The organism is Acinetobacter sp. NRRL B-65365 (assembly GCF_001605865.1).
Lineage (GTDB): Bacteria > Pseudomonadota > Gammaproteobacteria > Pseudomonadales > Moraxellaceae > Acinetobacter > Acinetobacter vivianii.
Map to the genome: position 1 here is coordinate 1 of NZ_LRPD01000006.1, position 57,671 is coordinate 57,671.

At 41.5% G+C, this 57,671-nt stretch carries 46 protein-coding genes (1 of these 46 running past the window's edge); 19 read left to right on the top strand and 27 right to left on the bottom strand.

Annotated features, from left to right (window positions below; genetic code table 11):
- Positions 1-4,489: trimeric autotransporter adhesin Ata (gene ata / locus AWW72_RS03585; RefSeq protein WP_062846471.1), on the bottom strand; the 4,489-nt coding region annotated here is incomplete at its 3' end.
- A gap of 480 nt (positions 4,490-4,969) precedes the next feature.
- On the opposite strand from ata, the gene AWW72_RS03590 reads away from it, so the two are divergent.
- From AWW72_RS03590 to AWW72_RS03610, 5 genes are all read left to right on the top strand, one after another.
- On the top strand, positions 4,970-5,557 hold the full coding sequence (locus AWW72_RS03590) for a 5-formyltetrahydrofolate cyclo-ligase (protein ID WP_062846472.1): 588 nt from the start codon (positions 4,970-4,972) through the stop codon (positions 5,555-5,557).
- Between the two features lie 143 nt (positions 5,558-5,700).
- Entirely contained in the window at positions 5,701-8,130 is a 2,430-nt protein-coding gene (lon, locus tag AWW72_RS03595) for an endopeptidase La (RefSeq protein WP_004770206.1), read from the top strand.
- Between the two features lie 321 nt (positions 8,131-8,451).
- The gene (rlmH, locus tag AWW72_RS03600) at positions 8,452-8,931 is read left to right on the top strand and encodes a 23S rRNA (pseudouridine(1915)-N(3))-methyltransferase RlmH (protein ID WP_047426916.1); all 480 of its coding nucleotides are present in this window, start codon (positions 8,452-8,454) and stop codon (positions 8,929-8,931) included.
- A 101-nt stretch (positions 8,932-9,032) separates the two neighbouring features.
- Positions 9,033-9,806: a DODA-type extradiol aromatic ring-opening family dioxygenase gene (locus tag AWW72_RS03605; protein ID WP_062846473.1), complete on the top strand. Its 774-nt coding sequence runs from the start codon at positions 9,033-9,035 to the stop codon at positions 9,804-9,806.
- Positions 9,807-9,996: 190 nt separating this feature from the next.
- A complete protein-coding gene (locus tag AWW72_RS03610) occupies positions 9,997-11,103 on the top strand; it encodes an META and DUF4377 domain-containing protein (protein WP_004770211.1) in 1,107 nt (368 codons plus the stop codon).
- 81 nt (positions 11,104-11,184) lie between these two features.
- Here the strand turns inward: AWW72_RS03610 and gdhA are convergent, their stop codons facing one another.
- Positions 11,185-12,531 carry an NADP-specific glutamate dehydrogenase gene (gdhA, locus tag AWW72_RS03615; protein ID WP_005258927.1) on the bottom strand — a complete coding sequence of 449 codons (1,347 nt, stop codon included), beginning with the start codon at positions 12,529-12,531 and terminating at the stop codon, positions 11,185-11,187.
- A gap of 385 nt (positions 12,532-12,916) precedes the next feature.
- Here gdhA and AWW72_RS03620 point away from each other — a divergent pair, with 385 nt between their 5' ends.
- Both AWW72_RS03620 and nth read left to right on the top strand, forming a co-directional pair.
- The gene (locus AWW72_RS03620) at positions 12,917-13,714 is read left to right on the top strand and encodes an RnfABCDGE type electron transport complex subunit B (RefSeq protein ID WP_062846475.1); all 798 of its coding nucleotides are present in this window, start codon (positions 12,917-12,919) and stop codon (positions 13,712-13,714) included.
- Positions 13,715-14,401, top strand: a complete 687-nt coding sequence (nth, locus tag AWW72_RS03625) for an endonuclease III (RefSeq protein WP_062846476.1) — start codon at positions 13,715-13,717, stop codon at positions 14,399-14,401.
- Here nth and AWW72_RS03630 read toward each other — a convergent pair.
- From AWW72_RS03630 to AWW72_RS03645, 4 genes are all read right to left on the bottom strand, one after another.
- Positions 14,398-14,583 (bottom strand): hypothetical protein, encoded by a 186-nt coding sequence (locus AWW72_RS03630; RefSeq protein WP_062846477.1) that lies wholly within the window; start codon positions 14,581-14,583, stop codon positions 14,398-14,400. The genes nth and AWW72_RS03630 overlap by 4 nt on opposite strands.
- 62 nt (positions 14,584-14,645) lie before the next feature.
- Entirely contained in the window at positions 14,646-15,299 is a 654-nt protein-coding gene (gene adk / locus AWW72_RS03635; RefSeq protein ID WP_004770217.1) for an adenylate kinase, read from the bottom strand.
- An 83-nt stretch (positions 15,300-15,382) separates the two neighbouring features.
- Positions 15,383-16,696 (bottom strand): DUF445 domain-containing protein, encoded by a 1,314-nt coding sequence (locus AWW72_RS03640; protein WP_004652140.1) that lies wholly within the window; start codon positions 16,694-16,696, stop codon positions 15,383-15,385.
- Positions 16,697-16,758: 62 nt separating this feature from the next.
- A complete protein-coding gene (locus AWW72_RS03645; RefSeq protein WP_004770219.1) occupies positions 16,759-17,277 on the bottom strand; it encodes a hypothetical protein in 519 nt (172 codons plus the stop codon).
- A 239-nt stretch (positions 17,278-17,516) separates the two neighbouring features.
- Here AWW72_RS03645 and mrdA point away from each other — a divergent pair, with 239 nt between their 5' ends.
- Positions 17,517-19,541 carry a penicillin-binding protein 2 gene (gene mrdA, locus AWW72_RS03650; protein WP_062846478.1) on the top strand — a complete coding sequence of 675 codons (2,025 nt, stop codon included), beginning with the start codon at positions 17,517-17,519 and terminating at the stop codon, positions 19,539-19,541.
- Positions 19,541-20,089, top strand: a complete 549-nt coding sequence (gene rsmD, locus AWW72_RS03655) for a 16S rRNA (guanine(966)-N(2))-methyltransferase RsmD (RefSeq protein ID WP_004770221.1) — start codon at positions 19,541-19,543, stop codon at positions 20,087-20,089. Before mrdA ends, rsmD begins: the two co-directional genes overlap by 1 nt.
- On the opposite strand, the gene AWW72_RS03660 is transcribed toward rsmD, so the two are convergent.
- On the bottom strand, positions 20,086-20,490 hold the full coding sequence (locus tag AWW72_RS03660; RefSeq protein ID WP_032810290.1) for a hypothetical protein: 405 nt from the start codon (positions 20,488-20,490) through the stop codon (positions 20,086-20,088). The genes rsmD and AWW72_RS03660 overlap by 4 nt on opposite strands.
- 279 nt (positions 20,491-20,769) lie before the next feature.
- Between AWW72_RS03660 and AWW72_RS03665 the strand changes: the two genes are divergently transcribed.
- The gene (locus tag AWW72_RS03665; protein ID WP_062846479.1) at positions 20,770-21,120 is read left to right on the top strand and encodes a hypothetical protein; all 351 of its coding nucleotides are present in this window, start codon (positions 20,770-20,772) and stop codon (positions 21,118-21,120) included.
- Positions 21,121-21,158: 38 nt separating this feature from the next.
- Positions 21,159-21,797, top strand: coding sequence for a DUF2238 domain-containing protein (locus tag AWW72_RS03670; protein ID WP_062846480.1), 639 nt, complete (start codon positions 21,159-21,161; stop codon positions 21,795-21,797).
- Positions 21,798-21,822: 25 nt separating this feature from the next.
- On the opposite strand, the gene blp2 is transcribed toward AWW72_RS03670, so the two are convergent.
- From blp2 to AWW72_RS03700, 6 genes are all read right to left on the bottom strand, one after another.
- Positions 21,823-24,006 carry an Ig-like repeat protein Blp2 gene (blp2, locus tag AWW72_RS03675; RefSeq protein WP_062846481.1) on the bottom strand — a complete coding sequence of 728 codons (2,184 nt, stop codon included), beginning with the start codon at positions 24,004-24,006 and terminating at the stop codon, positions 21,823-21,825.
- Positions 24,007-24,245: 239 nt separating this feature from the next.
- Positions 24,246-25,208 carry a protease SohB gene (sohB, locus tag AWW72_RS03680; RefSeq protein ID WP_047426886.1) on the bottom strand — a complete coding sequence of 321 codons (963 nt, stop codon included), beginning with the start codon at positions 25,206-25,208 and terminating at the stop codon, positions 24,246-24,248.
- 145 nt (positions 25,209-25,353) lie between these two features.
- Positions 25,354-26,268, bottom strand: coding sequence for a phosphate ABC transporter ATP-binding protein PstB (gene pstB, locus AWW72_RS03685; RefSeq protein ID WP_004770231.1), 915 nt, complete (start codon positions 26,266-26,268; stop codon positions 25,354-25,356).
- A 14-nt stretch (positions 26,269-26,282) separates the two neighbouring features.
- A complete protein-coding gene (gene pstA / locus AWW72_RS03690; protein WP_062846482.1) occupies positions 26,283-27,671 on the bottom strand; it encodes a phosphate ABC transporter permease PstA in 1,389 nt (462 codons plus the stop codon).
- Positions 27,668-29,047: a phosphate ABC transporter permease subunit PstC gene (pstC, locus tag AWW72_RS03695; RefSeq protein ID WP_047426882.1), complete on the bottom strand. Its 1,380-nt coding sequence runs from the start codon at positions 29,045-29,047 to the stop codon at positions 27,668-27,670. Before pstC ends, pstA begins: the two co-directional genes overlap by 4 nt.
- Positions 29,048-29,146: 99 nt before the next feature.
- On the bottom strand, positions 29,147-30,178 hold the full coding sequence (locus AWW72_RS03700; RefSeq protein WP_004770235.1) for a substrate-binding domain-containing protein: 1,032 nt from the start codon (positions 30,176-30,178) through the stop codon (positions 29,147-29,149).
- A gap of 343 nt (positions 30,179-30,521) precedes the next feature.
- On the opposite strand from AWW72_RS03700, the gene AWW72_RS03705 reads away from it, so the two are divergent.
- A complete protein-coding gene (locus AWW72_RS03705) occupies positions 30,522-30,971 on the top strand; it encodes an SRPBCC family protein (protein WP_062846483.1) in 450 nt (149 codons plus the stop codon).
- Between the two features lie 138 nt (positions 30,972-31,109).
- Here AWW72_RS03705 and AWW72_RS03710 read toward each other — a convergent pair whose 3' ends face one another.
- From AWW72_RS03710 to AWW72_RS03720, 3 genes are all read right to left on the bottom strand, one after another.
- Complete coding sequence (locus AWW72_RS03710; RefSeq protein ID WP_249409143.1) at positions 31,110-32,171, bottom strand: DUF6670 family protein; 1,062 nt, start codon at positions 32,169-32,171, stop codon at positions 31,110-31,112.
- A gap of 233 nt (positions 32,172-32,404) precedes the next feature.
- Complete coding sequence (locus AWW72_RS03715; protein ID WP_062846485.1) at positions 32,405-33,787, bottom strand: amino acid permease; 1,383 nt, start codon at positions 33,785-33,787, stop codon at positions 32,405-32,407.
- 137 nt (positions 33,788-33,924) lie between these two features.
- Entirely contained in the window at positions 33,925-35,646 is a 1,722-nt protein-coding gene (locus tag AWW72_RS03720) for an alpha-keto acid decarboxylase family protein (RefSeq protein WP_062846486.1), read from the bottom strand.
- Between the two features lie 133 nt (positions 35,647-35,779).
- On the opposite strand from AWW72_RS03720, the gene AWW72_RS03725 reads away from it, so the two are divergent.
- Positions 35,780-36,265 carry an Lrp/AsnC family transcriptional regulator gene (locus AWW72_RS03725; RefSeq protein WP_004770243.1) on the top strand — a complete coding sequence of 162 codons (486 nt, stop codon included), beginning with the start codon at positions 35,780-35,782 and terminating at the stop codon, positions 36,263-36,265.
- 70 nt (positions 36,266-36,335) lie between these two features.
- On the opposite strand, the gene AWW72_RS03730 is transcribed toward AWW72_RS03725, so the two are convergent.
- Complete coding sequence (locus tag AWW72_RS03730; RefSeq protein ID WP_062846487.1) at positions 36,336-37,766, bottom strand: aldehyde dehydrogenase family protein; 1,431 nt, start codon at positions 37,764-37,766, stop codon at positions 36,336-36,338.
- A gap of 439 nt (positions 37,767-38,205) precedes the next feature.
- Here AWW72_RS03730 and AWW72_RS03735 point away from each other — a divergent pair, with 439 nt between their 5' ends.
- Positions 38,206-39,261, top strand: a complete 1,056-nt coding sequence (locus tag AWW72_RS03735; RefSeq protein WP_062846488.1) for a Rieske 2Fe-2S domain-containing protein — start codon at positions 38,206-38,208, stop codon at positions 39,259-39,261.
- 88 nt (positions 39,262-39,349) lie between these two features.
- Here the strand turns inward: AWW72_RS03735 and AWW72_RS03740 are convergent, their stop codons facing one another.
- The gene (locus tag AWW72_RS03740; RefSeq protein ID WP_062846489.1) at positions 39,350-40,882 is read right to left on the bottom strand and encodes a pyridoxal phosphate-dependent decarboxylase family protein; all 1,533 of its coding nucleotides are present in this window, start codon (positions 40,880-40,882) and stop codon (positions 39,350-39,352) included.
- A 3-nt stretch (positions 40,883-40,885) separates the two neighbouring features.
- A complete protein-coding gene (locus AWW72_RS03745) occupies positions 40,886-42,256 on the bottom strand; it encodes a diaminobutyrate--2-oxoglutarate transaminase (protein WP_005258952.1) in 1,371 nt (456 codons plus the stop codon).
- Between the two features lie 465 nt (positions 42,257-42,721).
- Between AWW72_RS03745 and AWW72_RS03750 the strand changes: the two genes are divergently transcribed.
- Entirely contained in the window at positions 42,722-43,426 is a 705-nt protein-coding gene (locus tag AWW72_RS03750; protein WP_062846490.1) for an SIMPL domain-containing protein, read from the top strand.
- A 184-nt stretch (positions 43,427-43,610) separates the two neighbouring features.
- Positions 43,611-45,821 carry a TonB-dependent receptor family protein gene (locus AWW72_RS03755; protein WP_062846491.1) on the top strand — a complete coding sequence of 737 codons (2,211 nt, stop codon included), beginning with the start codon at positions 43,611-43,613 and terminating at the stop codon, positions 45,819-45,821.
- 77 nt (positions 45,822-45,898) lie between these two features.
- Here AWW72_RS03755 and AWW72_RS03760 read toward each other — a convergent pair whose 3' ends face one another.
- The 3 genes from AWW72_RS03760 to AWW72_RS03770 all read right to left on the bottom strand — a co-directional run bounded on the left by AWW72_RS03760 (position 45,899) and on the right by AWW72_RS03770 (position 48,798).
- Positions 45,899-46,360 (bottom strand): GFA family protein, encoded by a 462-nt coding sequence (locus AWW72_RS03760; RefSeq protein WP_062846492.1) that lies wholly within the window; start codon positions 46,358-46,360, stop codon positions 45,899-45,901.
- A gap of 261 nt (positions 46,361-46,621) precedes the next feature.
- Positions 46,622-47,716, bottom strand: coding sequence for a fatty acid desaturase family protein (locus tag AWW72_RS03765; protein ID WP_004770259.1), 1,095 nt, complete (start codon positions 47,714-47,716; stop codon positions 46,622-46,624).
- Positions 47,717-47,730: 14 nt separating this feature from the next.
- Entirely contained in the window at positions 47,731-48,798 is a 1,068-nt protein-coding gene (locus AWW72_RS03770) for a ferredoxin reductase (RefSeq protein WP_062846493.1), read from the bottom strand.
- Between the two features lie 140 nt (positions 48,799-48,938).
- Here AWW72_RS03770 and fabR point away from each other — a divergent pair, with 140 nt between their 5' ends.
- From fabR to dps, 3 genes are all read left to right on the top strand, one after another.
- Positions 48,939-49,634 (top strand): HTH-type transcriptional repressor FabR, encoded by a 696-nt coding sequence (fabR, locus tag AWW72_RS03775; RefSeq protein WP_004770262.1) that lies wholly within the window; start codon positions 48,939-48,941, stop codon positions 49,632-49,634.
- An 82-nt stretch (positions 49,635-49,716) separates the two neighbouring features.
- Entirely contained in the window at positions 49,717-50,733 is a 1,017-nt protein-coding gene (locus AWW72_RS03780) for an AI-2E family transporter (RefSeq protein ID WP_004770263.1), read from the top strand.
- A 218-nt stretch (positions 50,734-50,951) separates the two neighbouring features.
- The gene (dps, locus tag AWW72_RS03785) at positions 50,952-51,449 is read left to right on the top strand and encodes a DNA starvation/stationary phase protection protein Dps (RefSeq protein WP_005258969.1); all 498 of its coding nucleotides are present in this window, start codon (positions 50,952-50,954) and stop codon (positions 51,447-51,449) included.
- A gap of 58 nt (positions 51,450-51,507) precedes the next feature.
- Here dps and rapA read toward each other — a convergent pair whose 3' ends face one another.
- The 5 genes from rapA to thiE all read right to left on the bottom strand — a co-directional run.
- Positions 51,508-54,345, bottom strand: a complete 2,838-nt coding sequence (gene rapA, locus AWW72_RS03790; protein ID WP_062846494.1) for an RNA polymerase-associated protein RapA — start codon at positions 54,343-54,345, stop codon at positions 51,508-51,510.
- Between the two features lie 144 nt (positions 54,346-54,489).
- Complete coding sequence (locus AWW72_RS03795) at positions 54,490-55,134, bottom strand: RluA family pseudouridine synthase (protein ID WP_171254672.1); 645 nt, start codon at positions 55,132-55,134, stop codon at positions 54,490-54,492.
- A 142-nt stretch (positions 55,135-55,276) separates the two neighbouring features.
- A complete protein-coding gene (locus tag AWW72_RS03800) occupies positions 55,277-55,693 on the bottom strand; it encodes a GlcG/HbpS family heme-binding protein (RefSeq protein ID WP_005258973.1) in 417 nt (138 codons plus the stop codon).
- Positions 55,694-56,043: 350 nt separating this feature from the next.
- Complete coding sequence (hemL, locus tag AWW72_RS03805) at positions 56,044-57,342, bottom strand: glutamate-1-semialdehyde 2,1-aminomutase (protein WP_062846496.1); 1,299 nt, start codon at positions 57,340-57,342, stop codon at positions 56,044-56,046.
- 83 nt (positions 57,343-57,425) lie between these two features.
- Positions 57,426-57,671, bottom strand: partial view of a thiamine phosphate synthase gene (thiE, locus tag AWW72_RS03810; RefSeq protein ID WP_062846497.1) — the final stretch only. The gene runs 366 nt beyond the window's last position; the window shows 246 of its 612 coding nt (coding positions 367-612); its start codon lies beyond the right edge, outside the window; the stop codon is at positions 57,426-57,428.

Genomic DNA, 57,671 nt, shown 5'->3' on the forward strand with positions numbered 1-57,671 from the left:
TGTCGCCAGTCGTGATGCTGTCGAACTTCGCATCTTTCAACAATTCAATCTTGATACCATCTTCTGTGGTACGTGTGATTACATTCTCACCGCTGGTCTTGTCTTCTGCTGTTGTAGCATCAGCTCCACCGATGATATTTAACTTGTCACCTAACTTACGATGAACATCTGCACCTGCATTACCAGCAAAGTTCAAGCCCTTGTTTTCCAACTCGGTCTTGGTATTCGTGATCGTGTTGTTTAACTCAGTCTTGGTATCAGTAATCTGATTAGTTAACTGATCTTTAGTATCATTTAACTTGTTGTTAGTATCCGTGATCTGGTTACCTAAGTCTTTCTTCGCATCGTCTAACTTGTTGTTGGTATCCGTAATCTTGCCGTCTAAACCATCTTTAACATTCGTTAACTGATCAACATTGACTGCATCTTTACCATTTACGCCATCAGCAACATTAGTAATGACTTTATTACCAGCATTGATGCCATCTTTAGTAATGCTTGGGCCATCTTTGATGGTTAAGCCATTGTTGTTTAATACGCTGTCGCCAGTCGTGATGCTGTCGAACTTCGCATCTTTCAACAATTCAATCTTGATGCCATCTTCAGTCGTACGTGTGATCACGTTCTCACCGCTGGTCTTGTCTTCTGCTGTTGCAGCGTCAGCTCCACCGATGATATTTAACTTGTCACCCAACTTACGATGAACATCTGCACCGGCATTACCAGCAAAGTTCAAGCCTTTGTTTTCCAACTCGGTCTTGGTGTTGTTGATCGTGTTGTTTAACTCAGTCTTGGTATCAGTAATCTGATTGGTTAACTGATCTTTAGTATTGGTGATCTGGTTGCCCAAATCTTTCTTCGCGTCATCTAACTTGTTGTTGGTATCAGTAATCTGGTTACCCAAGTCTTTCTTCGCATCGTCTAACTTGTTGTTGGTATCTGTGATCTTACCGTCTAAACCATCTTTAACATTGGTTAACTGGTCAACATTGACTGCATCTTTACCATTTACGCCATCAGCAACGTTGGTAATCGTTTTATTACCCGCGTTGATGCCATCTTTAGTGATGCTTGGACCATCTTTAATAGTTAAGCCGTTGTTGTTTAATACGCTGTCGCCAGTCGTGATGCTGTCGAACTTCGCATCTTTCAACAATTCAATCTTGATGCCATCTTCTGTGGTACGTGTGATCACGTTCTCACCGCTGGTCTTGTCTTCTGCTGTTGCAGCATCAGCGCCACCTACGATGTTTAACTTGTCACCCAACTTACGATGTACGTCTGCACCGGCATTACCAGCAAAGTTCAAGCCTTTGTTTTCCAACTCGGTCTTGGTGTTCGTGATCGTGTTGTTTAACTCAGTCTTGGTATCAGTAATCTGATTGGTTAACTGATCTTTAGTATTGGTGATCTGGTTACCCAAATCTTTCTTCGCATCATCTAACTTGTTGTTGGTATCAGTAATCTGATTACCCAAGTCTTTCTTAGCATCGTCTAACTTGTTGTTGGTATCTGTGATCTTACCGTCTAAACCATCTTTAACATTGGTTAACTGGTCAACATTGACTGCATCTTTACCATTTACGCCATCAGCAACGTTAGTAATTGTTTTATTACCCGCGTTGATGCCATCTTTAGTGATGCTTGGACCATCTTTAATGGTTAAACCATTGTTGTTTAGTACGCTGTCGCCAGTGGTAATGCTGTCGAACTTCGCATCTTTCAACAATTCAATCTTGATACCATCTTCAGTCGTACGTGTGATTACATTCTCACCGCTGGTCTTGTCTTCTGCTGTTGCAGCGTCAGCTCCACCTACGATGTTTAACTTATCACCCAACTTACGATGAACATCTGCACCTGCATTACCAGCAAAGTTCAAGCCTTTGTTTTCCAACTCGGTCTTGGTGTTGTTGATCGTGTTGTTTAACTCAGTCTTGGTATCAGTAATCTGATTGGTTAACTGATCTTTAGTATTGGTGATCTGGTTACCCAAATCTTTCTTCGCATCGTCTAACTTGTTGTTGGTATCAGTAATCTGATTACCTAAGTCTTTTTTAGCATCATCTAACTTGTTGTTAGTATCAGTAATCTGATTACCTAAATCAGTTTTGGTGTTATCAATTTTCTGGTCTAAATTGGTAATGTTTTGAGTATTCTCATTTACACGAGAATCAACATTTTTAAGCTGACGTACAGTCACTGCATCAGAGTCAGCAGAACCATCTTCAACATTGGTAATACGACGCTCTTTACCAGCAGAACCAACCGAGATTACACCATTTGACATTGATGCATCACGATTTGTCAGGAATGAGCTTCCTGTCGTTTCTGTCGCAACGGCATCTTGACCCAATGCAACACTATTTTCTGCCTCAACTCGGCTGCGTGCACCTAATGCAACACCACCGACAACCATAGACTGGGCACCTTGACCAACAGCAACGGCATTTTCTTGATCGGCAATCGCACCGCCACCAATCGCAGCAGAGTTTTTACCTGTTGCTTTAGCACCACCACCAACGGCAGCAGCATTTTCATTGCTTGCTTCAGCACCTTTACCAATTGCAGCAGCACTATCACCTTTTGCCTGTGCACCGCTACCAATTGCCGCAGCACCATTACCAGTTGCTGTAGCACCTTCGCCTGGTTTGTTACCAGAACCAATTGCCGTTGAATTTGTACCAGATGCAAGTGAGTTAATACCCATCGCCGATGCACCATCACCTGTAGCTTGAGCAACTGCACCAAATGCTGATGCACCTTTGCCTGCAGCATTCGACATTACACCAAATGCAGATGAAGCATCACCTGTTGCTTTAGATGTCATACCAAAAGCAGATGCAAAAGCACCTGTACCGACAGCCTGAACACCGACAGCTGTTGAACCATGTCCAGTTTCTGTAGTTGGATATTTACCAGCCTGTAATTTACCACCTGTAATTTCAGTGTATTTTTGGCTTAATTCAACATCACGAGCAATTTTGTCAACATCATCACCACCAATCGCTACAGATGAGTTACCACGTGCAATCACATCCGCACCAATCGCGATTGACTGGTCACCAATTGCTTTCGTCTGGTCACCAATTGCAATTGACTGATTACTATAACCTGGTGTCATCCCAGCAGCGCCTTTAGTTGAAGAGTTACGACCAATCGCAACATCACCACTACCCACTGTCTCGCTTGCATTACCGACAGAAATTGCTCCAACACCTGCGCCTTTTGCATGCGAACCGACAACAACAGCATCATAACCAGTTGCAACCGCTTCTACCCCTACAGCGATTGAGTTACGAGCTTTTGCACCATCATTTTCGTAGTTACCGCTTTGTACGCCATTATCATTTACGCTGACATAATGAGTACGTGCTGCTTTTAACTGGCCCACAGTCGCTGCGTCAGAATCTACCGCACCATCTGCTACATTTTGAATACGACGCTCTGCACCCACATCACCAACAGACAAAACTCCTGTTGGCGCGGCTTGTTTCGTCAAGAAACCTTCGCCCGTTGCTTGAGTCGCTATTGAATCTTTACCTAAAGCAATACTGTTTTCAGCTTCTGAACGTGCACCTTTACCAATTGCAACACCACCATCAAAAGCAGCTTCCGCTTGGTCACCAATTACAACGGCTTCATCTTTATTCGCTTTTGCGCCAGTACCAATCGCAACTGATTTTTTACCAGTAGATGCTGAGAATGCACCAATCGCCAAAGAGTTTTCTTGTGTTGCAACCGCCCCACCACCAAATGCAATCGAATCTTTACCCGTTGCCTTTGTCGCCATATTTTTTTGGTATTCTGCGCCCGCTTGACCAGCAACTGAACCTGCATTTTCAATATCTGGTGAACCAATTGCGATAGAACGGTAGCCTTCTGCTGTTGCAGAATGTCCGATCGCTAAAGAGCCTTTTCCAGTTGCGGCAGCAACGTTACCAAGTGCTTGTGCATAATCACCTGTTGCTGCTGATTGGCGACCAATTGCTAAAGAGGTATTACCCGTTGAAAGCGCAGCTGTACCAATTGCAACTGCTGCAATTCCTTTCGTAGTTGCATATGAACCAATTGCAGTTCCAAAGTTTTCCTCAGTGGCTGCACCAGTCCCGAGACTGATCGCGCCGCCCTGTTTCATTGCACCAGCAAATGCGCCAGTTGAATTATTGTAAGGATTTTGACGATTTGCGATATTAGAAATACCAGTACCTTGCGTTTTTGAACCACAACCAATTGCGATATCTCGAGTACCAGAGGTACTTGCCTCACCCTCAGAACATGTTCCTGAAATTGAGGTGCCCGATCCAACTCCTCCACCTATATTCTTTGCCGCAAACGCAGCAGGAGAAAAACTAATTGCCCCGACCAAAACAGCGGCGGTTAAATTTGAAATTTTAGATTTAGTCTTGGTTTTACTTTTTGCTAGTTCAGAGGTTGCAACCCATGCTCCAATAGATGCATTCCAAACCACTTTATATACTTTGTTCATAAAAATTCTCAGACGTTTACTACAGTTATTGATGGTCTAAAAATGCAAATGAGCATTTTTAGTGTCAGCGCTAAAAAAGAGCCGCGGATGCTAATAAACCCGAGTAAATTGGTAAAGATCTAATGAACACTTTTTTATCAAATGTGAGACTTAATTCTCACATTCATAAAAAATCATGTGAAATAAATTCATGATTTAATTTAAAAAATAATTTTATGTTTGTTTTTGTTTTTGTTTTGTTTCTTTTTACAAATAAAGTGAAAAGTAGAGCAAAAACTCCATAAAACAATAAAATTTAATATTCAATACCTAAAATTGTCATTAATTATTGGAATAAGTAATCAAAAAAACACTTATTAGCTGGAATAAAAATAACCACACCACTATAAATTTTTACTTATCAATCACAAAACCTTGGGTTTTAGATATTGTTTGCTAAATCGAGTATGATTCTTTTATCAAAAACATTTCTCCAACCTTATGGGCCAAGATTTAAAATTATTAAGAAAACAGCTACGCTTTAAAAGAAGACAACTCTCTTCTTATGAACAAAAGCAAGCTGAACAACAAGTTTTGATCCAGCTCAGAACATCCGTTCCCTTTAAAACTTCAAGAAAAATTGGGCTGTATTTACATGCCTTTGGCGAAATTCATACACGAAAAATTCTAAGGCTCTGTTTTCAACAAGGAAAACAGGTTTACTTACCCATGATCTGTAATATGAATCAGCGACTGGTCTGGATAAGAATTGATTCCAAACAGTATTTTAATCAACGTTTTTCACACCACCCTTTAGGTATGAAAGAACCCATGGCAAACCACGGTCAACATGTTTCACATCTCGATCTGCTGATTATGCCGTTGCTGGCATGTGATTCCTCAGGCACACGTATTGGCATGGGAGGCGGTTTCTATGACCGGACATTGGCAAGCGCTCAACGGCGACCCTACCGCCTTGGTCTGGCTCATGACTTTCAATATGTAGAACAACCTTTATTAAGACAAAAATGGGATCAGCCGCTCGATGGATTACTCACGCCTAAAAAACTCTATTATTTCAAACGCTAACTTGCTCTTTTTGTTATCACAGCCTTAAATCTTGAGTAATTTAGTCTTTTTTTTATATTTTCTAAGTAAAAACCCTTGTAATTTTTAAAATGCACATCACTATAAAAACATGGCAACACCGTTGTCACTCATTAGGAGTGCCCATGTCTGAATATATTTTAAATAATGAAACAAGCTTAGAGCCACAGGTTCCAAGTGTATTACCACTATTAGCGTTACGTGATGTTGTGGTGTATCCACACATGCAAATTGCGCTATTTGTGGGTCGTGAAAAATCGATCAATGCAGTGGATGTGGCTCGTAACAGTGACAATTTAGTATTTGTAGTTGCGCAAAAAGATTCGCTTACAGAAGAAATTGATCACGACAATCTCTATCAATATGGAACCGTGGCTAAAATCGTACAAGTCGTTAATCATGAGAATGATGAAAACTGCATTAAAGTACTGATTGAAGGTCTACATCGTTCTAAGCTAGAACGCATTATTGACGGAGAGGAATACTTAACAGCTGAACATCATTTAAGCCCAATGACATTGTCTTTGGATGAAGAGACCCAAGAAACTCGCTTAAATGAATTACGTACCCTTTTTGCTCAATATGCAGAAGCAAAATTACGTAATGCGCGTGAACTCGTCGCAGCAGCAAATAAAATTGAAGACTTATTGCAATTAATGTTCTTCGTTGCAACTCGTGTGCCTTTAAATATTGAAGTAAAGCAAAAATTTTTAGAGCACGATGAATTTGAAGCTCATTTGCAAGAGTTGATGAATTATTTGATGAATCAATCTGCTGAACAGCAAATTGAACAAACGCTGCACGACAGTGTAAAACGTCAGATGGAAAAGAACCAACGTGAATACTTTCTAAATGAAAAAATGAAAGTAATTCAACGCGAACTTTCCGATATGAATGGCGGGGCTGAAGATGACGTTGCAGAAATTGAAAAACGTCTAGCTGAAGCAGATTTACCTGAACACGTACGCAAAAAAGCTGAAGCTGAGTTTCGTAAACTCAAGGCAATGCAACCTGCTTCAAGTGAAGCCGCTGTTGTTCGCAACTATCTGGAAGTGATTTTAGATACGCCATGGAACAAAGCCAGCAAAGTTAGCATTAACTTGAATAAAGCTCAGGAAATTCTCGATACAGATCACTACGGCCTAGATGACGTTAAAGATCGTATTGTGGAATATCTGGCAGTTCAGTCTCGCGTGAAAAAACTCAAAGGCCCGATCTTATGTTTGGTTGGTCCTCCAGGTGTAGGTAAAACATCGCTTGGTGAATCTGTAGCAAAAGCAACAGGCCGTGAGTTTGTCCGTATGGCACTGGGTGGTGTACGTGATGAAGCTGAAATTCGTGGTCACCGTCGTACCTATATCGGTGCGATGCCAGGTAAGATCGTGCAATCGTTGACAAAAGTTGGTGTGAAGAACCCATTGTTCTTACTCGACGAAATTGACAAGATGGCACAAGATTATCGTGGTGATCCTGCATCAGCATTGCTTGAAGTATTAGATCCATCACAAAACAGTAAGTTCAACGACCATTATTTAGATCTTGATCTTGACCTTTCTGAAGTGATGTTCATCTGTACTGCAAACAGCATGAATATTCCTGAGGCCCTACTGGACCGTATGGAAGTGATTCGTCTACCGGGTTATACCGAAGATGAAAAAGTCAATATTGCTGAACGCTACCTTGTTCCGAAAGCAATCAAGAACAATGGTTTACGTACCAAAGAATTGACTGTTCATGAAGAAGCAATTCGTGACATCGTTCAACGTTATACACGTGAAGCGGGTGTTCGTAGTTTAGAGCGTGAAGTTTCTAAAATTGCCCGTAAAGTGGTGAAAGAAGCGGTAAGCAAAAAGTCGAAAAACTTACAGATCGACGTGACTTCTGCAAACCTTCCTGAATACTTAGGTCCACATAAGTTTGACTTTGGTATCGCAGAAGATGAAGCACAAGTCGGACGTGTAAATGGTTTGGCTTGGACGTCTGTCGGTGGCGAATTGCTGACAATCGAAGTTGCGGCTGTTAAAGGTAAAGGTAAATTCATTACGACCGGTTCGCTCGGTGATGTTATGAAAGAGTCGATTACCGCAGCAATGACAGTTGTACGTACCCGCGCTGATGAATTGGGAATTGAATCATCTCGTTTCGAAGAAACCGATGTTCACGTTCACTTACCTGAAGGCGCAACGCCAAAAGATGGTCCATCTGCTGGTTTAGCCCTTACGACTGCCCTTGTATCGGCATTCACAGGTATTCCGATTCGTCCAGATATCGCTATGACAGGTGAAACCAGTCTTGGTGGTCGCGCAATGCGTATTGGTGGTCTGAAAGAAAAACTTCTTGCAGCACACCGTGGTGGAATCAAACTGGTCTTCATTCCACAAGATAACGTTCGCGACTTGGCTGAGATTCCAGACAACGTGAAAGAAGGTTTAGAAATCAAAGCTGTGAAAAGCATTGATGAAATCTTACCTTTAGCGTTAACGGATACACCAAAGCCTTTACCAAAAACACCGATTGTGAAACCGGTGGAAGATGCAAAGGCAGCCCGTCACTAAACTGTGAGTTGCAATAAAAAAGAGAGCTTTGGCTCTCTTTTTTTGTTACACATTATGGTTGAAAAACAACCAATATCTTGCATAATAAAATAGAGTCGATAAAACAAAGATCAAATTTGGCTCAATGAACTCATTTTAGTGCCATCTGAACTCCAGACGGATGGCTCTTTGATCGCAGCTCATACTCATTTTGAGCTGCGTTTTTTATGGGTGATCTAAAATAAGCTTTTGTATTTTTTATGACAAGATAAATCCCATGTTTTGCCCTATGCAGGTCGGCAGCCTTTATAATGTGTAGAATTTGCCAAATAAGCCTTAGTTATGAAAATTCGCATTCTTACCATTGGTCAAAAAATGCCAGCATGGGTACTCACTGGATTTGAAGACTATTTCAAACGCATTCAGCCTTTTGTACAAACGCAGGTCATTGAACTTCCGATGGCAAAGCGTGGCAAAAATGATTCTGAAGCTGATATTTTGAAATATTGCCAAATCGAAGGTGAAAGTATTCTAAATGCGCTCAAGCCAAATGAAACCTTGATTGCTTTAGAGGTCGGTGGACGCGAACTCAGTACTGAAAAACTGGCAGATACCATGAAGCAATGGATGCTTGAAGGCAACGATATTGCGCTTGCCATTGGTGGACCAGATGGACATTCAGATGCGGTTCGTAAAGCAGCAGCTTGGCATTGGTCACTGTCTAAATTGACGATGCCCCACCCGATGGTTCGTATCTTACTCATTGAGCAATTATATCGTGCCATGAGTATTAACCATAATCATCCTTATCATCGGGCTTAAATACTGTTCTGATTTTAGAACAATATGTTGAAGTTTAATGGCTGTCACTGTCATCACTTTTTTGTCACGATAACCATGTCATTTTCACTAGGTGCACACACATGAACGCTCAGACCTTACCCGGACTATTTATCTCTCATGGTTCACCTATGCTTGCACTTGACCCAGAACAGGTTGGCCCAGCACTGCATCGTTTGGGTAGCAATCTGCCTAAACCAGAAGCCATTATTGTCATGTCTGCACATTGGGAAAGTCAGGCGCTGGAAGTCAGCACATCGACTCGACCAGAAACCTGGCATGACTTCCGTGGTTTTCCACCAGCACTTTATGAGATTCGCTACCCTGCTGCGGGCGCACCTCAGTTGGCCGAAGAAATACTGAAGCGATTTGCGGAGGCTGGTTTAGCTGCACATGCCAATAGTACACGTCCGCGTGATCATGGGGTCTGGATGCCGTTATTACACATGTATCCAGACGCAGATATTCCTGTGATCGAAATCTCGTTACCCATCCATATGAATGCCGATGATATTTATAAAATCGGACAAGTACTTTCACCTTTACGCGAACAACAGATTTTGCTGATCGGTTCAGGCAGTATTACCCACAACCTTGCCGAGCTTTCGTGGCAAGCTGATGCCGATGTACCCGTTTGGGCAAGTACTTTCCGTAATTCGGTTGTCAACAAACTCACACATCAGGATTATGATGCTGTGCTCGACTGGCCATCCCTCCCTTATGTTCAAAGAAACCACCCTTCTCTTGAGCATTTTGCGCCACTTTTCTTTGCCATGGGCACAGGTAATCGCTTCAACGTTGTCCATAGCAGCTTTTCAATGGGATCATTGGGAATGGATATTTACCGATTCGATTAAATATCAAACTACATCACATAAAAAACAAAATAGGCTTGCGTATAATATTAGCAAGCCTATAAATCCATTATATTTTTTAAAATTTACAAATAGAAACATTTAACGAACTTAATGCCTAAACGGATTACATGCTCTTTTTTTAAGAATACTTTAAGCTTATTGCTGTTATTTATTTCCCGTTGTTTTGAATATGAAAATTAAATATTTAGTTCTTGCATTACTTCCACTTTCTTTAATGGCGTGTCAAACAGTACAAAACGTGACTGACAACGTAATTTCACAAATTAATACAACTGCTGCAAAAAATTTGGCTGAATACAACTGGACTTACCAAGGTTCAAAAGCATCTAAACCTTTGGTTTTAGCATTTAGTGCAGACCAGAAACTTTCAATCCAAACGGGTTGTAACAACCAAGGCGGTACTTGGAAAGTTGAAGGCAATACCATTGTAACCTCTCCACTTGTATCAACCATGATGGCTTGTGCAGATGATTTAATGCAACAAGAACGTTTATCTTCTGATATTTTCAGCGAGAAAAAAGTACCATTTGAGATCAGCACTGTAAATGGTCAGGCAATCTTGACTGTTACTGATGGCAAAGGTCAAAAACACGTATTCACAGGTGCTAAAGTGACAAATAACAATGTATTGACTAACTATACATGGTCATATCAACCTGCTGACACAAAACGTCCAATCGTATTAAGTTTCTTGGCAAATGACCGTTTATCTGTAGATACGGGCTGTAACCGTCAAAATACTTCTTGGAAAATTGAAAACGGTGCGATCGTTACAGGTGACTTGGCTTCAACATTGATGGCTTGTGAACCTGCATTGATGAAACAAGAGCAGTTTGCAGGTGATCTTTTACAAAAACGTAAAATCGCTTTTGAAGTAAATGCAACGAATCCAGAGCAACCGACTTTGGTTATCGCTGATGCAAAAGGCCAAAAATATACATTTGTTGGTAAAATGACACCTGAAGCAAAATACCAGTCTGAAGGTAAAACTGTTTTCTTGGAAATTTCGCCAGAAACTAAATCTTGCACAGGCGTTGCTCCACAAACTTGTATGCAAGTTCGTGAAGTTAAATATGATGACAAAGGTTTAAAAACTTACGCTGACAAAAACTGGTCGCTTTACTACGGTCAAATCGAAGGTTTTGAGCACAATCCACAACAACGCGTAATTGTACGTGTGAAACGTTTTGACGTTCAAAACCCAGCTGCTGATCAATCAAGCATTGCAGACGTATTAGATATGGTTGTTGAACAAGAGATTGTTAAAAAACCATAATTTATACCTGTAAATAAAAAAATCCGATGTCTTAACATCGGATTTTTTTATGAAAAGTCCCGTTTGATGAAAGGGAAATTCTTAATAAATACCTTGTGCTAAAATTGCATCAGCAACTTTTACAAAGCCAGCAATATTGGCACCATCAACATAGTTAATTGAACCATCTTCCTGCGTACCGTATTTAACACAGTTACGATGAATCTCTTTCATGATTGCATGTAAACGCTCGTCCACCTGTTCAAAAGACCAACCTAGACGATTCGCATTTTGAGACATTTCTAGACCAGAGGTTGCAACGCCACCTGCATTTGAAGCTTTACCTGGTGCATATAAAATCTTCGCTTCAACAAACTTTTCAACAGCCTCAAGCGTTGATGGCATGTTGGCCCCTTCTGCCACGCAAATCACACCATTTGCCAGTAAAGTTGCCGCATCTTCCGCTTTTAACTCATTTTGTGTTGCACACGGCAAAGCAATATCCGCAGGAATATGCCAAGGTGTTTGACCCTCGAAATATTCGAAACCATGTTTTGAAGCAAATTCGGAAATACGGCCACGTTTTTCGTTTTTCAGTTCCATCACTTCATCAAGTAGTGCTTTGCTGAAACCATTTTTTAAATAGACTGTTCCGTTTGAATCCGACAAGGTCACAACTTTTGCGCCCAAGAACATGGCTTTTTCTGCTGCATATTGAGCGACATTACCAGAACCTGAGATCGAAACCGTTTTACCTGCAAAGCTTTGACCACGGGTTTTCAACATTTCTTCTGCAAAATAAACCGTTCCATAACCCGTCGCTTCTGGACGAGCCAATGAACCACCGAATGAAATTCCTTTACCAGTAAAAACACATGAAGTGTCATTGCTGAGCTTCTTCATCATACCGGTCATATAGCCAACTTCACGACCACCAACCCCAATATCCCCCGCAGGAATATCCGTATTCGAACCAAGATGACGATAAAGCTCCAGCATCAATGCCTGGCAAAAACGCATAATTTCTGCATCTGATTTACCTTTCGGATCGAAATCAGAACCACCTTTACCACCGCCCATGGGTAACGTCGTTAAGGCATTTTTAAAGGTTTGTTCAAAGCCTAAAAACTTTAAAATCGATAGATTCACTGAAGGGTGAAAACGCATTCCCCCTTTATAAGGTCCAATCGCTGAGTTGTATTGCACACGGAAGGCACGATTTACATGAGTTTGACCTTGATCATCCATCCATGAAACACGGAACTGGATCGCACGCTCAGGTTCAACCAGTCGTTCCAAAAGACCGTATTGAGCATACTTAGGATTTTTCTCAATGAACGGCCACAAACTTGTCATGACTTCTTCGACAGCTTGTAAAAATTCAGGTTGATTAGGATCTCTAGCTTTAACGTAATCGAGAAAGTCATTTAAGCTATTGTATTTCAATATTCATCCCCAAGTCAGTGATTTATCTTGGTGCGGAAAATGCACCAAAATAGAATATCGCATATATTTAATACAGATTACTATTCCATCACACTATTATTTTTTAGGCCAATTTATATATAATTAAAAATCAAAAACTTAATTAAATAAATGTTCATTATTTTTATAATAAATATTGCCGATATTGTCTAAAAATTAATGCCATATTCTGCTCACTTTCCTATTCGGTCAAAGCCAAGCATCAACAAATCGCACTAGAAAACACCAGTGTTCGCACTATTTTTAAGCAAAATCCAAAACACTATCTGTATAATTTTCCAACCTTGCTACGCCGTCATAAGTCATTATTTGCTATACTAAGCTCCCTGTTTTTTGCTTCATCCTCCCCATGTCACCATCTGCACAACATTCTCTTATTGTCCAAATAGATCAGCTATTACCACAAACACAATGTGGTTTATGCGGTCATCGTGATGGATGCTTACCTTATGCAAAATCGATTGCAGAAGGTGAAGAGGCAAATAAATGTGTGCCAGGTGGCCAGCCCGTTGCTGATGCATTGGCAGCACTGTTACAACGCCCGTCTCTACCCGCCGAGCCAAGTGTCTGGGAAATTCAGGAGGATGGTCGCCCACAGCGCATAAAAGCGATTATTCGGGAAGATGAGTGTATTGGCTGTACCAAGTGTATTAGTGCCTGCCCAGTAGATGCGATCATCGGCAGTGGTAAGTTGATGCACAGCATTTTGACCGATCTGTGTACAGGCTGTGAATTATGTATTCCACCTTGTCCAGTCGATTGCATTGATCTGGTGGCAGATACCAAACCCTTGCCAACTATAGAACAACGCAGTGTTGAACAGGATGATTTAAGGCATCGCTACTATGCGCATATTCAACGTGAAGAGAAACGTCGTTTAAGCCGTAAAGGACCCATTGTCCGTGCAGAAATTGATGTGGAATTCTTTGCCCAGTTTTCTCAGGCACTCAACAATGTTCCTGTGATTACGCTCGTGGATAAACCCAAAGAAACGCCAACACTGGATGCTAAAACCACGATTGAACTTGCCAAACTACGCACACAAATCAAGAAACTGGAAAAACAGTTGAGTGTACGTGTAGATGAGCAGAAACAAGCACAGTTACTGGCTTTACAACAACGTTTAAATGAATTGCAGGACATCTAAATGCCCGTTAAAAATATGACCAAAAAGCAGATTCAGACTTTTTTCGAACGTTTACGTGAGCAGCGGCCTCATCCACAAACTGAGCTGAACTATTCTTCGCCTTTTGAATTGCTTATTGCCGTTCTGCTTTCGGCTCAGGCAACCGATGTCAGCGTGAATAAAGCCACGGATAAACTCTATCCTGTTGCCAATACCGCTCAGGCTATTTTAAATCTTGGGGTGGATGGCTTAAAAGAATATATCAAGACTATTGGCCTATATAACTCTAAAGCCGAGAATGTGATTAAAACCTGCCGTATTCTTGTGGAGCAGTATCAAGGCAATATTCCAGAAACACGTAAAGAACTGGAAGCTTTACCTGGTGTAGGCCGTAAAACAGCGAATGTGGTACTGAATACGGCATTTGGTCAGCCGACCATGGCGGTCGATACCCATATTTTCCGTGTGGGTAATCGTACTGGTCTGGCGGTGGGTAAAAATGTGCTTGAGGTTGAAGACCGCTTGGTTAAAGTGATTCCGAAAGAGTTTATTATTGATGCGCACCACTGGCTGATCTTGCATGGTCGTTATTGCTGTATTGCGCGTAAACCGAAGTGTGGTGAGTGTGTGGTTGCTGATGTCTGTAACTGGCCAGACCGCTTTGAATTTGGCGCGAATAAAGCCATTACAATAAAAAACCTCAGTTAATCCTGAGGTTTTTTATGCTGTTGTAGTTTTGGATGTAGCTGACGTGTTTTACCGTTCAGTTTATTTTCCAAAGCCTGCTGTTTTTGCACATGACGTAACATTTTTTGGCTTTGATATACTAAAAACAACAGCAAAACCAAGCTGAAAATCACAACTAAAATCAGAACAACTTTTAGTAGCATAGCCCTTCTCCAAAATAAAAAGAGCCCTATATTCAGAGCTCTTTTATCATCTGCAATTCAGATTATTTGTCTAAAATTGCAAATAAATCGGCTTGAACGTTTTCGATCGGACGTAAACCATTCAGCTTATCGTAAGTCGGTGCATTTTCACCAGAAGCAGCACGACCTTGATAGAAGCCAACCAATTGCTCAGTTTCGCTGTGGTAAGAACCAAGACGCTTACGAATCGTTTCTTCTTGGTCATCTGGACGTTGTACAAGGTCTTCGCCTGTTTCGTCATCTTTACCTTCCACTTTTGGTGGATTGTAAACCGTGTGATAAACACGGCCAGATGCTGGATGCTGACGACGACCAGAAAGACGTTGAACAATCTCTTCATCTGGTACATCAATTTCGATCACATGATCAATACTGATGCCAGCTGATTCTAATGCTTCAGCTTGTGGGATTGTGCGTGGGAAACCGTCAAAGATACAACCATTTTCACAATCAGGCTGAGCAATACGTTCTTTCACCAAACCAATGATCAGTTCATCAGAAACTAAACCGCCTGATTCCATGACACTTTTTGCTTTTAAGCCAAGTTCAGTACCTTCACGAATTGCAGCACGGAGCATATCACCGGTTGAAATTTGTGGGATATTGTAGCGCTTACAGATCAACTGAGCTTGAGTACCTTTGCCTGCCCCAGGTGGTCCGAGTAAAATAATGCGCATAAAAGAACATCCTCATTTAAAAACAATAAATCTTAAATTGAGCAATATCATACAGAGTTATCGCTCAACCAACATCAAATTAATTATAAGAAAGCAACAAATAAGTGAATTAAACCAGCAAAGAAACCAGTCACTCCACCTAGTACAATTAAAATCCACTCATCTTCCTGAAAAGCAGGACGCAATAAATTCTGGAACTCTTTCGGTGTTAGTTCACGGATGCGGTCTCTAAACATTTGAAAGATCTTCTGCGCACGACTTGCATTCAGAGCTGGGTCACATACTGGTCCCATGGTAATTTCAATTGAGCGATCAATCAAGTCAGTCTTGAGTCTAGCATACTCTCTTGGACCTAATGAAAGCTGCAATGACGTTCTGACTAATGGGGTTTCCATGATTTCATTGATATGGCGCTTGACAATACGGCGTGTTTTGTCTTTTTTGCTACCATACATCATTTCAGTCATGATCGATTTTAAAGTAATTAAATCTTCCGTAACCACACTGGCAAATACATCCGAAACCTCTTCCTGACGCTTCATAAATGCACCTTGCACATTGTAGGTTCCAATCTTTAAGACAGGTACAATCCACGGGAATTTACGGTCTTTGGTCAAGCGGAAGATCTGTGGATAGCGAATATAGTGCGGTTCAATCGGATTGAAGACCATCCAGATCGCAATCCAGTTGGTCAAAAAGCCCCAGATTGCAGCCCAGAATGGAACGGTCCAGTGCCACGGCACCACAAACCAGACAATCATCTGGAAAATACCAAAGAACATACCAATTAACGCACTGATATGCCAAATAAAGTTGATCTCTTTCTGCCCTACTTTCAGGAACATGCGCACCATTAAACGGCGATCACCTTCCATCTGGCTCACCACCATTTCACGCATATCGACCAGTGACTCCACGTTCATGGTCAGCTCAGTCACAAGTTCCCTTAAGGTATTGGGTAATTGTTTATGCGCTTGTGCATAGATACGGCGTTTAATTGAATAAGGCAGGTTTTCCCAGAGCACAGCATTTCGGTCGATCATGACCTCATCAATCAGGTGTTCAAGCTCAAAACCAACTTGTTCACCAATAATCATGGCCATATCTTCAGGATCCATTGCTTCCAGAAACTCTCGCAATGATCCCAACTTAGATAAAGTATTATCGGTAATGATGCCTGAAATACGTCCAGCTTTACGCGGCACGATCCCTTGCCAACCTACAGGTAATGGGCCTAAATGGAATCCCCAGAAATTAATTGGGTAAAATACCATTTTCAGTGCCATCCACACGTGCGCCCAAGTTACAAAGGCGGTCACTGGAATGATACTTAAGACTGCCAGATGGTCAGGTCGATTTAAGAAAATCTGCCACAATTCATTGACGTAATCAAACATGCATGACTCTCAGAATTATTGATACATGATGGCTTATAAAAGAATAAATCTGCATTTCCCTCTTATAAACCAAAACTTAAGGTGTAAGAAAACTGGAGCACAGGTTGTGCTTTTTTCACAGTGTTGCCATCCCCATCTTCTAATTTTTCACGTACTCCGGCGCCAACACTGAATGTACTAATTCGTTCATTGTTCAGCCAGACATATGCAAGATCCGCACCCACGCCTAGATTGGCTTTTTGTTTACCACCATAATTTTTACTGTCTAAATGGCCCGCATAGACCCCAACATAATAACCATTTTTATCTGTACCCGTTAAATAGTACGGATAGCGAAAGCCGACCTGTCCACCAATTTCATTGTCGTCATTTAAAAATGCACCCGCTTTCGCATAGGCAATTCCATAAGGATTTACCCATTCTAAATTGCCATGTAATAATTTTTTAGTAAAACCCGCCCCGACATTCCATGTTGACACGTTTGCATCTTTCAATTTTGGTTCAGGCATAAATGGATTATCATCCGCATGTGCTAAGCCTGTAAGTGTTAAAACCGATAATAAAAGGCAAATTTTTCTCATTATTTTCTCCATTTTCCCTATGTGTGTATTGGAAAATCCTATTTCGAATAGTTTGTGACTTTAACAGAATTATTTTGCTTCTAATATACAAGACCCTATAATTTTAATGTCTACAAAGTCAAAAGCTGTCGCATGAACAATTGCATGAATTGTTGAAAATTCTACAGTATGTTCATGCAACTTACGTTAAAATATTCCGTCTTTGTATTCTCTCACCCCTGCAATTAAGTCGGCACCCTATGAAACAGCACTTTCCTTTAAAAAACATGCAACAAGAAAAGCGCATTTATAAGGGTCGAATCTTCTTTGCTATCTTTCTGGTGGCCTTTTTTCTACTGTTATTGATTTGTCGTTATGCATATTTACAGATTGTTCATTACGATGATTTTACAACAGCATCAGATAAGAACCGAATTCGCTTACAACCACTCGCGCCTGCCCGTGGTTATATCTATGATCGTAATGGGGTTTTGCTCGCCGATAATTATCCTGTTTTTACGGCAACCTTAAGTCGTGCCGATGTCAGCGATATTGATGATACGCTTACTCGTTTGATCCCAATTTTAAATCTCAGTCAGGAAGACGTTGACCGCTTTAAAAGCCGCGTAAAAACAGCACGAAAAACTGAGCGTCTGGCAATCAAATTAAACCTGACGGAAGCAGATATCGCGAAATTCAGTGAAGTGAAATATGCTTTTCCTGGGGTAAAAATTGAAACGCAGATGACCCGCTACTATCCGCATGGCGAACTTTTTGCCCATGTTATTGGATATGTTGGACGTATTAACGATAAAGAACTCAAATCGATTGATAAGGACTTATACGCGGGCACTAACCTGATTGGTAAAATCGGGGTCGAAAAAAGTTATGAAGACTTATTACACGGCACGCCGGGTTATGAATCTGTTGAAGCAGATGCCCATGGTAATGTGCTACGTAATTTAGGACGCCAAAACCCTGCACGTGGTAATGATCTGTACTTATCAATTGACTATGGTCTACAAACGATTGCTGCACAGCAATTAAAAGATCGCCGTGGTGCAATTGTAGCCATGGATCCACGCACAGGTGAAATTCTTGCATTGGTCTCTAGCCCAAGTTTCAATCCAAACTTATTTGTCACTGGGATTAGTACAAAAGACTATAGCGGTCTGCGTGACAACCTCGACCAGCCACTCTACAACCGTGCAGTTCAAGGGGCTTACCCACCTGGCTCAACCATTAAGCCAATGTTTGGTTTAGGCGGCATTCACTATGGTCTGGTCGATTGGGGCACCGCTATTTCAGATCCAGGTTACTTCTCTCTACCTGGCGACAGCCATCGCTTCCGTGACCATAAGAAAAGTGGACATGGTTCAGTCAACATGCACAAGGCACAAATCGTTTCCTGTGATACCTATTTCTATGTTCTGTCCTACCGGATGGGCATTGAAAAAATGAATGACTGGATGCGTCAGTTTGGCTTTGGTGAAAAAACAGGTGTCGATTTACCAAGTGAAAGCTCTGGTCTCTATCCAAGCCCTGAATGGAAAATGCGTACCCGTAAGTCGAAATGGCTCAAAGGTGAAACCATTTCCGTCAGTATTGGACAAGGTGCATTTACGGCAACACCATTACAACTTGCCATGGCAACTGCAATTACTGCCAATAAAGGCTCACATGTTACACCACATGTATTAAGAGAAACCAAAGGCGCCAAAAAGTTTGCTGTACACAATGCGCCTGATGGCAAAATCCAGTTTAACGGCACAGACCAAGACTGGACCAATATGCATGATGCAATGGTTGACGTGATCCAGTCAGGTACAGGTCGCGGCATCAAAGGTGGTTTGCAATACTCGATTGCGGGTAAAACGGGTACGGCGCAGGTGAAGAGTATCGCACAAGGGAAACGCTATAACGAAGCGGCCCTTTCATCTCGACAATGGGACCATGGTCTGTTTGTTGGCTTTGCACCTGCGGATAATCCAGAAATTGCGATTGCCGTCGTTTGGGAAAATGGTCGACACGGTGGTTCCGCCGCACAGATTGCCCGTCCAATCTTCGATTACTGGCTTGTAACGCGCAAAAAGAATCCACTTCGCCCAGCCAATCATCAGGTGAGTGGTGGCTTAATGACCGCAGGAATCAAGCCAGGTGAGTTATCGATGGCAAACGCGGCAGCAGCACAAAATGCAGCACCCGCTTCAAGCCCTGTAGCCACCCCACCTGCTGCGACACCTCCAGCAGCGACTCAATCCGCAGATGATGGAGTAACTGAATAATGAAAAATCAATTACGAATTATTGGCGGTGAATGGAAACGACGCACACTACCATTTGCAACTATTGAAGGCTTACGTCCGACACCTGACCGTGTCCGTGAAACCTTATTTAACTGGTTAATGTGGGATATTCAAAATGCACAGGTTCTAGACTTGTGCAGTGGTTCTGGTGCCTTGGGCTTTGAAGCCCTTTCACGTGGTGCTGCCAAAGTCACCATGATTGAACCGAATCCAACGCAAGCACGTTTTTTAAAAGATAATATTCAACTGTTAAAAGCTGAAAATTGTCAGTTACTGGTCACAACAGCCCAGCAAGCTTTAAGCAAATTAAAAAACAGCTTTGATGTGGTCTTTCTTGATCCACCTTATAGCCTTGATTTATGGCAAGAACTGGCTGAACTGGCTGATCCAATGATTCATCCGAATGCCTATATCTATGTTGAGGCAGATCGTGACTTAGCTCAACTGAAACTTCCTGACAGTTGGCAAAAAATCAAAGAAACCAAAGCGGGTATGGTTAGAGCAGGCTTATATCAAAAAGTGGTTTAGAAAATACTCAGCCAGAAAAACCGTATCATTTGTCCACGATCAAAGGGGAAACTGGACAAATATTCATAACCAATTCGATTACGAAAATTGAGCTGATAAGCGATGCCATAGCCCACTGAAATCGAGAAATCGTCTAATGACAGGCTGGTGGTATCACCCGTTAGCATTTTATGGTTAAACTGATTGGTCTGGTAAGCGGTGTGGTTATAGACACGCCAACGTTCGTTCTGAAAAAACAGATTATGCAAAACTGAATAATCTGTTTTCATTTGCGGATAGGCGGCGTCAAACATTTCCTCGCGATCATCATGGATCGGCTCAAAAAAATCATAATCTTCTGCATTCGACCAGCCAGATAGACCAGCCAGCAGACAGAATAAAAAAATATGCTTAACGCGCATCATCACTTGTATTACTGATAACCCCTCTTTAGGATACCGCTAAAAGTTATTTTTTATCAAGCAATTAAAACTTGTTCTACATTTAAACTGTTCAACTTTATCTTCCCTTCAATCATTACACCTGCCCCTACCTTAACGCAGCCCTTGTTTGCTATAGCGAAATCATGCAAAAGATGTATAAAATTTTTTAATTTTTATTCTGTTAGACATAAATATTTAATTTATAAAACTAAACTTCTATACAATAATAGCCGTCTTTAAAATCTCACTTTATCTATCATGAAACTTTTGTACGTATTCCTCGCCACCTTAAGCTTAACCGGTTGTATCTTTGGAAAATCAAGCGAGGTAAAACGTGCCGAGAAAGTCTTACAAAATTTTGAATGTAATAATATTGAATCTAGCGAGTTAGCAACTTCTTCTATTTCGACTTTTTATCAACAATCTTTGGCTGCCAATAAAGAAAAGGCTGCCTCTTATATTGAACAATATAAAAATGGTGAAGATCTCTTTGACATTCCCCTAGATGAAGTTGTACAACAAAAATATCAATTATATATACAAGCGTGTCAGGCACTTGGCGGGATATCTACAACAAAACAGCCTATTGCTGTAGCTTCTACAGAGTAAGGGAAATACGCTTTGCCTGATCGCGTTTAGGACGTGACATGATAGAAAAACAACTGACATTAAAACATTATCTTGGGCTTGCGCTCATCGTACTTGTGGTTGCTATTGCAAGTATCCATCCACTTGAGTTTGAGTCGTACCTGTTACATCAGGCAGGTACGCTTTTTATGTTGATTGCCCTGCTGATTGCATTCAAGAAAATCGGCCTGAATTACTTCAGTTTCTGCTTATATTTAGTGTTTCTGTTTATCCATATTATTGGCGCTCACTACCTCTATTCCTATGTACCCTATAATCAATGGATCCTCTATTTTTTCAACTTTGACTTAAATCAAAGCATGGGCTGGTCACGGAATATGTATGATCGGCTAGTTCATTTTGCTTATGGACTGCTGCTCTATCCTTTTATTTATCGTTGCTTTCAAGTCTGGCTACCCAATACTAAACCTTTCTCCCTCTTCCTGCTTGTGATCCAGTTTGTCATGGCGTCCAGCGTATTTTATGAGCTCCTTGAATGGGGTCTTTCTATCGGTTTATCGCCTGAAGATGCAGAAAACTACAATGGTCAGCAAGGTGATATGTGGGATGCACATAAAGATATGTTTCTAGCAACAATTGGCGCGATCCTGACGGGAATTATTCAACTGGTAAAACAAAAGACGCTTATTGAAAAATAAGCGTCTTATTTCATCTGTACATTGATTAGATAATTGAATGCTGTAATACATCCAACTGGTCTAAAGGATCTGTCCTGATGGTTTGGGCAAAATCAAAACTTTCGACATTATGACTGCTTGAGCCTGTTGCAGTGGTCGATGGTGTTTGAGTCGAAATAATTTGATTTAAGACATCGTCCACCTGACTGCTTAATTGCTCAGGAACAGACAACAATTCATTTAGGTTTAACTTTTCTGCTGAAGATGAAGGAGATGCAGCCACCTGTTTGGCTTGAAAAGCATCCAGATTGATGGAGTCAACCAATGAAGCTTGTGCCACAGCAGATTCTGGAGCTTCGCTTTGTAATGATGCTGTTGTGGTTGGGGCAACAACATTAAAGCTGAATCCATCACTCATTTCACTGATATTACCCGCAGCATCAGTCTGGGTTAATGTGATCTTATGTGCACCTAATCCCAGCTCTTGGGTAAAGTTAAAACTCCATTTCCCATTGTCCCCGACTGTTACAGTACCCACGGGTTGACCATTATCATAAATCGTCAGCACCGCTTTTGCTTCACCAATGCCCGATAGTGTCGGCTTGGTATCATCGGTATTTGCACCCGCAGCAACTGCGCCTTTTACAGGCCCCACATCATCAGTGACGGTTTGCAAGACAGGCTTATTGGGTGCAATGGTATCTTTGGCTCCCAGCACATCGGTGGCATCTGAACGATTGCCAGCCGCATCAATGATGTACACTTTACCTATATTTTTATCAGTTAAAGCTGGAGATATGGTGATAGTAAATTTCCCATCAGCTCCAACCGTACCTGTCCCAATCGTTTTACCATCCGGGCCCTTGATTTCAACTTTACTATTTGCTTCAGCGATACCTGTTACGGTGTCACCCGCTGCGTTAATCTGAGCTGCGGCTTTATCTGGCGCTATGGTGTCTTTACCTGCGGTGATTTCAAGAGGTTTTGAGACGTTGCCAGCTGCATCTTCCAGTACGACAGAACCCTTTTTATCGGCAGCTAAAGCAGGTGACAGGCTAATCTCAAACTTGCCTTGTGCATCTGTAGTACCACTCCCAATCACCTGACCATCCGCATCTTTAATTACAACTTTGCTATTGGCTTCCGCCCGACCTACGATTGAAGTCCCTTCTTTATTCACTTCAACTGTCGGTTGATCAGGTGCAACTGTATCTTTGCCCGCAAAAACTTTTGAAGGTGTCGATTTATTTCCTGCCGCATCTTCTGCAACAACAGTTCCGCCCTTCTCGCTGGTCAATGGAGGTGAAACTTTAATCGAATATAAACCCTGTTTATTTGCGGTGACGGTACCAAGCAACTTGCCATCTGCATCATAAATAGAGACTTTGGCATTGGCCTCAGTCTTACCCGTTACGATAGTTCCATCCGCATTGAGCTGGGCGGTAGGTGCATCTGGTGCAATGGTATCCTTATTTCCCGTTACTACAGCCATCTTTGAAGCATTTCCAGCGCTATCAATCGCGGTTACTCCAACCCTGCCGCCATTAACTAAAGGCTGATCCAGCTTGATCGAATAATTGCCTTCTGCATCAGCTTGTCCAGTTGCAATCACCTTACCTGTAACATCTTTAACTTCAATTCTGGCATTTGCTTCAGCTTTTCCTGTGATGGTCTGTGTATCAGCGCCTAAAGTTGCCGTAGGTGTGTCTGGCGGTGTTAAATCAATCGGTTTGTTATTGTTGTTACTGTCTTTTTTATCGTCATCATCATCTTTGACAGCCAGTAAATATAACCCTTCTGCTGCTAAAGCGACCAATCCTGCTTTGAGCAATTGCGATTTGGTAATGCCTAAGTCTTCTGCACCATCTGACGTTGCGATCGTCTGTGAAGGTGGCTGTGTATAAGCAAATTGAGTCAGTTGTGTTGTCGGCACATAACGGACAAACTGGCCCGAATCATCAAATTGAGCAATGCTATAGCTTCCGTCTTCTTCAGGAAAAGCCAAAGTATGTTCAGTGACATTTGCATCAGTATAAAAATCACTAATAATGATTTTTTCACCGTTTTTTAGTGTAATGACAAGATCATTACCTTGTTTCATAATAGATTTGATATCGTCCTGATTTACACTAATCTGGACAATCGAAGGCTGATCTAGAATGATCGCTTTTATTTGTCCATCTTGTAAAATATTCGAATTTTTCTTCGAAGAAACGACAACTCTTGTCATTTTTATGCTCACTTATCAATTATATTTTTATCTATTTGTCGATTAATGAATAGTTAAGTAATTCATCTGCATTTAAAATATCAAAACATTCTCTGAACAACAATCTATTCAATCGCTTTTGTTCTGTTTAATTTAAATTGACCATGCGTTCAAAAAACAGACTATAAAAAATAACCTATATTTTTAATTCATATAAAAAAACCAGCCTCACCAGACTGGTTTTCTTTAAAACGCTTCAATTAGAATTTTGGATCACGCATTTGGACAAGCGTGCTGTTTGCTTTCGCAAGACTATCTGTAATTTTATTCATTACAGCTGGAACCAAACTCTCAGCCATTTGCGCAGCTTGTAAACCGAGCTTTTCGCCAAAGGTTGGGCGTTTACGCGTGTTAATTACATAGATATCATGTTTTGGCAGTAGGCTCAGCAAGTATTCGTCTGAAGTCTGTAAGGTATCAACCAGATTCAACTCGCGCGCATCCTCGCCATACCAGTGCTCACCTGTTGCGACTTTTGCAACATCCAGTTGTGGACGATATTTCTCTACAAAGTGCTTAAATAAAGCATGCGTTTGCTGTAACTCTTCTTCGAACTTCGCCTTACCTTCTGGCGTGTTTTCACCAAACATGGTAACAGTACGTTTGTATTCGCCTGCGGTGTACAGTTCAAAATCAACATTGTGTTGTTTTAACAAACGATTAAAGTTAGGAACTTGGGCAACCACGCCGATTGAACCTACCACAGCGAATGGTGCCGAGATGATTTCATTAGCAATACACGCCATCATATAGCCGCCACTCGCTGCAACTTTATCTACGCAGATCGTGACATGAAAACCCGCATCACGTAAACGCACCAGTTGGGCTGCTGCCAGACCATACCCATGTACCATACCGCCTGGACTTTCCAGACGAACAACAACGCGGTCATGTCCAGCTTTTGCAGTTGCCAAGATCAAGGTGATTTCTTCACGAATCGTATCAACGGCAGAGGCTTGTACGTCTCCTTTAAAATCGAGTACGTAAATTTTTTGATCATTCTTACGACGAACTTTTGCTTCTTTGGCAAGTTGTTGCACCAGTTGCAGTAATTCCAAACGAGAAGCTGTTGTTTGCGCAATTTTTTTTCTTTGTTCATTCACACGAGCATTTAAATGACTAATACGAATTTCAGCGGGAAATTTAGGTAAATGGAATAACATACAGTAATGCTCTATAAATTCGGCTTTATCCATCTAAGATGTGGCCTGCTGAATAAAAATTCAATAGTGAATTTGAAAAATAGATTTATTTTCATTTATATAATAAAAAAAGAGCCCGTAGGCTCTTTGATTGATCTGGGTTTTATTAACCAAAACGACCTGTAATATACGCTTCAGTCAATTGATGGTCAGGTTGAGTAAAGACTTTCTCAGTCGAGTTTACTTCGATCAAATCACCCAAATGGAAGTAAGCGGTACGGTCAGAAACACGTGCCGCCTGTTGCATCGAGTGAGTCACGATTGCAATGGTATATTGCTCTGAAAGTTCTGAGATCAGTTCTTCAATCTTTGCTGTCGCAATTGGATCAAGTGCTGAACATGGTTCATCCATCAAAATCACTTCTGGACTTACTGCAATAGTACGTGCAATACATAAACGTTGCTGTTGACCACCCGACAAACCAGTACCTGGCTGACTTAAACGATCTTTGACTTCTTCCCATAAGCCCGCTTTACGCAAGCTGTTTTCTACGATTTCTTCCAAATCATATTTGTCACGCGCCAAACCATGTAATTTAGGGCCATATGCAACATTATCAAAAATAGATTTCGGGAATGGGTTTGGCTTCTGGAATACCATACCCACTTGTGCACGAAGTAAAACAACATCAAGATTTGGATCATAGATATCTTGATTATCGAGTGTCACCTTACCCGTTACACGACAGCTATCAATTGTGTCATTCATACGGTTTAGGGTACGTAAGAAAGTCGATTTACCACAACCTGATGGCCCAATGAATGCAATTACTTCATTTTGGTAAACATCTAGGTCAATTCCTTTGATTGCCTCAGTTTCACCATAGTACACATGAACATCTTTGGTACTGATTTTCACTTCACTTGTCTGAGGTTTCTTAGTTGAAGCCGCCGTTTCGAACTGAGAGACAAATGCAGTATTTGATTGCTTAACTTGCGCTTCAGATGACGTAAATTCTGTTTGCTGTGGATTCACTGATTTATCCTTTTCTACGGCGTTCATAATATCAATCGTATTCATTGTACTCTCCTCAATTACCAACGCACTTCAAATTTCTTACGGAGCCAGATAGCAAGGCCATTTAAACTGATCATGAGTGCAAGTAACACAATAATCGCTGCTGCTGTACGCCCTTCAAAGAAGTTACGTAATTCATTACCTTGCCATAAATAAATTTGTACAGGTAATGCAGTCGCCTGATCTAATGGCGTTGTCGGAATACTTGCAACAAAGGCACTCATACCAATTAATAATAATGGAGCCGTTTCACCCAATGCTTGCGCTACCCCAATAATTGCACCAGTCAGAATCCCTGGTAAAGCTAAAGGCAGAACATGATGGAAAATAGTTTGAACCTTTGAAGCCCCGAGACCCAAAGCGGCCTGACGAATCGAAGGAGGTACTGCTTTTAACGATGCACGCGTGGTAATGATCACAGTTGGCAGAGTCATTAAGCTCAGTACCAGACCACCCACTAGCGGTGCAGATAATGGTAAATGCATCCAGCTAATAAAGATCGCTGCACCCAACAAACCAAACACGATTGAAGGAACAGCAGCCAAGTTGTTGATGTTAACTTCAATAATATCGGTCATCATGTTCTTTGGCGCAAACTCTTCAAGGTAGATTGCACTTGCAACACCAATCGGAATAGAGATCACAATCACGATCAGCATCATGAACAGTGAGCCCATGAATGCACCCGCTAAACCACTGGTTGCAGGAGAACTACGAGAGTCTGGGCTAAAGAATAAATTGGTATTAAAGGTATTTGTTATAACGCCTTGTGCTTTCAATTTATCTGCCAGCTGACGAACCTCTGGGCTTAACTGTTGTTGATCATCAGGTAAAGAGCGATCAATATTTCCTGCTAACCAGACGTCAACATTCGCATCTGCCAAAAATTTAATTTCTTTTTTGGTGCCAATTAAAGATGGATCTTTAAGCACCATATCACGAAGACGATAGGTTTCAGAGCTGGTATACAAACTGCTTAACTCGTCACGTTGAGATTCTAAAGCCTTATCTTTAGCAACAACGCCATTCACGATCAAAGCATCCCAATCCACCATGCCCATCTCTGTTTGCCAAGCCACCATACGCTCTTCAAAATGCGCGGGTGTTTCACCTGCTGTTATTTTTGGTTTTGCACCCGCATTGATAATTGCTGGATCGAAATATACAGGTACAGTTAGACTATTTTGCCAAAATGCTGGTAAGCCCTTACTTAAAATACTACCGAAAAGTAAAGCGACAAAAGCAAGACCAATCACAACCGCAGCAAAACCAGAAAAACGGAATGCCTTTTCCTGACGATGACGCTTAGCCAAAGAGCTCTGGATTTTTCTTTTGCGCTGTTCACGTTGTTCAGCAGCTACTTTTGGATCTAACGCATCCATAGAACTTGTATTTGATGAACTCATTCGTATTGCTCACGATATTTACGCACGATATACAGTGCAATAATGTTTAGACCCAAAGTAATGACAAACAACGTTAAACCTAGAGCAAATGCCACTAGAGCTTGCGGGCTGGCAAAGTCAGTATCGCCAGTTAATTGGTTCACAATCGTTACGGTAACTGTCGAAACGGCTTCTAATGGATTCACATGCAGTAATGGACTATTCCCTGCTGCTAATACCACAATCATAGTCTCACCAATCGCACGAGAAGCGGCCAACAGGAATGCCCCAACAATTCCGGGTAAAGCCGCAGGTAAAACCACTTGGCGAATAGTTTCAGACTTGGTTGCCCCTAAGCCCAAAGAACCATCACGTAATGCACGTGGAACCTGTGTAATAATGTCATCTGAAAGTGAAGAAACGAATGGGATAATCATGATTCCCATTACAAAGCCTGCGGTCAGTGCACTGGTCGCATTGATATGTAAGCCGACTTGTTCACCTAACATTTTGAAGAACGGGCCAATGATCATTAAGGCAAATACACCGTAAACAATCGTTGGAATACCCGCTAATACTTCAATCGCTGGTTTTGCCCAAGCACGTAAACTAGGAGACGCATACTCTGCTAAATAGATCGCGATCATCAATCCGACTGGTACAGCAACAAGTAGTGCGATACCACTCACCATTAAGGTACCCCAGATTAAGGGCAAAATGCCGTAGCTTCCTTCTGCGTTACCAGATGTACTAAAGCCTGGGCTCCATTCGGTACCAAAGAAGAAATCAAAAGGACTGACGAAACGGAAAAAGTGCAATGCTTCATTCAGCATAGACAGCACGATACCAATCGTGGTCAGGATCGCGACGCCAGAACACAAAATCAAACCGACATTAACTGCCTTTTCAACTTGGTTACGTGCGCGGAATTGTTGACTAACATGACGTTTTGCCCAAACCAGACCTGCCAATCCAGCACTAATCACAACGGCCAATTTGGCAAAAGAACCAATCGTCTGGAATTTTGAAAGCTCTTGTGCTGCTGCTAACTCATAAGCTGCTGGCTGATCAGTTACCCCGAAACCAGATGCGAGTGCTTGCACACGACCGGTTAATACATCACGTCCAGCCGCATCTAAGGTTGAACTTACAGAAGCAGGGATATTATTAAAAATAATATGTTGTAAAACACTTGGTTCAACCAAGTTCCAAATAATCAAAATTAAAAAAGCAGGAACACCACACCACAGCGCAACCAATGCCCCATAATACCCTGGACGAGAATGTAGTGCTGCTGAGTTATTTCCCTTACCTGCTAGGTTACGGCTTTTGCTCAGCCCGATTTGATATGCAATTGCCACAAGGGCTAATAACACACCGATAAGTAGCAGATTCATGTAATCTCCACTGTTTTCCCAATTTTCATGATTTGAAAAAACTTAGCTAGACAAAAAGGCTGATGAACCTAAGTCTCACCAGCCTCCCTTTTAACAATATTATTTAACTGATTTACCCGCTTTGAAATCAGCTAGGATTTTTGCACGCTCTTTATCGCTTAAAGGAATCAAACCAGCTTTTTCTAATTTAGAACCTTTACCAGAAATTTTCTTGTTCAAGAAGAATTCTGCAAATTGTGGCAAGCCTTTGATTGATTTCAAGTGTTCGCCTTTCACGTAGAAGAATAATGGACGAGAAACAAGGTAGCTACCATCCAATACTGTTTTTTCTGAAGGTGTTACACCATTTACTGTCGCTACGCGTAATTTATCGCGGTTTGAGTCATAGAAACCTAAACCAAATACACCCACAGCGTTTGGAGAAGTTTTCAAGCGAGCCAATGTTTCAGTATAGTCGCCAGCAATCTCGATCACACGGCCATCTTTACGGAAAGTTGAACATGCTTTCTTCTGGTCATCTTTACTTAAGTTTTTGTAGTAATCAAATGCTTCACAGCCCGCATCAACCATTTTCTCTTGGAAAACTTCGCGTGTACCGTGGTTAGAAGCTGGGATCACTAAAGTGATCGCTTCATTTGGTAATGATTTATCAATTTGATTCCAGTTTGTATAAGGGTTTGGAACCAATTTACCGTTTGAAGGTAATTGTGCAGATAATGCCATGAAGACATGAACTGGTTTTAATTTATACGCTGCTTTTTTAACATTTGAAGCGAATACAATACCGTCGTAACCCACTTTGATTTCTTGTACTTGGTTTACGCCAGATTTTTTACATGTATCCAATTCTGAATCTTTAATTTGACGTGAAGCATTTGCGATATCAATCGTGTTATCGCCAACACCTTGACAGAATTGTTTCAAACCACCACCAGTACCGCCTGAACCGACAACTGGTGCTTTAAATTGAGGGAAAGTGTTGCCAAACTCTTCAGCAACAATACTTGCAAATGGTAATACAGTAGATGAACCAGCAATTTGAATCGTATCACGAGCTGCATTTGCAGTCGTTGCTACAGTTGCCCCAGATACAGCTAATGCAATTGCGATGTGACGTGGATTTAAGCGCATTCTGTTTTCTCTCATTAATGCAATTTGATTTACAACTCTTTTCAAGTTAAGTGTTGTACTTTGGTTAACTGCATTTTGAGCAGATAATATGACAATTAAGTGACAACTTTATGACGCTTTTGTGATGGTCATTTTTTACCATCTATTTTTAGCATGTGGTCCGTCATAAAATCGTATTCCAGCTTTCACATTTGTCATCAATAATGAAAATTAAAAACACAAACCATTAATTTAATTAAAATTTTTAAGAATCAAAAAATCTCAATTAACAAAAAGCATCTTGGGTTAGAAAGTTAGTTTATATATGTTTTATGACAATTCTCTATAAAAAAGGACAGATACAATGCCAAATCCTGTCACAATTGAAACACAAATGATGATTCGCAAACCTGTTTCTAAGGTATTCGAAGCATTCATTGATCCTGAAATTACCTCAAAATTCTGGTTCAGCTCATCCACAGGCAAACTCGAACAAGGTCATACAGTGACTTGGACATGGGAGAAGTACCAATTTTCTACAAAAGTCATGGTGACAAAAATAATTGCGAATGAATTGATCCAGATCCAATGGGGTGAACCCAGCAGTACCGTGGACTTTAGATTTGAAAAAATAAATGAAACGCAAACCTATCTTAGAATCCAGAACTACAATATTGCCTTACAGGGCGATGAACTCATTGCTTTTATTATTGATAGTACTGGCGGTTTTACAACAGTATTGGATAGTTTAAAAGCTTATCTTGAACATGATCTTCAACTTAACCTTGTGCATGATAAGTTCCCGCCTTTTTGATGCTCTCTCATTATTGTTGAAAATAGGTCATGCATTGGCATGCACTATTTGCATAATGCAATGCTGAAGCATATTGATTGATCAGACCAAGAAAGATTGTGTAGGTACGATTCGCTTTATCATTTTATCCACTAATGATTAAGCCTGCTTTTCGATTCGACGATCCACATATTCCATATAGCCACGCCCTTCAATCACGTGTTCTTTATAGACGCCTTCATAAAAATATCCCCCCACATAACCATCGCCAATCCCATAAAGCATAGGGGTATCGACTTCACCTTTTAAACGAATCTCAATCTGCCCTTCCATATTTTTTACAATCCATTGAAACTGATAAGGCAGTTTGATGATACGTCCATCTTCAGCCACAGCTAAACGGGACTGATAACTCAATACTTCAAATTCGGCTGTTAGTCTTAAATGGTCGCTCTCAAGATTTCTGAGAAAAGCCTTATTCACTACTTTTTGTCCATTAAAATGGGTTTCATTGAGCAAAAGCTGCGTGTGTTTATCTAAAGAAATAATATGGTAGGTACTAAAATCCAGTGGAATCTTTTGATTTGAAAGATGAGAGGAAGAATTGAATGCCGTACAAAAGGAATATTCAAACGCACATAAGCCTGAAATTTTTTGCATGTCACCCTGATAATGACAATAGCCTTCATAATGAGACAATAAACTAAAGTGATCAAACATCGGCGTTTGAACAAACCATGAAACTTGATCAGCATTCTTTAACCGAATATCAAGCTTAAACTCAGACTGTCGTACCACGACATGATAATCCGGATACGCTCCTTCTATAGTGATGTCTTTGCCCACTTTAAAAAATGGATTACTGGCCGAAGACTCACTATTTTGTGAGGTCGAATAACTTTGGAAATGTCGGGCCATTTTTGCAGCCGTGCCAGCCACGATCATGGCATTGTCACCCAAATCGGTTTTTAAAAATGGATCAGACTCTACTGCTTCATTCCCCGATGAACTTATAATCGAAAGAAAAGTGAAAAAATGATGCGGTGCGGGTAAATCTGGGATAATAATTCCGTAACGACTCCAGCCACGCTGTTGAGCCCGATGTTTAGAGTCCAAAGCATATTCTTGAAATAAAGACTGTTTAGATGAGATAGCAGGTGTGTCCAGCACTTTATGTAAAGGCTTTATAAAACTCATTAATGCAGGCCATTGATTAAACATCTTATTGTTCTCTTTTTTAAGGTGATTTCCAATACACTTGAAATCATCTTTATTCATTTTTTATACCTGCTTATAAAATACCTAGATTTGTTGGCAAACTTTTATTGAGAAAAATCTAATTTTTAGACAAAACATGACATTTTTAAATGGCGCTCTCACAGCCTGTTCCACTACGAACAAAAAAAGGAGCTCAAATTTGAACTCCTTTTTTCAACTGTCAGACCAGTTCAGATTCAAACATTCGGCTGAGCTTCTGTCGACATCACTTCTTTTTTCTTATATTTGAACACATACACCACCGCCAAAATAGCAAGCCAGATTGGAACAAGCACCACTGCTGGTCGCATATCAGGGGTTAAGCTCATGATCAGTAAAATACCGAAGATAAAACCGATGGTGAGATAATTACTCCAAGGACTAAAAATGCTTTTAAACTTGGTTATATGTTGCTGCTGTTGCATGGCTTTTCTAAATTTAAGATGTGTCCATGAAATCATTAACCAGTTCACCACCAAAGCGGCCACTACCAGCATCATTAAAAACTGGAACGCTTTGCCCGGCATCAAGTAATTCACCACCACACAAAGTGCTGTCACGGAAGCAGAAACAATAGCTGCTGCCATTGGAATCCCACGACGATTGACCTTTTGCAGGATTTTAGGTGCATTTCCCTGCATTGCCAGACCATGTAGCATACGGCTATTACAATAAATACAGCTGTTATAAACTGAAATCGCCGCAATCAGCACCACAAAGTTCAAAACATTTGCGACACCATGGCTATCCAAGGACTGGAAAATAAGCACAAAAGGACTACCACCTTCCGCCAACTGATTCCACGGAAATAAACACAGCAATACGCCAATCGCACCGATATAGAAAATCAGGATACGATAAACAATCTGGTTCACCGCTTTAGGAATGGTTTTATCTGGATTTTTGGTCTCAGCCGCAGTAATACCAATCAACTCAAGACCACCAAAAGCAAACATGATCACCGCCATCGCCATAATAAAACCATGCATGCCGTTTGGAAAAAAGCCACCGAATTGCCATAAGTTTGCAACACTCGCTTGCGGGCCTGCACTGCCAGAGATCAATAAATAAAGTCCAAAACCAATCATGCTCAGGATGGCAAAAATCTTGATACAGGAGAATACGAACTCAGATTCTCCAAAGAAGCGGACATTGACCAGATTGATTCCGTTAATCAGGAGAAAAAAGAATAAAGCCGTGATCCATGTGGGTAGCTCGGGCCACCAAAACTGGACAAAGGTACCAATTGCACTCAGTTCGGCCATACTGACCAGCACATAAAGCACCCAATAATTCCAGCCAGACATAAAGCCAGCCATTGGGCCCCAGTATTTATTGGCAAAATAACTAAAGGAACCGCTCACGGGTTCCTCGACCACCATTTCACCTAAATGGCGCATAATTAAAAAAGCAATGACACCTGCCAATGCGTATCCCAGTAGAACCGACGGCCCCGCCAATTTAATGGTTTGCGAGATGCCTAAAAACAATCCTGTGCCTACCGCACCGCCTAATGCAATCAGCTGAATATGCCGATTGGATAGACCTTGTTTTAACTCATGTTTATTGTCTACATCCATCACTTAACTCCAATGTGTGTGTCACATCCTGTACACCTTTATGCAGCGTTAGATCCGAAGCCAATCATTTAGCTTCGAATCTCATTCGCTTTCTTATCAATTTATAAATTTGAAGACTTTCCTGTCTTCTCAATGAACTAGAACGAAATCACTTTTTGATAGGGAATCTTTTGAGAACGCTGCTTGAGAATTTCATAGCCACGATCCCCATAGTCAAAGCGTGCAATCACCGAAGCAAACTTCTTCAGGCTCAATGGCGCATCCATTGCGGGAAGCTTTAATTCAATAAAAGTCAGACCATCAAACTGATGCATCGTGTCCAAGGTCTGCTTAAGTTGGCCAGCTGTTTCAACCACACAGCTCTTATATTGATGTTTACCATTAAAGACACCAGGAATTTCTGTATAGTGCCAGTTTTGAATATCGTTATAGGCTGCATTTTCCCCCATGATCAAACGTTCGATGGTATAACCGCCATTATTCAATAAGAAGATAATGGGTTTAAGTCCATGACGGATAATGGTTGAAAGCTCCTGTACGGTTAACTGGAACGAACCATCACCAATAAACAGAATCTGACGACGTTCTGGTGCAGCCAATAAACTGCCGAGCAAAGCTGGTAAGGTATAACCGATCGAACCCCAAAGTGGTTGGGCAATATATTTAGCTGTTGCAGGTAACTTTAAGCCTGCCAAAGCTGAGTTCGAAGTACCCACCTCGCCGATAATGACATCATCTTCTTTAAGAAAATCAGCGACCGCACTCCAGAGAATGTCTTGACTGAGCTTTTGCTGTTCAGGAACATCGATGACTTGGGGTTGTTGTTTTTCCAGAATGGGTTTGATGAGTTTGCGTGGCGCAACTTTCTTGTTGAGTTCAACCAATAGTTGTCCAATCTCAATGCCCGGATAATCCTGACCGAAAATCGTCAAGGCATAGGGTTTGATTTCAATATAATTTTCGGTGGCAATCTGATGGGTAAAAACGCCCGTCCCCACATCAGAAAAACGTACCCCAACACCAATCAGGCAGTCGGATTGCTCAATGGTGCTGCGAACATTCGGCTGGCTCGCGCCGCCAACATACGTCCCCACATAACGTGGTGAACCTTCGTCCATAATATTTTTCGCGGTGAGCATGCTGGCAAAAGGAATCGAACATTTCTGCGATAAATCATTCAGCAATGAGGTCACCCCAAATACTGACGCTTCATTATCAATTAACAATGCTGGATTTTTAGCCGAACCAATCACTTCACATAGCTTCGCCACAGCACTTTGGAGCAGCTCTGGCTCGACCGCAGGATAAGACAAATCCAACGGGCGATCTGTCACTTCAATTTTGACATGGGTAATATCTGAAGGCAGCTGGATATGAACTGGACGACGATCAAGAAAACACTGACGTAACACACGATCAATTTCAAATGCAGCATTGGCAGGCGTTAAGCGCGTCTGTGCCACAGTGAACTCTTTCATACAGTTCATGATATTGTCGTAATTACCATCCACCAGTGTGTGATGTACCAAAGTGCCCTTCTGAACCACATGTAACGGTGGAATACCCGAGATATGCACCACAGGTACATTTTCGGCATAAGCCCCTGCAATACCATTAATCGCACTTAGATCACCGACACCATAAGTAGTAGTCAAGGCTGCAAAACCGTTGATCCGTGCATAACCGTCTGCTGCATAAGCAGCGTTTAATTCATTACAATTGCCAATAAATTCGAGTTGTGAATCCGCTTCAACTTGTTCGAGATAGGAAAGGTTAAAATCACCAGGTACCCCAAAGAGGTGCAGGATACCCATTTGCTTAAGACGAAGATTTAAAAAGTCACCAATTTCTATGAACATCACTCTATATCCTTTGAGGCCATTTTTATTCCATAGAAAAATAATATTTCATCTACCTTTTAGATTTCGTGCATAATGAAAACGCATTTTAATAAAAATACAATATTTGTGTATCATAAAAGGATTTTATGCAATGGATAAGTTCGACTGGCAAATCATTCAGGCATTACAAAAGAATGGACGGCTCACCAATCAGGAAGTGGGAGATTTAATCGGTTTATCTGCTTCCCAGTGTTCCAGACGGCGGCAGCTACTGGAACAAAAAGGCGTGATTCTAGGCTATGCTGCGCGCATTCACCAACAGGCTTTAGGTTTGGAGGTGACAGCGATGATCCATATTAATCTGCGCATCCATGAAGCCAAGTCACAACAAGCATTTCAGGATTTGATTGAGGCAGAAGACAATATTCAGGATGCCTTTTCAATTAGTGGCGATGCCGATTTTATTTTAAAAGTGGTGGCGGAAAATCTGGAACAGCTTTCCCAGTTTGTCACAGAGCGGCTGCTGTCTTATGGTTTTATTGGACATATTAAATCTTACATTGTGCTAAAAAAAATCAAGGAACAGAATCATTTCATGAGTAAAGCCAAAAGCCATAGCTATCACCCTGCGACTTAGGTCGAGCGATAGCGAGCATCAATAAAAAGAAAAAGGCGGATATCGAATCCGCCTTAAAATTATAAAAAACTTAAACTTTATTGATATGCAGCGTTTGCCCAATGGTATTTTCTATTAACCCTTCCATACCAAATTCGGCACCGACACCAGACATTTTCCAACCACCAAAAGGTGCATGCGGTACAATTTCAGCATGAGTATTGATCCAGACTGTGCCGCATTCTAGTTGTGCTGCATAGAATTGGGCGGCTTTCAGATCACTCGACCAGATGGATCCACCCAATCCAAATTCACTCGCATTGGCGCGCGCGATCGCATCATCAATGCTGGTATATTTTAGAATCGGCAACACTGGGCCAAACTGCTCTTCTTGCACCACGCGGCATGTTTCATCCAGTCCTGTGAGAATAGTCGGTGCAATAAAATAGCCCTGTTCAGGTAATGCTTGATCACCCGATAAAGCCTTCGCGCCCTGCGCAATCGCATCAGCGATCAAAGCTTTAACTTTCTGATATTGCATCTGGTTTTGTACTGGCCCAAAGGTCGTTTCAGATGCCATGCCATCACCCACGATCTGCGCATTGGCAATATCAGCAAGTTTCTGTGCTAAAGCATCATATTGGCTTTCATGTACATATAGACGTTTTAAGGCAGCACAGGTTTGCCCTGCATTTAAAAATGCGACGTTAAAAATACGTTGGGCAATCTGGTCGAGATCTGAATCTGGTAATACGATACCCGCATCATTACCGCCAAGCTCTAGCGTTAAATGTTTTAAGGTCTTTACTGCACCAGACATAATATGTTGGCCAGTCTTGGTGGAACCGGTAAAAACAACCTTTTGTACATCTGGATGGGTTGATAGTGCTTCACCTATTTCCCCATCACCCACCACAATCGAGATAACACCTGCTGGCACTTCTTGCTGAATGATTTCACACAGCTTTAAAGTGGCTAAAGGTGTAAATTCAGATGGTTTATTGATGACCACATTACCTGCACGTAAAGCAGGCATGATATGCCAGACGGCAATCATCAGCGGCCAGTTCCACGGCGTGATTGAAGCAACCACACCTAAAGGCTGATAATGACGCTCAATACGTTTCTGCTCGCTATCTTCCAAGACATCCACGGGTAAGTCCAGACTTGCAGTATAACGTGTCCAGCCAATCGCACCCTGCACTTCCATTTGTGCCAATGCCAATGGCTTACCTTGTTCCAATACTACCAATTCAGCCAAAGTTTCAGCGTGCTTTTCTATACCATCGGCAATTTTGTTGAGTATATTTTTACGTTCTTCATGCGGACAACGCTGCCAGCTTTTAAATGCTTGCTTTGCCGCAGCGATCGCTTGATTCACCTGAGCAACAGAAGCTTTGGCACAACTTGCTGCAACCGTGCCTGTTGCAGGATTAATAATATCAAGTTCACCTTGTTCACCTAAACAAGATTGACCGTTAATAATAAGTTTAAATTCATTTTGCATATTCAATTGTTGCATGCCTTGTTCCTTCTGTTCATTGTAATCATGATTTTTGCCTTATCGAACCTACGCTATAGGCCGTAAGTACAAAATGGATGACATCTATCCATCAAAATATTGAGCATCTATCACTACAATATGGAATTTGTGCACCACAGTTTATGCATAATTATTTCTGATTCAGATTCAAAATGCACAGTTTGTGCATAACAGCTACATTTCTCTACTGAGTTATCATAAAAAACCATCGTATCGGCTGTAGACATGATTCATATGAAAACGAGGCTCAATGAATATTCATGTGTCATATCAATAACAGCCTATCTCCAACCCTAACTGCATAATTTAAGTTCAGATCCAGTGTTCTAAAAGTAGCAACACATCATTCAATTAATTGAAATTTCTTAGAACGGCTGGCTTGGTTATATTCAACACAAATGAGCCAGAAGATAAGAAGATGAACAGCAAAGTGATCGCAAGCTTTAATCCTATAGATTTACCCGTGCATATGACTTTTTCAGAGCATGATTGGCAATTGCTTGCTCAGCACTGGTATCCGATTGCACTCGCCCGTGATATTTCGGAACAACCAACGGCAGCCATGTTGCTCGATATGCCATTGGTCATCTACAAAATGGGAGATGAAATCATTGTTGCAAAAGATGTTTGCCCACATCGTGGGGTTCCCCTCAGCTTAGGCCGCCATGACGGGCAAGGCATTGTGTGTCGCTATCACGGATTACGCTTTGGACATGAAGGTAAATGCAACCGTATTCCAGCGCATCCCCAGCATAAAATCTCTGATCGTTTCCATTTAAAAACATATGCTGCCACTGAAAAGTATGGACTGATCTGGTGCTGTTTAGCAGCTGGGCCTGATGATAAACCTGTTATTCCTGACATGCCGTACTGGGATGATTCAGACTATCAGCAACTGGTATGTCCGTTTGTAGATCTGAATTGTTTTGCAGGTCGTCAGCTAGAAGGATTTATTGATGTCGCTCATTTTGCTTGGGTCCATCCTGATACTTTTGGCGACCCTGACGATGTTGAAGTGCCAGACTATAGCACCACAGAAACCAGTTATGGATTCAGTGCGGATTATATCAGCAGTGTCGGTCGCTATCCGATCGGAACAGAACAACGTGGGCAAGACAATTTTAACTGGCTCCGACATTTTGAAATCAGCCTGCCTTTTACTGCAACGCTCACCATCCATTTCCCAAATCAAAGCAAACAGGTGATCATGAATGCCGCATCTCCCGTAAGCGCCAGACAAACTCGGCTATTTGCACCAATCTGCCGTAATTATGACAAAGACTTACCAGTTGAAGATGCCTATACCTTCAATTTGCAAATTTTTGAAGAAGATCGACTCATTGTCGAAACACAGAAACCTGAATATCTACCACTGGATTTATCGATGGAAGCTCACTTTCCCGCAGATCGTAGCTCAAGCATGTATCGCCGACTTCTAAGGAAAATGGGATTCAATCCAATATTTGCGGCCTAATCTATGCTTAAATTTAATTTTAATCCGAAATAAAAAAGAGGCCCTGAATGGACCTCTTTTTTATTTCGATGTATCTGCCAGACTGAAATTAATCAATCGCTGGAACATAAGTTCCCGCAGCAATTGCATCTTTAATACGATCAGCTTCTGCAAGCACAAGTGCCAACAAGTTCTGAACGTTTTCAAGCGTTGCAACTGGACTTAAAGTCGTCATTTTCAATGATTGAAGATTACCAACTTTAGTCACACCAATATTCGCTTCACCACGTGCAAACAATTCATCTGCAACGTTCTGGTTTAAGCTATCGATGAATTCAGCAGGATAACCTTCTGGTACTACACGGAACAGAACTGAAGCGAATTGTGGTTCAACCAACAATTCCAGACCTGCTGTTGCTTTAATATAATCAGCAACTTCACGTGTTAATTTCACACCATGATCGATCATTGAACCATAAAGCTCTTCGCCTAATGCTTCAACTGTCATCCATAATTTCAATGCATCAAAACGACGAGTCGTTTGCAATGATTTAGATACAAGGTTAGGTACACCATGTTCTTCATCATAAGCAGAGTTAAGATATTCTGCTTCATAATGCATAAAGCGATAGTTTGCTTCGTCTTTCAACAAGAAAGCGCCACAGCTAATGCTTTGGAAATAATGCTTATGGAAATCAAGCGTGATTGAGTCTGATAATTCAATACCATCTAGCATTGCACGATGGTCATTTGAAAGAATCAGTGCACCGCCCCAAGCTGCATCAATGTGCATCCATGAACCATACTTCGTGGTAATTTCACGGATTTTCTTGAGTGGATCAATCGCACCAGCATCTGTCGTACCCGCAGTTGCAACAACACACGCGACGATTTTGCCTTCAGCTTGAAGATGCGCCATAGTCTTTTCTAGTGCATCGACATCCATTTGTGCATTTTCATTCACAGGCACAGTCACAACAGACTGGAAGCCCATGCCCATCATCGCCATGTTCTTTTGCACAGAGAAGTGTGCATTTTCAGAACAGATGACTTTGACGTTTTTCATTGCATCTGCCGGGATCCCATCACGCTGAACAGACCATGGCTTGCCATTTTCGTCTTTCCAGTTTTTCGAGATGCACCAGTCACGTGCCAGTAATACGCCCATCAGGTTTGATTGCGTACCACCAGAAGTGAACACACCCGCCTGACCTGCACCATAACCCACTTTTTGACGAAGCCAGTCAATCAACTGTACTTCCATCAAAGAACCCGCTGGGCTTTGATCCCATGAGTCCATTGATTGGTTGGTCGCATTGATCAACACTTCCGCAATCTGGCTCATCACCATGGTTGGGCAGTGTAAATGTGCAAGTGAATGTGGGTGATGTACTTTCAAGCTTTTGTTGAGGAAAAGCTCAACCATACGTTGTAATGACTGCTGTACACCCAAGCCTTCTTTTGAAGGAGCAAAAGAGATTGCTTCGCGCAAATCCTTGATGCTGCCACCCGTGTACATTTTGTCATTTTGCAACCATGCTGAAACGGCATTTACCGCCTCGCCCATTGCTGACTGATAGTCAGCAATAGATTGAGCATCATTGCAGAGTAACGCTTTACGATGTTCTGCAAAATCAACCATGAATTAGCCTCGTACTGCTTTTAATGCTTCAGCAATCGCTTTCTTAAAGCGAGCAATCACTTCAACACATTCGTCTTGGTTGATGATTAACGGGCAAAGTAAACGGATAACTGTACCGTTACGACCGCCTTTCTCAAGCAATAATTTATTGTTGAAACATGCGGCTTGAATCGCTGCTGCCAACTGAGCATCTGCAGGATGAGAACCCATGTGATCAGCAGGTTTACGCTCATCAATGATCTCGATACCAATCATCAAGCCACGACCGCGCACATTACCGATACATGGGAATTCTTGCACAAGTTTTTTCAACTCAGCTTGTAAGAAATCACCACGCTCTTGCGCATTCTGAGCAAGGTTTTGTTCTTTGATCACTTGAAGTGATGCTAAACCTGTACCCATTGCAAGTTGGTTACCGCGGAAAGTACCTGAGTGTGTACCCGGCTGCCATGCATCAAACTTACGTTTAATACCTAATACTGCAAGTGGTAAGCTACCACCGACCGCTTTAGACATCACCACAACATCAGGCTCGATTCCGGCATGTTCAAAAGCAAACATTTTGCCTGAACGTGCGAAACCAGCTTGAACTTCGTCCAAGATTAAAACGATGTTGTGCTTTTCAGTCACTTCACGGATTTTTTTCAACCATTTTACAGGTGCAGTCACAACACCGCCTTCACCCTGAATCGCTTCAAGAATGACAGCAGCAGGCTTGGTTACACCGCTTTCAACATCTTCAATGAAGTTTTCAAAGTAGTATGTCAAAGCATCAACACCCGCTTCACCACCTAAACCAAGTGGGCAACGATATTCATGTGGGTATGGCATAAACTGAACGCCTGGCATTAAGCCATTCACAGCATTCTTCGCAGACAGGTTACCTGTCATTGCAAGCGCGCCGTGCGTCATACCATGGTAGCCACCAGAGAAACTAATCACTGAGCTACGACCCGTATAGGTTTTTGCTAATTTAATCGCTGCTTCTGTACCATCTGCACCTGTTGGGCCACAGAATTGTAAGCAATACTCTTCTTTACCGCCTGGCAAATAAGCCAGAAGCGCTTCAGTAAACGCATCTTTTAAAGGAGTCGTTAAGTCTAAAGTATGCAATGGCAAACCACTTGCCAATGTGTCTTGAATACTTTGAATCACCGCAGGATGATTATGGCCTAAAGCCAATGTTCCTGCCCCAGCTAAACAATCAAGGTACTCTGTACCTTCAACATCAGTAACCCAGCAGCCTTGTGCTTTCGCTATCGCTAACGGTAATTTACGTGGATAACTACGAACATTTGATTCCATCTGACTTTGGCGAGTCAGATAATATTCGTTGGTTGCATTAGCGGCAGGATTTACGGAAGTAACGCTCATATCGAATTACCATCTCTGATATGGGTGAAAGAAATAAGTCTGGTGACTTGCGGTCGTTTGACTCGGTGCTTTTTAGAATCTAGTGTAGACACTTGTTTATATCTTTCAACTAGGAGCGAGATGATACCTAATTTTGCAAGAAAATAAACACTTTTTATGCCTGACAGTCATCTAATCTTATTGAAAAAATGTATCATTCCAATAACTATGATGAATTATGATCATACTATGTGACAAGCGGAAGAAAGTAAGCTTTTTTAAATCCCCCTTCCATTTTTAGATAAATGGTCAAATCAATCGATCTAATTAATTAATTTTTAAAGTTTTTCATTTTATTTTTCTGTTGCAAAACACTGCTAATCCCTTACAAAGTCACCACAAAATATGCAGAAGTTCACCATCAGTTCTTTTTAATATCAAATCTGTAAAAATAAATTTTCAACATCAAATTCTAAGGAAAATTTTATGCGTACTTTAGCACTTACTACATTGATGATCGGAGCTGCACTCAGCCCAACTCTTTTTGCTCATGAGACAGAGAATTTGAACTATAACATTGTAAATATTCAGGCAGATGCCTCACGTCAGGTCGCAAATGATGAAATGCGTGCCGTACTCTTTATTGAAAAAAGCAACAAACAACCTGCTGAACTATCAAACCAGATCAATCAACTAATGAATCAGGCGCAAGCAATTGCACGTAAATATAATCAGGTCAAGGTCGAAACAGGTACACAAAGCACCTACCCTGTTTATGACAATGACAGCAATAAACTGAAAGAATGGCGTGCCCGTGCCGAGATCCAACTTGAAAGTAAAGACTTCAAGGCAGCAAGTCAGCTGATCAGTGAGTTACAGCAAAGCTTCCAGACTCAGTCGATCAACTTTACCGTGTCGGACGAACAACGTAAAAAAGTTGAAAATGAGCTGATGATTGAAGCATCTAAAAACTTCCAGCAACGTGCTCAAGCTATTACCCAAGCATGGAATAAAGGTCAATATAATCTGGTGAGCTTGAATCTCAATACCAGTAATTATTTCCCGCAACCGATGATGCGTGGTGGTGGTATGGCTAAGTTTGCGATGGCTGAAGCTGCACCTGCACAGGATATGGCTGCTGGTGAATCAAAAATTACCGTAAGCGCCAATGGTTCGATCCAGTTTAAATAATCTGTCTTTTCAGAAAAAACCGTGCTCAAGCACGGTTTTTTGTTGTTTGAAATAGCCAAAAATACCTTTAGCAAAAAAACAATAAACTTAACTCATCTCATAGTTATAAGTGATAATCGTTCTTATTTTATTTCTTTAAATAAGCGATTAAGATTCGGGGAAATTTACAGCATTTGCTCATCTTATGAAACCTGTCACCAATTCTGCTGCGTCTAAGAAATTTCAGCCCTCAACCCTGAGCCTCGCCATTGCAATTCTATGTAGTGGAATTTCTCATACAACATTTGCCAATGAAGAATCCTCTGTTGAAACTCAAACACTTGCAACGATTTCTGTTAAAGCCCAAGGCAACTGGCTGGAAAATGCCAATGCAGAAAAGGTACAGCAACATGCAGGCGCACGCAGCATTATTGATCGTAAACGCTTGGATGAAATCGCAACCACTTCGATTCGTGATGCATTAAAACAAATTCCAGGAGTTCAAGTTCAGGACAGCAATGGTACAGGCGGCAGTGATGTTTCTTTAAATATTGGTGTGCGCGGCCTCACCTCTCGTTTATCGCCTCGCTCCACTGTGCTTATGGATGGTGTCCCACTTTCTTTTGCACCTTATGGTCAACCACAATTATCTTTAGCCCCTGTGTCTATGGGCAATATTGAATCTGTAGATGTGGTTCGCGGCGCGGGTTCTGTTCGTTTTGGGCCACAAAACGTCGGTGGAATCATTAACTTCACAACACGTGCCATTCCACAAGAGTTTTCGGGCTCAGTTGGCTTAACCACAGAGTTTGCAACAGGAACAGATCAACTCAAATATACGCCTAATTTATTTATTGGTGGTACTTTAGATAATGGCTTAGGTTTGGCCTTACTCTATTCGGGTACCAAAGGTGATGGCTATCGTGAAGCCAATAATAAAATTGATATCGATGATGTCATGTTAAAAACTGCCTACCAATGGACCGATCAGGATGCAATTGCTGTCAATCTTCATCATTATGAAGGCCGTGGCGAAATGCCAGAAGGCTTAACTACAGCACAATTTGCCGACAATCCTTATCAATCGAATCAGAACCGTAATTATTTCGCGGGCCGCCGTTCAGATATTTCTGTCAAATATAGCCATAAAGATGAACTCAATAACTTTGAAGTCTTGGGCTATTACGTCGACTCTTTCCGTACCAGTGACTTAGAATCTATTGCAGATAATGGCACAAGTCGTATTAGCAACTCCCCTCGTGACTATAAATATTTTGGGATTGAACCGCGCTATTCACGTGCCTATAACTGGGGCAGCATGGATAACGAAGTCACTGTTGGCTATCGTTATTTACAAGAAGAAAGCTCTGAGTTTTCAGGACGTACAGATTCCTACAATACCATTACAGGTACTCCAGGCGAACGTATTGCCAATACCACCAGTGAAGGTGGCACCAAAGCACATGCAGTATATATTGATAACCGTTTTGGTATGGGCAATTGGGTCGTTACCCCGGGTGTTCGTTTCGAGTCGATTGATACTCATAATGATTTCACTGCCTATCAAAAAGGCGTTGCAATCAATACTGTTCATCCAAAAATCAGATCAGATGAATTTTTACCAAGTTTATCGGTACTTTATAAAGCCAACGAAAACTGGAATATCTTTGCCAATGCAGGCGTTTCATTTGGTCCGCAACAATATAACCAGTTGGTCACCACCAGAACAATTGATGGTAACAATACTGCGGTTACGACATTAGATGGCTTACATCCAGAAAAATCTAAAAACTATGAAATCGGCACCAAGTACCTAGGCAATGGACTAAGTGCTGAATTGACTGTCTTCTATTTAGATTTTGACAAAGAATTGATGCTGGAACGACCTGATAATATCGGTACAGGGATCTGGACAGATTTAGGTGCAACCAGTCATAAAGGCGTTGAGACTGGAATCAGCTATGATTTCGGACAACTTGCAGATGTACTGGAAGGTTTCAAAGTCTATGGTAACTATACCTTTACCAAAGCAACCTCCGAAGCAGGAAAATTTGAAGGTAAAGATCTTCCCTATTACTCACGCCATGTAGGTAATTTAGGTATGGCTTATCAAATAGACAACTGGTCGGTCAATGCCGATATGTTTGCCCAATCGAAACAACATGCCCCTGGTTCAGGTGATATTTATCAAATTGAAGAAACCGCGGATGGTCGTACTGGTGATATCCCGGGTTATTCAACCTTTGCGGTACGCGCGGGTTATGATTTTAGTAATCAGCTTAAAGGTTTAAAAATTGCAGGCGGTATAAAGAACGTGTTTGATAAGCAATATTATACCCGTTCATCAGATTCAACGGGCGGTAAATATGTTGGTCAACCACGAACCATTTTCTTACAAACCTCTTATGATTTCTAAATAAAAGAAAGCCGAACTTTTGAGTTCGGCTTTTTATTTGCACATGTCATCGCAAAGTTTTTTAATTACAGCAACTGTTATCGATTCATTGCAAAATAATTTTCCAGTTCAACCAAATCGGGCAGCTCATCAAATGCCACTCGCATTTCAGATGCTTTTGCCCAACTGACTGCCGAATTCGTACAAAAATTTAACTCAAGTTCAGGTGTAAATTCTTCGAGAATAAGCCCCAAAGGAATCCACATAATCTTTGGATTGATAGCCAGTGCATTCGGTACAGGTGAACCACACTGTTTGCAAAAGCAACTGGTAAACCCAGTATCCTTGATATAGGTTTGAATGAATGGTTCGCCTTGCAGCCATTGAAATGATTGCGCTTGGACAAAAGTGGATGCATTGGATGCAGTCCCACTCTGCTTACGACAAAGACTACAATAACAACGATACATCATTTTGATATTTGTCACAGAAAACCGAAAGCTCACTGCCCCACATAAACAACTGCCCGTAAACCTTTTATTTTTACTGAGTGATGCCATCTATTCTTGTCCTATTATGGTCTCTACTTGATCAGACATTTACTCGATATTATATAAATCCCTAAATACTTTGGGATGGTTGATCTAAGCCCATAATCCTGTACAGCAATAGATTAACTTTTAATAAATGAATACTCAGATCATTCCCAGTATGAACAATTGTAGATAAAGCTTAAAGAAAAAAGTTCCCACATAGAGAACATTCATGGCTGATAAAACAAAGCCCTGACATTAATCAGGGCTTTGTTTTAACTCAACAGTTTACTTTTTAAATGGCAGTGCATATTTAAAAATACGCCCGACCACTTCACCAAACTGTTTCACAAAGCTGGCATTGTTATAATTCAAACCATACTTTTCACAGACTGCCTGTACTTTAGGTGCAACCTGACGGTAGCGGCGTGCAGGAATATCTGGGAATAAATGATGCTCAATCTGATGGCTCAAATGTCCTGTTAAAATATGAAAGGCTTCTGAACCCGTCAAGTTTGATGAACCGCGAATCTGACGCATATACCAGTGTCCACGACTTTCATCCTGCAACACAGCTTTAGGGAACACTTCGACATCTTTGGTAAAATGACCACAGAAAATAATACTGAAGGTCCAGACATTACGGATTCCGTTTGCCACCAGATTGCCTGTAAATACAGGTATCGCAGAAGGCCCTGCAATCAAAGGAAAGAACACATAGTCCTTAAACATTTGCTTGAGGATTTTCTTCTGTGCAGGCTGCCATTCACGTTTAAATTGCGCGATGGTTTTACGCTTATACAATACTTTGCCCAACTCCAGATTCTGGATCGCTACGCCCCACTGGAACAATAAGCTAAATGGCACGATATACATCGGTTGAATCAAGGTGAATTTAGACCAGCGTTGTTCTGGAAATAAACGGAATACCCCGTAGCCCACATCATCATCCATACCTTTAATATTGGTATAAGTATGGTGTTTATAATTATGGGTTTGGCGCCAGTTATCAGAGGTACCAACAGTGTCCCATTCATAGGTTTGACCATTGAATTTTGGATCATTCATCCAGTCATATTGACCATGCATGACATTATGACCCAGCTCCATATTTTCCATGATCTTGGCAAAGCCGAGTAAGCCTGTGCCCACTAACCATGCTGGCGGAAACCAGCCCAGAAATAAGCAGGCACGACCCAGCATGCTGCTATAACGAATTGTGGAATAGACACGGCGGATGTATTTCGCATCTTTCTCACCAATATCGTCCAATACTTCTTGTTTAATTTGATCGAGTTCACGAGCAAACGCATCTAACTCGGCAGCAGTAAGATCACGATTTTTAGGATTTTTGAAAAATTCAATTTTAACAGGCATGTTCATAATCAATTTCTCTCTTATAGATCAATCACAAGATCAGACTGGGCTGAATTGACACAAATTTTTAGTAACTGAGCAGGTTCATTATTGGCCGCGCCATTCAATAGGTTTTTGGTCGCACCTTGCGCCTTGTTGCAGGCACATTTATTACAGATTCCCATCCGGCAACCGTGATTCGGTTTAATGCCTTGATGCTCCAGACTGGAAAGAATCGACTGGCCTTTCGGAATTGCAATCGTCTTATTGGATTGCGTCAAGGTCACATTAATAAAACCCGTCTCAGTGCTATCTTCCGTAAACTGGCTCAAACTAAAGGCTTCTGTTTGCAGTGCTGCGGCATCTTTAAACAGGCTTTCCGCCGATGCTGCAAAACCTGATGGCCCGCATGCATAAACCGTGGTATCGCTTAACGTAGTGAATTGATCCACATAGCTTTGATTCAAACGCTGATCTTGTTCTTGGGTATAAAAAATCTGATAACTAAAATTAGAGAAGTTTTCTGATACTTCTTTCAGATATTCAACATAGGCTGCATCTGCCTGAGTTTTGACCCAATACATCAATTGAACTGTATGTGTATTCAATTGTTTAGACTGGCACAAGGCTTCAATCAGACTCAGCATCGGTGTGATACCACTGCCAGCTGCCAACAATAATAAATGAGGCGTCTCAACGGCTTGTTGCATTTCACCATACGGTTGTCCCAAACGGAGGACATGACCAGTTTGGCTGTGCTCAACCAACCATGAACTTACCAGACCTTGATCCACTTTTTTAACAGTTAAACACAAGTGATCTGCATCAATCTGCATCAGGCTATAAGTACGCTCGTAATGACGACCTTCAATCTCAACCGTTACAGGATGGTGCTGCCCTGCCACACCTCGTACCACATGACGGTTGCACTGTAAAATAAGGCTGACAGTATCCTTTGCCACATTTTGTTTTTTTACGATTTTGGCAAGTGGCTGATTGATTGACCACAATGGATTGATTTTCTGTAACCAAAAATTGGCGTCATGGCTGTTCATTACACTTTGAGCCAACGAATTAAATAGAGAATTTCTCTTTTCAATTGCTTGCATGAGCAGTTTTACTCTGGTTGTTTGCTAATTATTATACATGTGTATATATATTTGTATATACACTCGTATAAGAATTTACATTTCACAAGTACAACGACAATCGCTATAATCCCGAGTAGCTTACTTATATATTGAAAATAATGGTTCATTCTTCTTTTTTACCGCTCGGCCATGACACCGTAAACGAACAAGATGTCATTCCCATGAAATCTCCTGTACGTTCGGTGGGTAGGAAAGCAACGATTACAAAAGAAGAGTTGTTTCAAGCCACGCTGAATCTGATCGGCCCGCAAAAAAGTATCGCATCCCTTAGTTTACGTGAAATTGCACGTGAAGCTGGCATTGCACCAAACAGCTTTTATCGTCATTTCAAAGATATTGATGAACTGGCCATTGCATTGATTGATCAATCTGGTCTGGTACTTCGTCGCATTATTCGCGAAGCACGTTTACAGGCTTCCAAGCAGCAAAGCATTATTCGTAGTTCGGTTGAAGTGTTTATTCAACAACTGAATACCGATGAAGGCAATCTGAGTCTGTTATTGCGCGAGGGCTATACGGGTTCAACGTCATATAAAGCTGCGGTTGATCGCCAGCTCAATTTCTTCCAGCAAGAATTGCAAGAAGACCTGATCCGTTTAGAACGATTAAATAACAGCAAAATCAGTCATGCTGATCTGGCTGCCAAAGCCATTACCCAACTGGTATTTAACATGGGTGCGAAAGTCATTGATCTACCTGTGGAGCAACGTACCGAAGTTGCAGAACAGACCATGGTGATGATCCGCATGATTTTAGAAGGCGCTCGTCATATTCATGAAACGGAAATTGATTAATTCTTTGCATCGCAATACGATAGATCTCAGCAAAATTATATTTTGTCTCTTAGCATAACAACTTAAATCAGGCATATAGATCATGAATCTACTGAATGACCGTCAAAGCATCATCGCCAGTTTTATCCTGATGTCTTTATTTTTAATGATGGTCATTCCCCTGCATTTACTGCCGAGTTTCTTTGCCGGATTTCTGGTTTTTGAAATTATTAACAGTTTAAGTTCAATTGTTGAAAAACATATTGATGGTCAACGTGCTCGTATTTTTATCAGTATTATTCTGGGGATATTGGCAACCGTGCTGATCGGCTTCTTTATTACCAGCCTGATCAGCTTTGTGATTTATGATCTCAAAGGTACAGGGCTAAATTCTTTCAATATTAAAATCGACCAGACCCTGATCAAGTTTCAGGCGGAGATGAGCCATTATTTGCCGGGCTATCTGCCACATAGTGTTGCCGATATCAAGAATCAGATCTTGTCCTTTATCAAAAACAATATTTCGATTGTTAAAAATACGGGCACCGATATTCTGCATAATCTGGCCACAATGGTGATCGGCCTGATTGTGGGTATTTTGGTATCGATTCAGAATTTTAAACAACATGCCCCGCAACCTGCATTTAAGGCAGCAATTCTGCATCGTATTCAGAAGCTTTCGGTTTCTTTTAAAAACGTTGTCTTTGCTCAGGTCAAGATTTCACTGATTAATACCGTGTTATTTATGATCTTTGTGTTTATTGTTCTGCCTCTATTCAATATCCACTTACCTTTTGCCAAGACCCTGACCATTCTGACCTTTATTTTTGGTCTACTCCCGATCATTGGTAACCTGATTTCAAATACCCTGATCATTATGGCAGGCTTAACCATTTCCTTGTCTGTGGCAGCGATTGCACTGGCCTATCTGGTGATTATTCACAAGCTTGAATATTTTATTAATGCCAAAATTATTGGTACCAAAATCAATGCCAGTGCATGGGAAGTGTTATTGGCGATGCTAATTTTTGAAGCTATTTTTGGGCTGAGTGGTTTGATTGTTGCACCAATTTTCTATGCCTATATCAAACTGGAATGCAAAGACGCAGGCCTGATCTAAGTCTTTTCTTTACAAGTGAATACGCAGCGTAACAGATTGAATCATCATTTAATCTGAATCAAAACCTGCTTTTCTAAAAATAAAATTGATGATAACTAAACTTACAAAAGATTAGAAAACGAAAACACTCACTGCCCTATTCACGGCGTAAGCTAGAGATGAATTAGGCGGTTTTTTATTCACTACATTTCATCACATTATAATTGAATGAGGTAACTATGAGTTCTTCAGCAGCTAAAGCTTTAAAAGTATATACACGTAATAATTTAGATGATGCGATCAAAGAATCTACCGTAAAAATTTTAAATCAAATTCTTGCCAATCTTATTGATCTTTCGTTACTGACGAAACAGGCGCATTGGAACATGCGGGGTAGCAACTTTATTGCGGTACATGAAATGTTAGACATGTTCCGTACATCGCTGATCACACACTTGGACAATGTAGCTGAGCGTGCCGTACAGATCGGTGGAACAGCGTTGGGAACAACGCAATCTGTTGGCGAAAGTTCGCACCTTAAGCCTTATCCAGTGGCGATTCACGCGGTACAAGACCACTTAAAAGAACTGGCAGATCGTTATGGCGTGGTTGCCAACCATCTGCGTGATACCATTGATGAAATTCAGGATCCGATTTCAGAAGATATTCTGCATGCTGCACTCGAAGATCTGGATCAATATTTATGGTTTTTGGAAGCCAATATCGATCAAAAATAATCAAAAGTAGGCCATAAAAAAGAGGACGTTTTGTCCTCTTTTTTTATTTCTATCTCAATTATGGTTTAACCACAACCAAGACCTGAATCGCTTCTGGAGTTACAGAAAGACCATCTAACAGGCCTAAACCTTCTTTCTGGAATTTTTGTAAACGCTCGATTTCATCTTCACGAATACTTGGGTTAAATTGCTTGAGATAAGTTAAACGGTCAATTTCATATTGCCATTTACCGCTGTAATGCTCTTTGGCTTGTTGCATCAACTCTGGTAATGATTCTTTGGCAATATCCAGCGCCTGTGCATAACGTGATTCAATTACTTCACGGCGCGCTTTCACCACCTGACGGCAACTATTACCATCTAAATGATGCAAGTATGGACGTAAAATGCTTGGATCAATCTTGGCAGACAAGTCCTGACCATTTTCACTGAGCAATACACGAATCAGTTGTTTCGGTAAGCTTGATGGCAGATTCAATGCTTTTGGTGCCACCACATCGACCTTAAACCAGACTTCTAATAACACTGAACCTTGTTTCAATGCATTCGATTTGAGTAAAGCAACATTGGTACTACCAAATGATTGCGTGCGGATCATCTCCATCACACTTTCAATAAATGGATGTTCCAGCGTCAGGTATTGTGCATCTTCACGGATTTGTGCCTGATCACGATAGAAGGTTGCTGTCATCCCTTCTTCGTCTAGAGTTAGACCTTGAACCTGCATCTGATCCGTCGGCTTGATAATCACCGTACCGTTACTTTGCTCATCAAAATCGATATTGGTTGATGACATGAAACGCTTCACAAACATTGGTAACGTGGTATTGTCATCATAATCTTCAAGTGCTTGAACAATGCCCTGCGCAACCACTGGACGGCATGAATTGTACTCAAGCAAACGGTCACGGCCTGCCTGTAATTCAGCTTCCAATGCTTGACGTTGTACATTCACTTCTTCAAGTAAATCTTCAAAGGTCTGGCCTTGATCTGCAAGTAAGCAATCTTTCAGCTCAACAATAAAGTTCTCTTGTAGCGTTTGCGCCGTTGGAGAAATATTGCTGAAAATATTGAGTGCTTCGTTGTACCAGCGGAACATACGCTCTTGCGCGGTCCCCATGAGATAAGGCACATGGATCTGGATACGATTTTCCTGACCAATACGATCCAGACGACCAATACGCTGTTCGAGTACGTCAGGGTTTGCTGGCAAATCAAATAAAATCAAATCACTGGCAAACTGGAAGTTACGCCCTTCTGAACCAATCTCAGAACACAGCAGGATTTGTGCACCATAGCTGTCTTCTGCAAAGTATGCTGCCGCTTGGTCGCGCTCCAGCAAGCTCATGCCTTCATGGAACATCGCGGTACGAATACCTGCATGTAAACGCAATACATTTTCCAGCGCTTCGACGACAGGCCCACTACGTGCAATCAATAATACTTTTTTGTGTTTTAAGTCTTTACGCAAGACTTCCATCAACCAAGGCACACGTGGATCATTTTCCATCCATGCACCATCAAGCTGACCTTCTTCTGGCCACATCTGCTCGCGCATTTTACCGTCCATTGACCAGTCTTCTGGCGCTGTTAATGGCGCTGGCTGACAATCACGGCCCGGGAAACCTTGAATCGCTTCACGAGTATTACGGAACAGGATACGACCTGTACCATGACGGTCCAATAATTCATGAATTGCGCGCATACGCTGTTCAGGCTGATCATCAATCCGATGACCCAATAAGCCTTCCAGTGCAGCAAGATGGTCTTCTGTTAAAGCGTCATCTGACATCAACACTTCTGCAATTTTCGCAGTTTGCTGATATTGCTCTTCTTCATCAAGGAAACGGTCAAGGCTACTAAAACGTTGCGGATCAAGCAAACGTAAACGCGCAAAATGACTTTCTACACCAAGTTGCTCTGGGGTTGCAGTGAGCAACAACACACCGGCTGTCTGTTCTGCCAATTCTTCAACGAGGTCATAGCGATCATTGCCGCCTTCTTCCTCACTCCACATCAAGTGATGTGCTTCATCGACAACCAATAGATCAAAACCAGCTTCCATCGCCTGCTCACGCAAGTCATCATGGTCAACCATCAGGTCAACGCTGGCAATAATGCATTGTTCAGTCAAGAACGGATTTAAATCAGGATCATGTTCTTTGATCGATGCGGTACGGGTTAAATCAAATAGAGAGAATTGCAAATTGAAACGGCGACGCATTTCAATCATCCACTGATATTGCAGTGAATCAGGCACCAAGATCAGAATACGTTCTGAACGGCCTGTTTTGAGTTGCTGGTGGATAATCAAACCCGCTTCAATGGTTTTACCCAAGCCAACTTCATCCGCCAGTAAAACACGCGGCGCAAAACGCTTGCCGACTTCATGTGCAATATAAAGCTGATGGGGAATTAAACCGACACGCGCACCAAGAAATCCACGTAAAGGGCTGGTATGCATTTGCGCCTGTAATAACATGGCTTCAATACGCAGGTCATACCATTCTTTATAGTCAACTTGGCTAGCTAACAAACGCTCTAAAGGTTTTGACAGCTGGATTTGCGCACCGATACGAGTTTCGTTCAGTGACTTGCGTTCTTGTTCGCCATTTTCCAGTGTACGAACTACATCATAACGAAGGACGCCATGACGGTCTTCAATCGACTCAACAATCCACTTAAGGCCTTCTTGGTCTTGGACTTCATCATTTACATTGAAGATGATGCGAGATAAAGGCGCATTGTTGCGTGCATAGACACGAGTTTCATCACTTTTAGGGAATAAAATGCTGATAGAACGTTCATCTACATCAATAAGAACCCCTAAACCGAGTTCAGTTTCAGTATCTGATAACCAACGTTGACCAATAGCAAACTGCTGCAATTTTTCCACCTTTATCTCAAGTTAGCCCACATATTTTATGCCCTGACCCAAATAAAAGTTAAGGCATTTTATGTAGTTTTCAACGATGTATTTTGACACAAAGCATCATTAAATAGCGTGCATCACATCGTGTTTCATAAAAAAGTTTTTAGACTAAAACGGTATAGGACAATCAAATGTCAGTTGCGCCCCTGTTTTAGGATGAGCGAAGCTTAATTGCGTTGCATGTAAGCACAAACGCGGGTAAAGCTGCTGCTGTTCTGGTGTGGCATATAAGGTATCGCCCAGAATCGGATGACCTAAATATTGCATATGCACACGAAGCTGATGTGAACGCCCTGTAATCGGAATCAGTTGAACTCGGGTTACAGCTTGTCTTTGAATTTCTAAATGTTCGATCGCCTGCCATTCCGTTAATGCAGGTTTGTGATGAGTGGCATCAATAATATGCAATGGCGGACGGCTTGGATCATAAATCACTGGAATATCGACGGTGCCCTGACCTTCTAAATGGCCTGCAACCAAAGCTTGATAAATTTTTGAAGTTTGACGATCCTGAAACTGACGGGAAATCGTGCTCTGGCCAAATTTGGATAAGCCAAAGACCAAGATCCCTGAAGTGTCACGATCTAGACGATGAATCAGTAAGGTTTTAGGTTCTAGTTCTAATAGACGATTGATTAAACAATCTTGTAAATCTGGCGTTTTCCCAGGTACGGTGAGCAAGCCTGCTGGTTTATGGATGACCATAAAATCTTCATCACGATGAATCAAATGTTCACTTAGAAAATCACTCAAGGTAGCCTTCCAACGACTGGATGAAAACAAGCGGGCAATCATAAAAAGCTTGGCGCTGAATTACAATGCATGACACGTATTTTTACTATTTTTTTTCGTGTTTCTCTCGAATTTTCATCCAGATTCGAATTTAAATGCTGATTTAGACCTGTTGCTCTAGAAATTGTTGAATCGCATGCTGGGCAATTTCTGCATCTTGGAAAGATTGTACACCCGAAACCCCAACAGCTCCGACAACCTGCCCTTGATAAACAATCGGCTCACCGCCTTCTAACATACCTTTTGCCGCATTGATGGTTAAAAAGCCGATTTTACCATCACGGATCATATCTTCGGATGCCTTGGTTGCTCTTCGACTGACCGCAGCAGATTGTGCTTTTTCCTGGCAAATCTCAGTTGATAATACCGATGCGCCATCCATACGCTTCATCATTAATAAGGTTCCACCGTCATCGACCACTGCGATACTGACATTAAAACCATGTGCTGTTGCATATTGTGATGCTGCATGAACCAGAATTTCTACATCAGCAGAAGTTAAATAATGTTTAGTTTTCATGTTTTACTCCATTCCTATGAGTTTCTTATATAAAGCTTGTTTAAACATATGCTACAAGCACTATCTTACAGCTTGCCTAAGCCAATACGTTCGCGCTTTGGGACAGCCAAAGACAAACGCCAAGATAGTGGATTATTCAAGCATATTTTACTTTGCGATACAGTAAAGATTCTTTATCTTTACTGCTATTCGTCGCTGAGGTTTATCGTAAAAATAGATGAAAACTCAACAAGATTTGCTTTAAGACTCAGCATTATTTTTTAAATGAGTTAAAGTCGGCTTCTATTTAGACCAACCTAAACAGCAGCCATAAAAAAAGCCCGAATAAATCGGGCTTCTGTATCACATGCTTACTTCATTTCAGCAAAAGTTTCTTTGGCTGCCTGAATGGTATCTGCAATATCCTGATCTGAATGCATTGACGAAATAAAGCCTGCTTCAAATGCAGAAGGTGCAAGATAGACACCACGCTTTAACATGCCATGGAAGAATTTCTTAAATGCTTCAACGTCACAGGCCAACATTGAATCAAAGCTGGTAATGTCATCCTGATCCGTGAAATACAAACCAAACATGCCACCCACTTGCTGGGTCTTAAATGGAATCCCCGCTTCGTCTGCCGCAGTCTGTAAACCCGCAAGCAATTTGGCTAACTGTGCAGCCAGCTTGTCATAGAAACTCGGTTCACGTAAATGTTTGAACATCGCGATACCTGCACGCATTGCCAATGGGTTCCCTGACAATGTACCTGCCTGATAAACACCACCTAAAGGTGCGATGCATTCCATGATTTCACGTTTACCGCCAAAAGCACCGACAGGTAAGCCAGCACCAATGATTTTACCCAACGTGGTCAAGTCAGGTTTAACATTATAAACCGATTGAGCACCACCTAAAGCGACACGGAAACCCGTCATTACTTCATCAATAATGAAGACAGATTTATATTCATCACAAACATCACGGATCGCTTGTAAGAAACCATCGATTGGTGTCACCAAGTTCATATTGCCTGCAACAGGCTCAATGATCACACCCGCAATCTCATGACCAAATTTGCTAAAGCATTCTTTAAACGCTTCGATATTGTTATATGGCAGCGTTAAAGTATGTTTTGCAAAATCAGCAGGTACACCTTTTGAGGTTGGTTCGCCTTCACCTAAAGTCAGTAAACCAGAACCTGCTTTTACTAACAATGAATCCGAATGACCGTGGTAGCAGCCTTCAAATTTTACAATCTTGTCACGACCCGTATAACCACGTGCTAGACGAATCGCGGTCATGGTTGCTTCAGTACCTGAACTGGTCATACGCACCAATTCGATTGAAGGCATAATGTCGCAAATCGTGTCTGCCAAAGTGGTTTCATGCACAGTTGGCGCACCAAAACTTAAACCATCTTCCGCCGCGGTTTGTACCGCTTGAATAATATCTGGATGTGCATGACCTAAGATCATTGGGCCCCATGAACCGACATAGTCCACGTAACGCTTGCCATCAACATCCCACAAATATGCACCTTTTGCCTTTTCAATAAAGACAGGCGTACCGCCAACACCGTTAAATGCACGTACAGGTGAGTTAACACCACCTGGAATATGTTTATTTGCTTGTTTAAATAACTGTTCTTGCTTTGGAGATAAACTCATATAAGGCTCAACCTAGAATCAAGGACAAGGAACGCTGTCGTTCCGAGAAACAATGAAAGCTCCGCAAAAGCGGATGCCTATAATTAGTCAAATAACGTTGCCCATGCAGTTACACGAGCAGGAATTTCGGCTGTTGATCGTCCTAATATATCACTAATTACCGCACAAAGGCTCGCCCCAGCCTCAATCACCACTTGAGAATTTTCCACAGTCAGACCACCAATTGCACAAATCGGCACAGCAAACTTTTGTTTCGCCTGTTTGATGACTTCAATACCGACATTGCCCGCTTCAGGTTTAGTTGAGGTGGCATAGACTGCACCAAACGC

Coding starts and splice junctions, on each gene's coding strand:
- AWW72_RS03590 (WP_062846472.1), top strand. CDS start 4,970: ATGGGCCAAGATTTAAAATTATTAAGAAAACAGCTACGCTTTAAAAGA.
- lon (WP_004770206.1), top strand. CDS start 5,701: ATGTCTGAATATATTTTAAATAATGAAACAAGCTTAGAGCCACAGGTT.
- rlmH (WP_047426916.1), top strand. CDS start 8,452: ATGAAAATTCGCATTCTTACCATTGGTCAAAAAATGCCAGCATGGGTA.
- AWW72_RS03605 (WP_062846473.1), top strand. CDS start 9,033: ATGAACGCTCAGACCTTACCCGGACTATTTATCTCTCATGGTTCACCT.
- AWW72_RS03610 (WP_004770211.1), top strand. CDS start 9,997: ATGAAAATTAAATATTTAGTTCTTGCATTACTTCCACTTTCTTTAATG.
- AWW72_RS03620 (WP_062846475.1), top strand. CDS start 12,917: ATGTCACCATCTGCACAACATTCTCTTATTGTCCAAATAGATCAGCTA.
- nth (WP_062846476.1), top strand. CDS start 13,715: ATGCCCGTTAAAAATATGACCAAAAAGCAGATTCAGACTTTTTTCGAA.
- AWW72_RS03630 (WP_062846477.1), bottom strand. CDS start 14,583: ATGCTACTAAAAGTTGTTCTGATTTTAGTTGTGATTTTCAGCTTGGTT.
- adk (WP_004770217.1), bottom strand. CDS start 15,299: ATGCGCATTATTTTACTCGGACCACCTGGGGCAGGCAAAGGTACTCAA.
- AWW72_RS03640 (WP_004652140.1), bottom strand. CDS start 16,696: ATGTTTGATTACGTCAATGAATTGTGGCAGATTTTCTTAAATCGACCT.
- AWW72_RS03645 (WP_004770219.1), bottom strand. CDS start 17,277: ATGAGAAAAATTTGCCTTTTATTATCGGTTTTAACACTTACAGGCTTA.
- mrdA (WP_062846478.1), top strand. CDS start 17,517: ATGAAACAGCACTTTCCTTTAAAAAACATGCAACAAGAAAAGCGCATT.
- rsmD (WP_004770221.1), top strand. CDS start 19,541: ATGAAAAATCAATTACGAATTATTGGCGGTGAATGGAAACGACGCACA.
- AWW72_RS03660 (WP_032810290.1), bottom strand. CDS start 20,490: ATGCGCGTTAAGCATATTTTTTTATTCTGTCTGCTGGCTGGTCTATCT.
- AWW72_RS03665 (WP_062846479.1), top strand. CDS start 20,770: ATGAAACTTTTGTACGTATTCCTCGCCACCTTAAGCTTAACCGGTTGT.
- AWW72_RS03670 (WP_062846480.1), top strand. CDS start 21,159: ATGATAGAAAAACAACTGACATTAAAACATTATCTTGGGCTTGCGCTC.
- blp2 (WP_062846481.1), bottom strand. CDS start 24,006: ATGACAAGAGTTGTCGTTTCTTCGAAGAAAAATTCGAATATTTTACAA.
- sohB (WP_047426886.1), bottom strand. CDS start 25,208: ATGTTATTCCATTTACCTAAATTTCCCGCTGAAATTCGTATTAGTCAT.
- pstB (WP_004770231.1), bottom strand. CDS start 26,268: ATGAATACGATTGATATTATGAACGCCGTAGAAAAGGATAAATCAGTG.
- pstA (WP_062846482.1), bottom strand. CDS start 27,671: ATGAGTTCATCAAATACAAGTTCTATGGATGCGTTAGATCCAAAAGTA.
- pstC (WP_047426882.1), bottom strand. CDS start 29,047: ATGAATCTGCTACTTATCGGTGTGTTATTAGCCCTTGTGGCAATTGCA.
- AWW72_RS03700 (WP_004770235.1), bottom strand. CDS start 30,178: ATGCGCTTAAATCCACGTCACATCGCAATTGCATTAGCTGTATCTGGG.
- AWW72_RS03705 (WP_062846483.1), top strand. CDS start 30,522: ATGCCAAATCCTGTCACAATTGAAACACAAATGATGATTCGCAAACCT.
- AWW72_RS03710 (WP_249409143.1), bottom strand. CDS start 32,171: ATGTTTAATCAATGGCCTGCATTAATGAGTTTTATAAAGCCTTTACAT.
- AWW72_RS03715 (WP_062846485.1), bottom strand. CDS start 33,787: ATGGATGTAGACAATAAACATGAGTTAAAACAAGGTCTATCCAATCGG.
- AWW72_RS03720 (WP_062846486.1), bottom strand. CDS start 35,646: ATGTTCATAGAAATTGGTGACTTTTTAAATCTTCGTCTTAAGCAAATG.
- AWW72_RS03725 (WP_004770243.1), top strand. CDS start 35,780: ATGGATAAGTTCGACTGGCAAATCATTCAGGCATTACAAAAGAATGGA.
- AWW72_RS03730 (WP_062846487.1), bottom strand. CDS start 37,766: ATGCAACAATTGAATATGCAAAATGAATTTAAACTTATTATTAACGGT.
- AWW72_RS03735 (WP_062846488.1), top strand. CDS start 38,206: ATGAACAGCAAAGTGATCGCAAGCTTTAATCCTATAGATTTACCCGTG.
- AWW72_RS03740 (WP_062846489.1), bottom strand. CDS start 40,882: ATGGTTGATTTTGCAGAACATCGTAAAGCGTTACTCTGCAATGATGCT.
- AWW72_RS03745 (WP_005258952.1), bottom strand. CDS start 42,256: ATGAGCGTTACTTCCGTAAATCCTGCCGCTAATGCAACCAACGAATAT.
- AWW72_RS03750 (WP_062846490.1), top strand. CDS start 42,722: ATGCGTACTTTAGCACTTACTACATTGATGATCGGAGCTGCACTCAGC.
- AWW72_RS03755 (WP_062846491.1), top strand. CDS start 43,611: ATGAAACCTGTCACCAATTCTGCTGCGTCTAAGAAATTTCAGCCCTCA.
- AWW72_RS03760 (WP_062846492.1), bottom strand. CDS start 46,360: ATGGCATCACTCAGTAAAAATAAAAGGTTTACGGGCAGTTGTTTATGT.
- AWW72_RS03765 (WP_004770259.1), bottom strand. CDS start 47,716: ATGAACATGCCTGTTAAAATTGAATTTTTCAAAAATCCTAAAAATCGT.
- AWW72_RS03770 (WP_062846493.1), bottom strand. CDS start 48,798: ATGCAAGCAATTGAAAAGAGAAATTCTCTATTTAATTCGTTGGCTCAA.
- fabR (WP_004770262.1), top strand. CDS start 48,939: ATGGTTCATTCTTCTTTTTTACCGCTCGGCCATGACACCGTAAACGAA.
- AWW72_RS03780 (WP_004770263.1), top strand. CDS start 49,717: ATGAATCTACTGAATGACCGTCAAAGCATCATCGCCAGTTTTATCCTG.
- dps (WP_005258969.1), top strand. CDS start 50,952: ATGAGTTCTTCAGCAGCTAAAGCTTTAAAAGTATATACACGTAATAAT.
- AWW72_RS03800 (WP_005258973.1), bottom strand. CDS start 55,693: ATGAAAACTAAACATTATTTAACTTCTGCTGATGTAGAAATTCTGGTT.
- hemL (WP_062846496.1), bottom strand. CDS start 57,342: ATGAGTTTATCTCCAAAGCAAGAACAGTTATTTAAACAAGCAAATAAA.